We start from the raw sequence: 41,172 nt of genomic DNA on the forward strand, positions 1-41,172 counted from the left end.
GCGTCGATGGCGGCCTCCGCCGGGGCCGGCGCCCCAACGCCGGACCGGGACGGTCGCGCCGCCTCAGCCCTGTCGCCGGTCCTGCCCGGTGCGGCCGCGCCTGCCCCCGCGCCTGCGGTGCGGGATCAGGTCGCCCGCCGCATCGTCGAGCCGGACCAGAGTTCGGTGACCGGGGCGACGGAAGACCGGCCCGGGACGGTGTTCGTGCCGGAGGTCGGCACCGCGCGGATCACCCGCGGCGACAGTCTGTGGCAGATCAGCCGCCGCACCTATGGCAAGGGCAACCGCTACACGGTGATCTACGACGCCAACCAGGAGCAGATCCGCAATCCGGACCTGATCTATCCCGGCCAGATCTTCGTGCTACCCAAGGATTCGCCCGCTGCGAGCGGCGCGCCGCCCAAGAGGTCTTAAGCTCTCCGGCGGCTCCGGCCGCCGCGACACCGGCCCGGGATGCGCCGGACCGGCGGCGGGCCTATATGCGGGCGATCCGCGGCCCCGTCCGCGATCCTGAACCCTCCATCGAATCCGACATGGCCAACACACCCGCGCCGGCAGGGCAGGGGGCGCCCGCGCCGCTCGAACGCCCCGGCCTCCTGACGACCTATCGCCGCCTCTGGCCCTATCTCTGGCCGCACGGACGGGTCGATCTCCAGCGGCGCGTCTTCCTCGCCTTCGGCCTGCTGATGGTAGCCAAGGCCGCCACCATGGTGATGCCCTTCACCTTCAAATGGGCGACCGACGCGCTGGTGGCGGCCACCGCCGCCGGCAAGGGCGCGGCGGAGAGCCTCGCCTCGCCCGCCGGGCTCCTGTCCGCCCCGTTCCTGCTGATCGCCCTCTACGGCCTGTCGCGGATCGCCATGGCCGGGCTGACGCAGGTGCGCGACGGTCTATTCGCCAAGGTGGCGATGCACGCCGTGCGCCGCCTCGCGCTCCAGACCTTCGAGCACATGCATCGCCTCTCGCTGCGCTTCCACCTGGAGCGCAAGACCGGCGGCCTCACCCGCGTGCTGGAGCGGGGACGCGGGGGCATCGAGGAATTGTCGCGCCTGATGGTGCTGACGCTGGTGCCGACGATCGTCGAGCTCGCGCTCGTCATGGGCATCCTCGCCTACGAGTTCGACTGGCTCTACTCGGTCGTCGTCGCCACGATGATCGCGGCCTATCTCGGCTTCACCTGGAAGGCCACCGAGTGGCGCATCGGCATCCGCCGCCGGATGAACAACTCCGACACCGAGGCGAACACCAAGGCGGTCGACTCGCTCTTGAACTACGAGACGGTGAAGTATTTCGGCGCGGAATCCCGCGAGGCCCGTCGCTACGACGGCTCGATGGAGAAATACGAAAAGGCCTCGACGCAGACCTACGTCTCGCTCGCCGTGCTGAATGCCGGCCAGGCGGTGATCTTCACCGTCGGCATGACGGCCGTGATGGCCTTGGCGGCCCGGGATATCCTGTCCGGCCACACCACCATCGGCGGGTTCGTGCTCGTCAACACGATGCTGGTGCAGCTTTCGATCCCGCTCAACTTCATGGGCATGATCTACCGGGAGATCAAACAGGCGCTCATCGACATCGACGACATGTTCCGCATCCTCGATCAGAACCCCGAGATCGCCGATCGTCCGGGCGCGCCGCCGCTGCGGGTCGAGGCCGGCACGGTGCAGTTCGAGGATGTGCGCTTCGCCTACGACCCGGCCCGGCCGATCCTGCGGGGCGTCTCCTTCGAGGTGCAGGCGGGACGGACGGTCGCCATCGTCGGTCCCTCGGGCGCGGGCAAGTCGACCCTGTCGCGGCTGCTGTTCCGCTTCTACGAGCCGCAGGGCGGATCCATCACCATCGACGGGCAGGACATTGCGGGGGTGCGCCAGGAGTCGCTGCGCGCGGCGATCGGCATGGTCCCGCAGGACACGGTGCTGTTCAACGACACGATCGGCTACAACATCCGCTACGGCCGCTGGGACGCGAGCGAGGCCGAATGGCGCGAGGCCGCCCGCCTCGCCCAGATCGACCGCTTCATCGAAAGCCTGCCGGAGGGCTACGACACGCCGGTGGGCGAGCGCGGCCTCAAGCTCTCGGGCGGCGAGAAGCAGCGCGTGGCCATCGCCCGCACGATCCTGAAGGGACCGCCGATCCTCGTGCTCGACGAGGCGACCTCGGCGCTGGACAGTTTCACGGAGCAGGAGATCCAGACGGCCCTCGACCGGGTCAGCCAGGGCCGCACCACCCTGGTCATCGCCCACCGCCTCTCGACCGTGGTGAACGCCGACGAGATCCTCGTGCTCGACCGCGGCATCATCGTCGAGCGGGGCGATCATGCCGGGCTGCTCGCCCGCGGCGGCGTCTACGCGGCGCTCTGGGACCGACAGCGCCAGGCCGACGAGGCGCGGGAGGCCCTGAAGCGCGCCGAGGACGAGCGCGCCCTCTCGGCCCGGCCGGAGCCCGAGCCGGCGATCTGACGCCGCGGGCAGCTTTCACGATCGGGAAAGCTGTCTGCCTCAGAATAGGGCATCGGCCCTTGGGGTGGGCGCTGGGCCCCCGGTGACAAGGTCCGAGATCCGGTCGCCCAGGCGGTGTCCGAGGTGCGAGGCTTGCGCGCAGGAGAAGGACTCGCCCCATGCCGGACCCTTCGCCGAGCCTTGCGGACCGAGGCGCCACCGCGGGCGAAGATCTGCGGATGCAGCTGCGCGTCCAGGCGAAGGTGATCGAGGCCCAGCGAGCGGAACTGACGCGCCGGGCGACCGAGTTCGAGCCCGCGCTCCGTGCGGCCGGAATCGGCCTGTGGGCCTGCACGCTGCCCGACGAGCGGCTCGAATGGAGTGACGGCGTCTACGATCTGTTCGGGCTCGCTCCGGGTTCGCCGACCGATCGGTCGCGCTCGCTCGCCCTCTACACGGCGGATTCGCGGCGGGCCCTCACGACGATGCGGAACCGCGCGCTGGGAGAGGGCAGTGGTTTCAGCCTCGATGCCGAGATCGTTCCGCCTGGTCGTCCGAGCCGCTGGATCCGCATCACCGCCACCGTCGAGCGCCGCGACGGCGTGCCCGTGCGGCTGTTCGGCCTGAAGCAGGACGTAAGCGAGGAACACCACCGGCTGGAGCGGATGCGGCGGCAGTCCGAGACCGACGCCCTGACGGGACTGGCCAACCGCGCCTGCTTCGAGGCCCGGCTCCGGCAGCCTGTGGGCACCCTCTTCCTGATCGACCTCGACGGGTTCAAGGCGATCAACGACACGTTCGGACACCCGGTCGGCGACCTCTGCCTGCGCGAGGCGGCCCGGCGGATCGCGCAGGCCTGCGGTGGGGCCGATCGCAAGGCGGGCCTGGTGGCGCGCATCGGTGGCGACGAGTTCGCCGTGGTCCTGGATTCCGCCCTCGGGACGGGCGCCGCCGCCTCCTGCGCGGCGCGGATCGTCGAGGCAATGAGCCGCCCGTTCGGGCACGGTGGCCGGTGCTATCGCCTCGGCGCCTCGGTCGGGGTGGCCCGGTCGGGAGCGGAGGCGTCGGACCCGTTCACCCGGGCCGACGCGGCCCTCTATGCCGCCAAGGCGGCGGGACGCGGCACCTTCCGCCTGTCCGGAGCGATGGCCCGACGGTTGACGGACGCTTGAGCCCCTGCCATCCGGCACGGGAACGCCCGCGGGCGCCAAGCCTCCAAGAGCCCCATGACCGACCTCATCGAGACGATCCGCCGGACGCTCGTGCCGATCCACAAGGAGGGCTACCCCTTCATCCTGATCGGCATCGTGCTGACGGTCGGCGCCGGATATTTCTCGCAGTTCTTCGGCTGGGTGTTCCTGATCCTGACCCTGTGGGTCTGCTACTTCTTCCGCGATCCCGAGCGGATCGTGCCGGTCGGCGACGGGCTCGTGGTCTCGCCCGCCGATGGACGGGTGAACCTGATCGCCACCGTCCTGCCCCCGCCCGAGCTCGACCTGTCGCACGAGCCGATGCTGCGGGTCTCGGTGTTCATGAACGTGTTCGACTGTCACGTGAACCGCGTGCCGGTGACGGGCAAGATCGGCCAGATCCATTACACGCCGGGTCTGTTCCTCAATGCCGAACTCGACAAGGCGAGCGACGACAACGAGCGCAACGGTCTGGTGATGGAGACGACCCATCGCGGCCAGCCGGTCCGCATCGGTGTCGTCCAGATCGCCGGCCTGGTGGCCCGGCGCATCGTCGGGTTCGTCTCGGCCGGCGAGACCAAGCAGGTCGGCGAGCGGTTCGGGCTGATCCGCTTCGGCTCGCGGGTCGATGTCTATCTGCCGGTCGGCACGCGGCTCCTGGTCGGGCTCGGCCAGAAGGCGGTGGCCGGCGAGACCGTGCTGGCCGATCTCGGCGGGGGCCCGGAGCGCGACTTCCGCCGGATCTGAGCCGAGGGACGCCAAGCCGCGACCGCGACGCGACCGAGACCGGGGCGACACCAGCACGAGGCGACATGGACGATCTCTTCCCCCCCTTCGCGCCCGATCCGAACGACCGGCCCCGTCGTTTCCGGCCGGTGCCGTTCCGGATCATCGCGCCGAACATGATCACCCTGCTGGCCTTGTGCCTCGGGCTGACCGCGATCCGGCTCGCCTTCGAGGACCGCTTCGAGCCCGCCGTGATCTTCGTGGTCGTCGCCGCCGCGCTCGATGGGGTCGACGGGCGGGTGGCGCGCCTTCTCAAGGGCACCTCGCGGTTCGGCGCCGAGCTCGACTCCCTGGCCGATTTCGTGAATTTCGGCTGCGCCCCGGCGCTGATCCTCTACAGCTTCACCCTGCACAACCTGAAGTCCGTCGGCTGGATCGTGGCTCTGGTCTTCGCCATCGCCATGTGCCTGCGGCTCGCCCGCTTCAACGCCATGCTGGACGACCCGAACCGCCCGGAATGGAAGAAGGACTATTTCGTCGGCATGCCGGCCCCGGCCGGCGCCCTGACCGGGATGCTGCCGCTCTACCTGCACTTCCTCGGCCTGCCCTTCGACTCGTGGGGGACGCCGGTCATCCTCGTCTACGTGCTGATGATCGCGCTTCTCGTGATCTCCACGGTGCCGACCTTCTCCGGCAAGACCTGGGGCAAGGGCGTGCCCCGCGACCTCGTGGTCCCGATCTTCCTCGTCGTCGTGGTCGGCTTCGGCCTCGTCATCAGCTTCCCCTTCGAGGCGCTGGCGGCGATCAGCGTCGGCTACCTCGTCGCGATCCCCTTCGGCGCCATGCAATACCGCAAGCGGCTCAAGCGGGAAGACGCACGGTCCGACGAGGCCCCCGCGGCCCTCGATTGAGGCGGGCTGGCCGGTATTCGCGTTCTGCGCCTCGACGTGCTAACCGGCCCGCCCGTCGTCCCGGACGACGTGATGAGAAGAGATCTATGCGTCCGATCCTTCCCTTAGCCGGAGCTCTTGTCCTCGCCATGACCGCAGCCGCTTCTGCCCAGCCCGTTACGCTGCCTTCGGGCCTCAGCTACACCGACGAGGTCGTCGGCACCGGCCCCGAGCCGAAATCCGGCCAGCAGGTCACCGTCCATTACACCGGCTGGCTCGATGCGGGCGGCGGCAAGCAGGGCAAGAAGTTCGATTCCTCCCGCGACCGCGGCCAGCCCTTTACCTTCACCATCGGCGCCGGCCAGGTGATCCGCGGCTGGGACGAGGGTGTCGCCACCATGAAGACCGGCGGCCGCCGCATTCTGACGATCCCGCCGGAACTCGGCTACGGCGCCCGGGGCGCCGGTGGCGTGATTCCGCCGAACGCCACGCTGATCTTCGACGTCGAACTGATCGGCGCCCGCTGAGCGGACCGACGCGGGACGCATCTTCCCGAGGGGCAGAGTCTAGCTCTTCGGCGGTGCGCCCCGGACGCTGAGCGAACCGTCCCGGATCCGAGGTCCGGGACGGTTCTTTTTGGGCTGCCCGGACGTGTGCGCGGGTCTCGAGCGCAGATCGGGCGAGGACGGCGGCGATCCGGAGCGCTTCGCACCGGACCAGCTCCGCGCGAGGGCTGCCGCTCCGCGTCGTCGCGGCACAGATCCGACGATCCGACGAAGTCGCGTTGCTCCGTGAGCGAGATCAGCGCGCCGCGTGATGTCGCGCATCCCGGAGACGAGGAGGCTGGTGATCCGCTCAGCCCCGGCGCGTCCCGCCATCGCCTCCCTTCGCTCCAGGCCGATTCGGCCGCCGCGTCCCGGGCGCGCGAGACCTGAAACTGGCCGATCGCGACGATCAAGGCCGCGCAGGCGAAGTCCATCGTCGTCCCGGGGCCGGGACAGTGCGCGGGCTCATGGGCTCTTCGGCACGGGCGGCCCGCCCGAACCAGTCACGACACGCTGAGGCACGTCTTGGCCGCCCCCATATGCCCGGCGGCCGGCAGCCGATGGTCGACGCCGCGGAAACGTTCGCGGGGGTGCGGCCGGAGATCGTAGGGCGATCGTCACGGCAGCGAGCTCCTGCCCCCAGAGCCCGCCACGCGGTGCCCGGGGCGAAGGGCCCGTCACGCCGGGGTCAAAGCAGCGTGTGCTCGCGGGCCAGCGCGAGCAGATCGCGCTGGGGACGCGCCCCGACATGCTCGATGACCTCCGCGGCGGCGATCGTCCCGAGGCGGGCGCTCGTCGTGTAGTCGAGGCCGCGGGCATAGCCGGCCAGGAAGCCCGCCGCGAACAGGTCACCCGCGCCGGTCGTGTCCACCACCGCGCGCACCGGCGAGGCCGGGACGCTGCGCACCTCGCCGCCGCGCACCACGAGCGCGCCCTCTTCGGAGCGGGTGACGAGGCCGAGCAGGTGTTTGCCGGCCGCGTCGCGCTCGTCCCGCAGCGCCTTGATCGCCGCCTCCGGGTCGTCGGTCCGGTAGAGGCTCTGCAATTCGCCGATATTGGCGAAGAGGATGTCGATGCTGCCCTCGCGGATCAGGCCGAGGAACTCGTCGCGGTAGCGGTCGACGCAGAAGGCGTCCGAGAGGGTCAGCGCGATGGCGTTGCCGGCCGCGTGGGCGATCTTCACGGCCTTGCGGAACGCGTCCTTGGCGGCCGGCGGATCCCACAGATAGCCTTCGAGATAGGTGACGCGGGCGGCCCGCACCGTGGCCTCGTCCACGTCGTCGGGCGAGAGGCCCTGGCAGGCGCCGAGATAGGTGCTCATGGTGCGCTCGCCGTCGGGCGTCACCAGAATGAAGCAGCGGGCCGTGGCCGGCCCTTCCGTCGCCGGGGCCACGTCGAAGCGCACGCCCGTCGCCTTCAGGTCGTAGCTGAACAGGCGGCCGAGCTCGTCGTCGCGCACCTTGCCGACGAAGCCGGTTTTCGCGCCGAGCAGGGCCGCGCCGACGGCGGTGTTGGCACCCGAGCCGCCGGAGACGACCGTGGCCGGCCCCATCACCGCGAACAGGGCCTCGGCCCGCGGCTCGTCGATGAGCTGCATCGCGCCCTTGGCCACGCCCTGCTCGGCGAGGAAGCCGTCCTCGGCGTGGGCGATCAGGTCGACGATGGCGTTGCCGAGGACGAGGAGATCGAGGGGGTCGGGCATCGGGCCGTCCGGGTTCGGGTCAGCGACGGGGGGCTGTCGCACCGGCGTTCCGGAGCGTCAAGCAGCGTCGCGTCTCCGGCTCGTCGCTCGAAGGGGCGAAGCGATCCCCGACCGACAGGCACACGCGCGGCGGATCCAGAGTCACAGCGTCCGCCGCAGCGACCCGGATCTCGATTCGATCCTCGACGCCGCGACCAGGGTGGATGAGGGGCCAGGTCTTCGCCTCGGGGATGCGATGATGGCTCATGCAGGGCCGCGGCCGAACGCGCAGGCCTTCGCGGCACCGGACCCGAGCAAGGGTGAAACCCTACGGCTGCATCGCCTTCACCTCGCATTGCGCGTAGTCGCCGCTCGCCTTCACATAGGCGTTCAGCCGCTGCAGGTAGGCCTCCGCGAGCGGCCGGAAGGCCTGAGCCTGCGCGTTATAGGCCTTGATCGCGTCGTTGTAGCTGTAGGCCTCCCAGCCGGGGCAGCCGCCCTTGGCTTCGAGGCAGGCCGGTTTGTCGGGAAGCGCGGGCTTGACCGGCCGGGCCTCCGCCGGGGGCGGCACGGGCGCCGTGCAGGGGGCCGCCAGGGCCGGTCCGGCGAGGCCGGCCAGCCAGAACGCGGCGCTTGCGGTGCGTGTCATCGTTCCTCCGCCGGATCCGGCCGTCCCGTGTGTTCTGGCCGCCCCGCCATGGCGGGAGTGAGGCGGAAACGGTGGCCCGGGTTATCGCCATGGGCGCGAATCCCGCTAGAACGCGCCCCATGCCGCGTATCGAAGCCTCCGCCGTCGAAACCCTCACCGAGGACGCCGCCCGGGCGCGCCACGCCGCGCTCTCGGACGCGATCGCGGAGGCCGACCGCCTCTATCACGGCGAGGACGCCCCCGAGATCACGGACGCGGAATACGACGCCCTGCGCCGCGAATTGGAGGCGATCGAGGCGCGTTTCCCGGCGCTTGCCGGCACCGGCACGGCCAGCGCCGCGGTCGGCGCGAAACCCTCGAGCCGCTTCGAGAAGGTCCGCCACGCGGTGCCGATGCTCTCCCTCGGCAACGCCTTCGCCGATGAGGAGGTGGAGGAGTTCGTCGCCCGCGTGCGCCGCTTTCTCAACCTCGGCGCCGACGAGGCGCTCGCCTTCACCGCCGAGCCGAAGATCGACGGGCTGTCTCTGTCCCTGCGCTACGAGGCGGGGAGGCTCGTCACCGCCGCGACCCGGGGGGACGGCGAGGTCGGCGAGAAGGTCACCGCCAACGCCCTCACGGTGAAGGACATTCCCGAAACCCTGTCGGGCAGCGGCGGGCCGGCGGTGCTGGAGGTGCGCGGCGAGGTCTACCTGTCGCACGCCGATTTTGCCGCCATCAACGCCCGCCAGGAGGCCGAGGGTCTGCCGACCTTCGCCAATCCCCGCAACGCGGCGGCCGGGTCCCTGCGCCAGAAGGATGCGGCGATCACCGCCGCGCGGCCGCTGCGGTTCTTCGCCTATGCCTGGGGCGAGGTGTCGGAGCCCTTCGCCGACACCCAATCGGCGGTGCTGGAACGCTTTTCGGCCTGGGGCCTGCCGGTCAATCCGCGCACAAAGCGCTGCCGGGACGCGGCGGAGATGATCGCCCATTACCGGTCGATCGAGGCCGAGCGGGCCGATCTCGGCTACGACATCGACGGCGTCGTCTACAAGGTCGACGACCTCGCGCTCCAGCGCCGCCTCGGCTTCGTGAGCCGGGCCCCGCGCTGGGCACTGGCCCACAAATTCGCGGCGCAGGAGGCGATCACTGAGCTCCTCGCCATCGACATCAATGTCGGCCGCACCGGCTCGCTCAACCCGCTGGCCCGCCTCAAGCCCGTGACGGTCGGCGGCGTCGTCGTCTCGAACGCCACGCTCCACAACGAGGGTTACGTGCAGGGCGTCGGCGGCGACGGCGAGCCGATCCGGGACGGCCGCGACATCCGCGTCGGCGACACGGTGATCGTGGTGCGGGCGGGCGACGTGATCCCCAAGGTCTTAGACGTGGTGCTGGAGAAGCGCCCCGCCGACGCCGTCCCGTTCGTCTTTCCCGATACCTGCCCGGCCTGCGGAAGCAAGGCGGTGCGCGAGCTCAACCCGCGTACGAAGAAACTCGACGCGGTGCGGCGCTGCACCGGCGGGCTGATCTGCCCGGCGCAGGGGCTCGAACGGCTGAAGCACTTCGTCTCGCGCAACGGCTTCGACCTCGAAGGGTTCGGCCAGACCTATGTCGAGGTGCTGTTCGAGGCGGGCCTCGTGCGTCAGCCCGCCGACCTGTTCCGGCTAGACTTCGCGCCCCTGAAGGCGGCCATCGTCGCCCGGCGGGAAGCGCTCTCGGCCCAGCGCCGCACGGACGCGGAGGCGACGCCGAAGAAGGCGGCCAAGAAGAAGGGCGAGGACGAGGACAAGGCGATCCACAACCTGCTCGCCTCCCTCGATGCTCGAAGGAAGATCGCCCTCAACCGCTTCCTGTTCGCCCTCGGCATCCCCCATATCGGGGAGACGACCGCCAAGGCGCTGGCCAAGCGCTTTTCCGACATGCAGGCCGTGATCACGGCCCTCGACGCGGCGGCGCAGGCGCAGGCCGGGCGCGATTGGCTGGAGCTCTCCGGCCTGCCGCGCATCGGACCTGGCACCCGCGACAAGCTGTTCGAGACCCTCGACCCCACACCCGGCGAGCAGATCGAGGGGTTGAGCCTCGGCGCCCGGCTGCGGGGGCGCCTCACCCCCTCGCAGCGGGAGGCGGTGCTCGCCCATTACGGCAGCGAGGCGGAGGCGGAGGCCGCGCTCGAGCGGGCGGCGGGCCAGCGGCCCGGCGACGCCTACCGGGTCTTCGCCGATGACGGCGAGATCGGCCCCGTGGCGACGGATTCGCTGATCCAGTTCCTCTCCGAGGCGCATAACCGGGACGCGGTGCTCGCGCTCCTCGACGCGGTCGAGACGACGCCGCTCGAGGCCGCGGCCAATGCGGCGGCCTTTGCGGGCAAGACCGTCGTCTTCACCGGCACCCTCGAGAAGATGACAAGGAGCGAGGCCAAGGCCACCGCCGAGCGCCTCGGCGCCAAGGTCTCGGGCTCGGTCTCGGCCAAGACCGATCTCGTGGTCGCCGGTCCCGGGGCGGGGTCGAAGCTCAAGGATGCCGAGAAGCACGGGGTGACGGTCGTCTCGGAGGACGATTGGCTGGCGATGCTCCGAGACGCTTGACCCCGGCTCGCGCCCGTCGCAATCCGGCGCCGGATCAGTCGGCCGGGCAGCCGCTCCGCGTCAGGCGGGGAGGAAAGTCCGGGCTCCATGGAGAGACGGTGCCGGATAACATCCGGCGGGGGCGACCCCAGGGACAGTGCCACAGAGAGCAGACCGCCCCACAAGGACACCGTCCTTGCCGGGGTCAGGGTGAAAGGGTGCGGTAAGAGCGCACCGCGGACGCGGTAACGCGGACGGCACGGCAAACCCCACCGGGAGCAAAACCGAATAGGGGCGACACGCCTTCCCCGGAAGGGGAGGGCAGGCCCGCTCTCCAGGCTCGTCGCCCGGGTTGGTTGCTCGAGGCGGTCGGCGACGACCGTCCCAGAGGAATGGCTGCCACGTCCGGACGACCCTCACGGGTCGTTCGGGCCCTACAGAACCCGGCTTACAGGCCGGCTGATCCACCCCATTCCGGTTGCGCCCCAACGCGAGCACGCGGGGCTGCCCCGCCTGTCGCGCGCCGCGACGCTCTGCGCCGGTGCGGCGCGAGGCGGTTTTCTCGTCACCATTGACGCTCGATTAACCTTGCTGGGCTCTGATCCGGGTCTGCCTGCATGGTCAAGCTCGTTGACGCGTTTCGAGGGCCCATGTTACCCCGCGCCATCCCGTTGACGCCCGATACCGGATCGGCCGAAGCTCGTTCAGGTTGCCTGACGAGGGTTCGTGCGCGTGTCCCGGGCCGACGGATTGGCGACGCCACCATCGTCCGGGCCGCTTCGGCGTGGTCCGTCCACGCAGCAGGCCATCATGCATCGTTCCGCGCCGGAGATCGTCCGCGCCCGTCCCGGATTCCGGGTCTCCCGCCGTTTTCCGGAGGCGCGTCGATGACCCGCTCGCCGCGCAGGGCCGCCCCTGATCAGGGCCGCCACGTTCCGGTGCTTCTGCCCGAGGTTCTGGCCGCCCTCGGCCTGGACCGCGACGGGCTCGCGGTCGACGGCACCTTCGGCGCCGGTGGCTACACCCGCGGGCTCCTCCAGGCAGGGCCGGGTGTGCAGGTGATCGCGATCGACCGCGATCCGACGGCAATCGCCGCGGGCCAGGATCTCGTGCGGACGGCCGAGGGCCGTCTGCGCCTCGTCCAGGGCTGCTTCGGTGCGCTCGATACCCTCCTGGCGGAGGCGGGCGAGGCCGGCGCCGACTGGATCGTCCTCGATATCGGCGTGTCCTCGATGCAGCTCGACCAAGCGCAGCGCGGCTTCTCGTTCCGCCAGGACGGTCCCCTCGACATGCGCATGGGCGGCGACGGACCCTCGGCCGCCGACCTCGTCAACGGATCCGAGGAGGCGGTGCTCGCCGACATCCTCTACCATTTCGGCGAGGAGCGCCGCTCGCGGGCGGTGGCCCGGGCCATCGTCGAGGCGCGCCGCCGCGCCCCGATCGAGACGACCGCGCAGCTCGCCGAACTCGTGGCCGGCGTGGTGCGGGCCGAGCCCGGCAGCCCGATCCATCCCGCGACCCGCAGCTTCCAGGGTCTGCGCATCGCCGTGAACGACGAACTGGGCGAGCTGGTGCGCGGCCTGCACGCCGCCGAGCGGGCGCTCCGGCCCGGCGGACGGCTCGCTGTGGTGACGTTCCATTCCCTTGAGGACCGTATCGTGAAGCAGTTCTTCGCCGCGCGCAGCGGACGCGCGGCGCAGTCCTCCCGCCATCTTCCGGGGACCGAGGCGCCCCCGCCGCGGAGCTTCCGGCTCGTTACCAAGGGCCCGGTTCTGCCCTCCGAGGGCGAGACCGACATCAATCCCCGCGCGCGTTCGGCCAAGCTGCGCGCCGCCGAGCGGACCGAGGCGCCGCCACCGCCGACGCTCTCGGCCATCGAGGCGCTGGCCAGCCTGCCCGCGGATACCAGGAGGGCACGGCGGTGATCCGGCTGCTCAACGTGCTCGCCATCGCCGGCCTGATCGGCTCGGCGATCTACGCCTACTCGATCAAGTACGACACGCTCTATCAGGCCGGGCAGGTGTCCAAGCTCAAGAGCGGGCTGCACAAGGAGCGCCAGGCCATCGCCGTGTTGCGGGCCGAGTGGCAGCTCCTGACCCGGCCCGATCGCCTGCAGGCAGCGGTGGCGCGCCACCTCGCCCTGGAGGCCGTCGGCGACGAGCACCTCGCCCGGCTCTCCGACCTGCCGGCCCGGCCCGAGCGCGGCGACGAGATCGGCCGCCTGCTCGCCTCGACGGCGACGCCGACCGCCACGCCGAAGGACAAGCCGCTCGCCGCCCGCGACGAGCCGCGCACCACCGGCTCCGTCAGCACCCGCACCGTCTCCACCCGTCCCCCGGCGGCTTCGAGGTAGCGTTCCCGTGTCCCACGATCCGTCACAAGAGCCGTCCACCGCGCAGGAAAGCCCCGACGGGGCGCCCCTGGAAGCGGCCGTGCCGCCGGCAGAGGCCGGGCCGGGCCGCGTGGTCAAGAGCGAGCCACCGCCGACCGCGATCGTCCGTCTCTACCGGACGATGTTCCGCCTCGCCATCGAGCGCTCGCACGCCCGGGTCGCCCTGGTCGGGCTCGCCTTCGCGGCCGTGTTCTCGGCCATCGCCATGCGGCTGATCGTGATGGCGGCCACGCCCGGCACCAACAGCGATGACCATCGCGCGGCGGCCGCCGCCACGACGGCGATCCGCCCCGACATCGTCGACCGCAATGGCGAGATCCTAGCCACCGACATCCGCACCGTCTCGGCTTTCGCCGAGCCGACCCGGATGGCCCGCACCTTCGACCGGGACGAGGCGGTGGAGCTTCTCACCGCCGTCCTGCCCGAGCTGAATGCGGCGGAGCTGCGCGCCAAGCTGGCCTCGAAGAAGGGCTTCGTCTGGATCAAGCGCGAGATCACGCCAAAGCAGCAGCTCGAGATCCACCGCCTGGGTATTCCCGGCGTCGGCTTCCTGCCGGATCACAAGCGCGTCTACCCGAACGGCACGGCCGCCGCCCACATCCTCGGCGTGACCAACCTCGACAATGTCGGCATCGCCGGCATCGAGAAGTACATCGACACGCAGGGCAACCGGGCGCTCAACGAGTTCGGCCTGGTCGCCAAGCAGACCGATCTCAAACCGGTCCAGCTCTCCATCGATCTGAGGGCGCAGTTCGCCGTGCGCGACGAACTCGTCCGGGGCGTGGAACACTTCAAGGCCAAGGCCGGCGCCTCCATGATCATGGATGTGAACACCGGCGAGATCGTCGCGCTCGCCTCCTATCCGGATTTCGACCCGAACGATCCGAAGGACGCGCTCTCGGACGACCGCATCAACCGGATGAATGTCGGCGTCTACGAGATGGGCTCGACCTTCAAGGCGATGACGCTCGCCATGGCGCTCGATTCCGGCAAGTACAACGTCAACTCGACCTTCGACACCCGCGGCGGCGTGCTCCACTGGGGCCGCCAGAAGATCCACGAATATCACGGCACCAACCGGGTCATCACCATGCCGGAGGTGTTCACCCACTCCTCCAATATCGGCTCGGCCAAGATGGCCCTCGGCGTCGGCGTGCCCGGCCACAAGGCCTTCCTGAAGAAGATGGGCCTGACCGACCGCCTGCGCACCGAGCTGCCCGAGAGCGCGAGCCCGATCGTCCCGTCCCGCTGGACCGAGATCAACACGATCACCATCGCCTTCGGCCACGGCCTCGCGGTGGCGCCGCTTCAGGCCGCGGCGGCGGTGGCGGCCATCGTCAACGGCGGCGAGCTGATGACGCCGACCTTCCTCAAGACCACCGAGGAGGAGGCCCACGCCAAGTCGGTCCGGGTCATCAAGCCGGAGACCAGCGAGGCGATGCGCTTCATCATGCGCCTGAACGCCGTCGAAGGCTCGGCCAAGAAGGCGGCGGTCCCCTACTACTATGTCGGCGGCAAGACCGGCACCGCCGAGAAGGTGATCAACGGCCGCTACGTCAAGAACCGTCTCTTCACGACGTTCACGGCCGCCGCGCCGATGGACAAGCCGAAATACCTCTTCGTCACCATCATGGACGAGCCGCAGGGCCTGCCGGAATCCGGCGGCTATGCCACCGCCGCCTGGAATTCCGGCGTGGTGACGGGCCGGATCATCGAGCGCGTCTCCCCGATCGTCGGCCTGCCGCCGAAATTCGAGGCCCCGGCCAAGCCGTTCCCGCTCATGGTCAAGCTCGGCGCCTACCACGCGACCCAGACCGGCGGCCCGTGACGGGACGCCTTGCCTCGGCCCCCCATTTCCGGACACTCGGTTCGGATCCGTCGCCGCATCCAGCGGGCGCGGCCGAGCCGAGACCTGTGGGCGGCGCCTTCTTTCGAGACGCGGCGCCCTTGACGGGCTCTGACCGGGCGGCAAGGCGACGGACCTGAGTCGGAATGCGGGCACGGGTCGGAGCGGCCATGCCGATGCGGAGCCTCTGAGCATGAACGCACCCACCCTCGGCCAGCTCTTCCCCGAAGCCGAAGCCGATGTCGCGGGCCGCCCCGTCGCGGGTCTCACCGCCGACAGCCGGAGGGTCGCGCCGGGCGGCGTCTTCGTCGCCGTCCCCGGCACCAAGGCCGACGGTCGGCTGTTCGCCGCCGCCGCCGCCGCCGCCGGAGCGGTGGCCGTCGTCGGCGAGGGCGGGCGCCCGAACGCGCTTCCCGCGGGCACCGCCTGGATCGCCGTTCCCGACGCGCGCCGGGCGCTGGCCCTCGCCGCCGCCCGCCTGTCGGGCCGCCAGCCCGAAATCGTGCTGGCCGTCACCGGAACCAGCGGCAAGAGCTCGGTCGCCGATTTCGTCCGCCAGATCCTCGCCCGCCTGGGGCGGGATGCGGCCAGCCTCGGCACGGTCGGGATCGTCACCAACCGGGGCGCCGCCTACGGCTCGCTGACCACCCCCGACCCCGTGACCCTGCACGAGACCCTGGCGCGGCTCGCCGCCGACGGCGTCACGGATCTCGCCATGGAGGCCTCGTCCCACGGCATCGAGCAGCGCCGCCTCGACGGCGTGGACCTCACCGCCGCCGCCTTCACCAATCTCGGGCGCGACCATCTCGACTACCATCCGACGGTCGAGGACTATCTCGAGGCGAAGCTGCGCCTGTTCACGACTTTGCTGCCCAAGGGGCGGCCCGCGATCGTCAACGCCGACGGCGCCTATGCCGAGCGCGTGGTCGGCGCCGCCGACGCCGCCGGCCACGCCATCCGCACCACCGGGCAGAACGGCGACTTCATCCGCCTGCTCGAGGCTCGCACCGAGGGGTTCTCCCAGGCCCTGACGCTGGCCCATGGCCGCGACACGCATGAGGTGCGGCTTCCCCTGGTCGGCGGCTTCCAGGTCGAGAACGCTCTGGTCGCCGCCGGCCTCGCCCTCTCGACGCCGACGGGCGAGGCCGACCCGGCCGGCGTCTTCGCCGCCCTCGAACACCTGACCGGCGTCCCCGGCCGGATGGAGCGGATCGGTGAGGCCAACGAAGGGCTCTGCCTCGTCGACTACGCCCACAAGCCGGAGGCCCTGGAACACGTGCTGACCGCGTTGCGTCCCTTCGCGAGCGGCCGGCTCGTCGTCGTGTTCGGATGCGGCGGCGACCGGGACCGGGGCAAGCGCCCGATCATGGGCGCCATCGCGGCTCGTTTGGCCGACCGGGTCGTCGTCACCGACGACAATCCCCGCACGGAAGAAGCCGCGGCCATCCGCGCCGCGATCCGCGCCGCCGCGCCGGGGGCGGAGGAGATCGGCGACCGGGCCGAGGCCATCCACGACGCGGTGCGACATCTGAGGCCCGGCGACGTGCTGGTGGTGGCCGGCAAGGGCCATGAAACCGGCCAGATCGTGGGGACAAACGTGTTCCCGTTCTCGGATCACGAGACCCTGCGCGCCGCGATCGCCGAGGTGAACGGATGACCGACGCCCCTCTCTGGACCCCGTCCGCCCTCGAAGCCGCCACCGGCGGACGCCTGCTCGGCGCGCCGCGCCCGATTGCCGGGGCCTCGATCGACACGCGCACCCTCGCGCCGGGCGACCTGTTCTTCGCGATCCGGGGCGAGGCGCGCGACGGCCACGACTTCGTGCGCACCGCTCTCGACAAGGGCGCGGGCGCCGCCGTGGTCGCGGCCTCCCGGGCGGACGAATTCTCCGATCTCGGCCCCGTCCTGGCGGTGCCGGAGACGACGGACGATCCCGTGCTGGAGGCGATGCGCCGGCTCGGCCTTGCCGCCCGCGCGCGGTCGCAGGCCGGCATCGTCGCGGTGACGGGCTCGGTCGGCAAGACCGGCACCAAGGAGGCCCTGCGTCACGTCCTGTCGGCGCAGGGACCGACCCACGCCTCCGTCGCCTCCTACAACAACCACTGGGGCGTGCCGCTGACACTCGCCCGCATGCCGCAGGGCGCCCGCTACGGCGTGTTCGAGATCGGCATGAACCACGCCGCCGAGATCCTGCCGCTGGCCGCCATGGTCGCGCCCGACGTCGCGCTGATCACCACCGTCGAGCCGGTGCATATCGAGCACTTCCCGTCCCTCTCGGCAATCGCCGACGCCAAGGGCGAGATCTTCTCCGGGCTGAAACCCGCGGGCGTGGCGGTGATCAACCGCGACAACCCGAACTTTTCGCGTCTGCTCGCCCATGCCCACGCCTCGCGGGCGGGCCGGGTCGTCACCTTCGGCGAGCACGCGGAGGCGGATGTCCGCGCCCACCGCATCCTCACCCGCCCCGACGTCTCGGTGGTCGACGCCACCGTGATGGGCGTGCCGGTCGCCTACCAGCTCGGCACCCCGGGTCGGCACGTGGCGATGAACTCGCTCGGCGTGCTGGCCGTGGTCCACGCCCTCGGGGCCGATCTCGCCCGCGCCGCCCTGTCGCTCGCCAGCCTCAAGCCGCCGGTCGGGCGCGGCGAGCGCACCGCCCTGCGGATCGCGGACGGCGAGGCCTTCCTGGTGGACGAGAGCTACAACGCCAATCCCGCCTCGATCCGGGCCGCGCTCGCGACGCTCGCGGGCATCGAGGTCGGGTCGAAGGGGCGCCGCATCGCCGTGCTCGGCGACATGAAGGAGCTCGGCGCGGCGGGCGAGAGCCTGCATCACGGCCTGGCCGAGGCGGTCGAGGCCCACGGCGTCGATCTCGTCTTCGCCGCCGGGCCGCTGATGCGCCACCTGTTCGAGGCGCTGCCGATGGCACGCCGGGGCGGGGCCGCGGCCACCGCCGCCGAGATCACCGATGCGGTCGTCGCCGTCCTGAGGCCGGGCGACGCCGTGATGGTCAAAGGCTCGAACTCCATGCGCATGGCCCGGATTGTCGAAGCGGTCAAAGCCCGCTACGCGCTGCCCCCGGGCCAGCGCGAAGCCTCGCTCGAGGCGGTTCGCTGACGCCTATTGAACACCGGACCGTTCGCGTCCGGCACCCTTGAGCCCGGTCGCGCCCCTCGGCACGGCCGAACTCGAAGACCACTGCCGCGGACGGACCCTCGGATGCTCTATCTGCTGTCGGAACTGAGCGGCACGCTCACGCCCCTCAACGTGTTCCGCTACATCACCTTCCGCACCGGCGGCGCGCTGTTCACGGCGGGCTTCTTCGTGTTCTGGTTCGGACCCTGGATCATCTCGCTCCTTCGCCTGCGCCAGGGCAAGGGCCAGCCGATCCGCGAGGACGGCCCGGCGACGCACCTGACCAAGCGCGGCACACCCACCATGGGCGGCCTGATGATCCTGGCCGGCGCCGTGGTCTCGGTTCTGCTCTGGACCAACCCGCGCAACCACTATGTCTGGGTGACCCTCGCCGTGACCCTCGGCTTCGGCGCGATCGGCTTCTACGACGACTATCTCAAGGTCACGAAGCAGTCCCACAAGGGCTTTTCCGGGCGCTTCCGTCTCCTGCTCGAATTCGCGATCGCGGGCGCGGCCTGCCTGTTGATCTCGGTCTATTCCCCGGCCTCGCTCCAGAATCAGCTCGCCTTCCCGGTCTTCAAGGACGCGCTGCTGAACCTCGGCTGGTTCTGGATTCCGTTCGCGGCCTTCGTGATCGTCGGCGCGGGCAACGCGGTCAACATCACCGACGGGCTCGACGGGCTCGCCATTGTCCCCGTGATGATCGCCTGCGGCACCTTCGGCGTGATCGCCTATCTCGTCGGCAATTCGTTCACCGCGGGCTACCTGCAGGTGAACTACGTGCGCGACACCGGTGAACTCGCCGTCGTCTGCGGCGCGGTGATCGGGGCAGGGCTTGGCTTCCTCTGGTTCAACGCGCCGCCCGCGCAGATCTTCATGGGCGATACCGGCTCCCTGGCACTCGGCGGATTGCTCGGCATCATCGCGGTGGCGGCCAAGCACGAGATCGTGCTCGCCATCGTCGGCGGCCTGTTCGTCCTCGAGATCATGTCGGTGATCATCCAGGTGCTGTCGTTCAAGTTCACCGGCAAGCGCGTCTTCCGCATGGCGCCGATCCACCACCATTTCGAGCAGAAGGGCTGGAAGGAGCCGCAGGTCGTGATCCGCTTCTGGATCATCGCCGTGATCCTGGCGCTCGTCGGGCTCGCCACGCTGAAGCTGCGCTGAGGCGCGATCGAACCCGGTCCGGGGTGCCACTCCGACCCTCGGCGTCCCTCCGCGGCGACGGGCCAAGGCCGCCGACGCGGCCCCCTTAGGCGGAGGGCGGGGACGGGCTATGGGGAGGTGTCCTCCCGCAACGTCGAGAATGCCATGACGCCCGCCACCACCTTCGCCGGCCAGAAGGTCGCCCTGTTCGGCCTGGGCGGCTCGGGGCTCGCCACCGTCCGCGCGCTGCTCGCCGGCGGGGCCGACGTGCTCGCCTGGGACGACAGCACGAGCAGCCGCGACCGGGCCCGGGAGCAGGGCGTCACGGTGTCGGATCTGCGCGACGCCGACTGGTCGGGCTTTTCCGCCCTGATTCTGGCCCCGGGCGTGCCGTTGACGCATCCCGAGCCGCACTGGACCGTCCCGCTCGCCAAAGGGGCCGGCGTCGAGATCATCGGCGATATCGAGATCTTCTGCCGGGAACGCGCGGCGCTGGCTCCCAAAGCGCCGTTCGTCGCGATCACCGGCACCAACGGCAAATCGACCACGACGGCCTTGACCGCCCACGTCCTGCGGGAGGCCGGCCGCGACGTGCAGATGGGCGGCAATATCGGCACCGCGATCCTCTCGCTGGCCCCGCCCTCCGACAGCCGCGTCCACGTCGTCGAGCTCTCGACCTTCCAGATCGATCTGACCCCCTCGCTCAAGCCCGGCATCGGCGTTCTGCTCAACCTGACGCCGGATCATCTCGACCGCCACGGCAGCATGGAGAACTACGCCGCCATCAAGGAGCGCGTGATCCAGGGCGCCGGCCTCGCCGTGGTCGGGGTGGACGATCCCCACTGCGCGGCCATCGCCGGACGGCGCGGGGCCCCGCGGGTGCGGATCCATGTCGAGGGCCACGGCGGGGAGGCCGGCGACCTGATCGTCCGGGACGCCCGGATCCTCGATGAAGAGGGGACCTGCCTCGCCGACCTGTCCGGCATCGGTTCGCTCCGCGGCGCCCATAACGGGCAGAACGCGGCGGTCGCCGTCGCCGTGGCCCGCGCCCTCGGGATCGCGGGCGACACCCTCGCCGCGGCCCTGCGGAGCTTTCCGGGCCTTGCCCATCGCATGGAAGGGCTCGGGCGTCGGGGGCGCGCGCTGTTCGTCAACGATTCCAAGGCGACCAACGCCGATTCGACCGAGAAGGCGCTTCTCGCCTTCCGCGACATCCACTGGATCGTTGGCGGCAAGGCCAAGGAGGGCGGGATCGCGCCGCTGGCGTCGTTGTTCGACCGCGTCGCCCACGCCTACCTGATCGGCGCGTCGAGCGACACCTTCGCCGCGACGCTGGAGGGGAGGGTGCCCTTCACCCGTTGCGGCACCCTGGAGGCCGCGACCGAGGCGGCGGCGACGGCGGCGGCCGCATCCCCGGCCCCAGAGCCGGTCGTCCTGCTGTCGCCGGCTTGCGCCTCCTACGACCAGTTCCCGAACTTCGAGGTGCGGGGCGACCGCTTCCGCGCCCTGGTCAAGGCACTGCCCGAGATCTGACGCGGGCCTCGCGCCGTAGCGCGGACCCGAAACGAAGAAGGGGTCGGCCTGAAGGCCAACCCCTTGCTTCATCGAACGAATATGATGGTACCACCGGCCCGGCTCGAACGGGCGACCCCTAGATCCACAATCTAGTGCTCTAACCAACTGAGCTACGGCGGCACGTGAGGGGGACTTATCCTGTGGCTCGCGCCATTTCAAGCGTCTCGAACGCATCGTTCGTGGATTGCGCCGCCGCCGTCCGGATGGGCTTCGGGCGCCGCCCGCTCCCCCATCCGGGGGCGCTGCCCGGACCGCGGCAGCCTCAGTAAAGGTCGCCGGACCGGCCGGCCGGCGGAGCGTCGTAGAGGTCGCCGAACGGGTCGCCGAACGGGTCGCGGACCCGGCGGCGGGACGTTGCACCGTAGACCTCGTCCGAGGCGTCGCCGCGCGAGCGCACGGCCACGACGGCGTCGCCGCGCCATCCGCCGCTTCGGACGGCTGCGGGCGGCCGGTGGACGTCGGCCACCGCGGGCTCGGCCACGCTACCCTCGATCACCACGCGGGTGTTGGCCATCTTCTGCTGCTTCACGAGGGCGAACAGGGTCGCGGCATGGCGCTGCGAGAGCCGCACGCAGCCATGGGAGGCCGCGCTGCCGAGGCGGCGCGTGTGCGTGGTGCCGTGAATGGCGTGGCCGGTCTGGGTGAAGAAGATCGCGTGGGGCATCGGCGCATTGTCCCATTCCCGCGAGAAATGGGAGGCCTCCATCCGGAAGGGCCGGTAGCCGCCGCTGGGCGTGTCGTAGGACGCGATCCCGGTCGAGACCGGCCAGACGTGACGGGTCTCCCCGTCCACCGCGACGGTCATGCGCTGGGCGTCCTTGTCGACGCTGATGAGCAGCTCCGCACGCGCCGCCGAAGCAGAGAACAGGGCAAGGCCGGCGAGGCACAGGATCACACGCGGACGCATCCGGGACACTCCAACGGGTCGAGACGGAGGATTAGATGCACCGTCAAAGCCGCGCTTCAATGGCGGCAGAACGGAATGGCTCACCACCGGAGCGCGGCGTCGCGCACGTAACCGCGCGAGATCAGCCGGCTGTTCTCCCGAGCCCGGCGTTCCGCCTCCATCAGGTCGGCGAGGGCATCGGTGATGGCGCAGCGCAGGGCGATGCCGGCATCGCCCTCGGTGGCGTTCAGATAGGCCTGGGCGATCTCCTCGACCGGGCAGGAGACGGGCGCATCCGCCGAACGGCGAGGCTCGCGCGGCTGGCGCAGGGGCTCGGGCATGGTCTCTCTCCGACTCGATATGAGAACGAAGATAGAACACTCCAGGACGGTTAACGAGACCTTACCGCGATCCGTCAGGCCTGTGGACGACGCCCGAACAACGCTCGTCAGGGAGCCGACCGACCGTCGAGGGGATCGAAGTACGCGTCGGCCCGACTGGGCGCGCCGGCGATTCCGGGGCCGGCGGGTGCGCCGCCCCCGCCGCTTCCGCCGAGGTCAGCGGGGCCCGGCCGCAGGTCGAGAACGCCGCTTCGGGCCGCGAGCGCGGGGAGCGAACCGCCGACCGCCCCGACGATACCTCCACCGAGACTGAGCCCGCCGGGATTCACGCGGCCGCCGGTGGTGAGGGTCTCATCGGCAAAGCGCGGGCCGGAGGCGGAGGAGCCGCCGCCGAGGCTGAGACCACCCGAGGGGCGAGGCCGAGCGGGGCGGGCGCGACCGGGATGGAGGGGGGAGCGGGCAAGGCCGGAACGGGTGGCGGCGGCGGGGCCTCGGCCGGCTGCGCGAGCGCCGCACCTCCGGCGAGCCCGAGCCAGACCACACCGCCGAAGACGTTCCGGAAGATCGCTCTCATGATCGCTCGGCCCTCTCGACGCCTCTGCCGGAGGGGCCAACGTCGCGGGCGGGCGGTGGTTCAGGGCGGCGAAGTTGGTGCGGCCGTAGCCGCACCGTGCAGAGTCCCGCCTCCGTCCTTCGCGGCCTCACGGGGGGCTGCGAGGGACGGGAGCGGTGCGGTCGAAGCCTCAGGTGTGGATCACGCGGCCATACGCGTCGAGCACGCTCTCGTGCATCATCTCGGACAGGGTCGGGTGCGGGAAGACCGTGTGCATCAGCTCCTCCTCGGTCGTCTCCAGCGTCATCGCCACGACGTAGCCCTGGATCAGCTCGGTCACCTCGGCCCCGACCATGTGGGCGCCGAGGAGCTGGCCGGTCTTGGCGTCGAAGATCGTCTTGATCAAGCCGTCCGGCTCGCCGAGCGCGATCGCCTTGCCGTTGCCGGCGAAGGGGAAGCGGCCGACCTTGACCTGGAAGCCGAGATCCTTGGCCTTCGCCTCGGTGAGGCCGACGCTGGCGATCTGCGGGTGGCAATAGGTGCAGCCCGGGATCTTGCCCTTGTCCATCGGATGGGTGTGCAGCCCCTTGATGGTCTCGATGCAGATGACGCCCTCGTGCTCGGCCTTGTGGGCGAGCATCGGTGGGCCGGCGACGTCACCGATGGCGTAGACGCCGGGCACGTTGGTGCGGCCGAGCCCGTCGGTGACCACGATCCCGCGCTCGATTTTCACCCCGAGCGTCTCGAGGCCGAGATTCTCAATGTTGCCGACGACGCCGACGGCCGAGATCAGCTTGTCGGCGGTCAGCTGCTGCGACTTGCCCTTGTCGTCCTCGACGGTGGCGGTGACGGAGTTGGCGCCCTTCTCGACCTTCGTGACCTTGGCCCCGGTGAGGATCTTGATGCCCTGCTTCTCGAAGCGCTTGCGGGCGAGGCCGGCGATCTCGGCATCTTCCACCGGCAGGATCTGCGGCAGGAGCTCGATCACCGTCACGTCGACGCCCATGGTGCGGTAGAACGAGGCGAACTCGATGCCGATGGCACCCGAGCCCATCACCAGCAGGCTCTTGGGCATCGCCTCCGGCACCATGGCCTCGTAATAGGTCCAGATCAGCTTCTTGTCCGGCTCGATCCCGGGCAGCACCCGCGGGCGGGCGCCGGTCGCGACGATGATGTGCTTGGCCTGGTAGCGGCCCGCGCCCTTGGCGCCCTTCGGGGCTTCCGCGCGCTTGGTCTCCTTCACGGCGACCGTGCCGGGGGTGTTGCCTTTCGGCGCGACCTCGATCGTGCCTTCGCCCCAGATCACGTCGACCTTGTTCTTCTTCAGGAGCATGCCGACGCCGCCATTGAGCCGGCCCGAGACGCCGCGGGAGCGCTTGACGATGGCGGATGCATCGAAGCTGACGTTATCGGCCTTCAGCCCATAATCGGCGGCGTGCTGCATGTAGTGGTAGATCTCGGCCGAGCGCAGCAGGGCCTTGGTCGGGATGCAGCCCCAGTTGAGGCAGATGCCGCCCAGATGCTCGCGGTCGACCACCGCGGTCTTGAAGCCGAGCTGTGCCGCGCGGATCGCGGTGACGTAGCCCCCGGGCCCGGCGCCGATGATGAGAACGTCGTAGGTTTCCGCCATGATCCGCTCCGTCTGACCGGGCGCCACGGCGCCCATTCGTCTCAAATGACGCCGGCCCGTTTGCGCAGGTCGGCCAGGGTGGTGCGCTCCGGCGGCAGCACGAAGGGCACCTCGGTTTTGCGGCTGAGGCCGAACCCGTCGCCGTCAACCCTCTCGAGGCTCAGGGTCGCGAGCGTCGCGCCCGGCCCGCTGGGCATCCCGCCGCGCGGTCCATCGGCGTGCGGCGCGTCGGTTTCCTCGAAGGTCCAAGTCTCGCGCAGCACGACGGGATGGCCCGGAAACCGCAGGGCGACCGACCCGTCGGCCGCCCTGTCGCTGACGGGGAGCGCGATGCGCGCCGCCGTGCCGCGCCGCGTTTTGCCGACGAAAACCGCCTCCGCCTCGTCAACCTTCGCCGCCCGATCCCGCGCCGGACTGCTTACGGACAGACGTCCGTGCGCGGCGCCGGCCAACCCGCGGCGGCGAATGGCCGCCGCGGACGCCTGTGCGGGATCGATCGGCATGGCCGGGTGCTAGACCAGCATCCCCATAGGATTCTCGATCAGTCCCTTGAAGGCCGAGATCAGCTCGGCGCCGAGCGCGCCATCGAGGACGCGGTGGTCGCAGGAGAGGGTGCAGGTCATGGCCTGGACCACCGCCGGAGCGCCGTCCTTGACGACGACGCGCTTCTCGCCGGCGCCGACCGCCAGGATGGTCGATTGCGGCGGGTTGATCACCGCGGTGAAGTGCTTGATGCCGAACATGCCGAGGTTCGACACCGAGGTGACGCCGCCCTGGTACTCCTCGGGCTTCAGCTTCTTGGCGCGGGCGCGCGCCGCGAAGTCCTTCATCTCGCCGGAGATCGCCGAGAGCGTCTTCTGGTCGGCCTTGCGGATGACCGGGGTGAACAGGCCGCCGTCGATGGCCACCGCCACGCCGACCTCGGCATGCTTGAAGCGCAGGATGCGGTCCTCGGCCCACACGGCGTTGGCGGTCGGCACGCGGGTCAGCGCCACGCCCATCGCCTTGATGACGAAGTCGTTGACCGAGAGCTTGAACAGCGGCTTGCCGTCCTTGTCCTTGCCGGACGAGGCGTTCAGCGTCTCGCGCAGCTTCATCAGGGCGTCGAGTTCGCAATCGACCGTCAGGTAAAAGTGCGGGGCGACCTGCATCGCCTCGGTGAGGCGCTTGGCGATGGTCTTGCGCATGCCGTCGAGCGGCACTTCCTCGTAGGCGCCCTTCTCGTAGAAGCCCTTGACCTGCTCCAGGGTGAGCCCGGCCGGTGCGCCGCCCGAAGCCGGCTTCGGGGCGGGTGCCGCCGGCTTGGGCGCCTCGGCGGCCTTCGCGGGCGCGGCCCCGACCTTGGCGGTGCCGCCCTCGATCGCCGACTGCACGTCCTTGGCGACGACGCGGCCGCGCGGTCCGGAGCCCTTCACCGCGGTAATGTCGACGCCGCCCTGCTTGGCGATGCGGCGGGCCAAGGGCGAGGAGAACACGCGGCCGCCGGCCTCGGCCGGATGGGCGACCCCGCCGGGCTTGGCGCCCTCGGGCGCCGTGTCGACGCGGGCGTAGGAGGCGTGGCCGCCACCGGGAGCGGCGTTCTCGTCCGGCGTGCCCTTCGGCTCGACCGGCGCGGTCTTCGCGCTCTCGGCCGCGCCGCCCGCGCGCGCCTGGATGCTGCCCGGATCCTCGCCTTCCCCGGCAATCAGCGCGATCAGCTCGTTGACCGGCACGTCCGCCGTGCCCTCGGCCACGAGGATCTTGGCCAGCACGCCTTCATCGACCGCCTCGACCTCCATGGTGGCCTTGTCGGTCTCGATCTCGGCGATCACGTCGCCGGATTTGATCGCGTCGCCCTCCTTCTTGAGCCACTTGGCGAGGTTGCCCTTCTCCATGGTCGGCGAGAGGGCGGGCATCAGGACGTTGATCGGCATGTCTCAAGCCTCGGGCGCAGGGGCGGGCGGATCGAAGGGGAAGCGGGTATCGCGCCGGACCGGCAGCGCGGGGAAACGGGAAGCGGCGACGGTCCCGCCACGCGCCACGGTGTCGGTCAGACGAAACCGACCGGCCGTGACGGCGACGAGGTCGGGCGCATCGCCGCGGTCGAGCCGGGTGGTTGCCGGGACAAGGCCCTGGCGGATCCGGTCCGGCGGCAACGCCATCCTGTTACCCGGTTCCAAGCGTAGAGCAGCCAGGCCGATCATCACGCCGTCCCTTGGGACGGCGAGGCCGGACGGTGAGGCTGTGCGTCGGGGCCTGTCATGGCGTCGCCGTGCCGTCGCTAGTTGAGGGTGTTGCCGGATTCGAAGCCCTCGGCCTCCCAGCCGGCGCGGATGCGCTCGAAGGCTTCTTTCTCGGACGTGTCGGTTTCCAGCGCGTAGGCGCGGGCGGCCTGCCGCGCGAGGTCGACCAGGAGCCGGCCCCAGGTCGCGGGATCGTCGAAGGCCCGGCGCAGGGCCACGCTCACCGCGCCATCGACGATGGAAGCTCTCACGATCTCGATCCCGCCCTGGTCCAGGGCGTCGGGCGGGATCTCGAGTTCTTCGAACTTTTCCGGCATTTACTTGTAGCAGACGGCCTTGGCGGCCTCGACGACCTCGTTGACGTTCGGCAGCGCCAGCTTCTCGAGATTGGCGGCGTAGGGCATCGGAACGTCCTTGCCGGTCACCCGCAGCACCGGGGCGTCGAGGTAATCGAAGGCGTCGACCATCAGGCGGGCGGCGATCTCGGCGCCGACGCCGGATTGCGGGAACCCTTCCTCGACGGTCACGCAGCGGCCGGTCTTCTTGACCGATTCGACGATCGTTTCGGAATCCATCGGACGGATCGTGCGCAGATCGATGACTTCGGCCTCGATCCCCTGTTCGGCCAGCACCTGGGCGGCCTTGAGGGCGTAGGTCATGCCGATCGCGAAGGAGACGATCGTCACGTCGGTGCCGGGGCGGTGGATGCGCGCCTTGCCGATCGGCAGGACGAAGTCGTCGATCTTCGGGACCGGGAAGGACTGACCGTAGAGGATCTCGTTCTCGAGGAAGATGATCGGGTTCGGATCGCGAATGGCGGCCTTGAGCAGGCCCTTGGCGTCGGAGGCCGTGTAGGGCGCGATCACCTTGAGGCCGGGGACGTTCGAGTACCAGGCGGCGTAATCGTGGCTGTGCTGGGCGCCGACACGGGCCGCCGCGCCGTTGGGACCGCGGAACACGATCGGGCAGCCGAGCTGACCGCCGGACATGTAGAGGGTCTTGGCCGCGGAATTGATGATGTGGTCGATCGCCTGCATGGCGAAGTTGAAAGTCATGAACTCGACGATGGGCTTGAGGCCCATGTAGGCGGCGCCGACGCCGATGCCGGCGAAGCCGTGCTCGGTGATCGGAGTGTCGACCACGCGACGGGCGCCGAATTCCTGCAGCAGGCCCTGGGTGATCTTGTAGGCGCCCTGGTACTCGGCGACTTCCTCGCCCATCACGAGGACCTTGTCGTCCCGGCGCATCTCCTCGGCCATGGCATCGCGCAGGGCCTCGCGGACGGTCTGCGTCTCCATCGGCGAATTGGCCGGGAACTCCTCCATCACCGGAGCGGGGGCCTTGTTGGTGATGACGGCCGGCGCGGCGGGCGCCCGGGCCGCATCGTCGCCGCTTTTCGAGGCGGCGGAGGAGGTCTTCGCCATGCCCTCGGCGTCCATGTCCGGCGTCGGCGCCGGGACGCCGCTGTCCGCGCCGTTGGGCTTGGACTTGCCACCGCCCGCGGCCGCCGCAGCGACATCCTCGCCCTCGGCGGCGATGATGGCGATCGGGGTGTTGACCGCCACGTTCTCGGTGCCGTCCGGCACGAGGATCTTGGCGAGGATGCCCTCGTCGATCGCCTCGACCTCCATGGTCGCCTTATCGGTCTCGATCTCGGCGAGGACGTCGCCGGATTTCACCGCGTCGCCCTCCTTCTTGAGCCACTTGGCGAGCTTTCCTTCCTCCATGGTCGGAGAAAGGGCGGGCATCAGAATGTCGGTCGCCATTGCGCTGCTCTATCGATCCTACGGCCGAAACGGAGAGACGGGGGTCAAGCGCCTCAGGCGCGGGCTTCCAGGAGGATGTCGGTCCAGAGCTCGGACGGATCGGGCTCGGGATCGTGGGTCGCGAAGTCGGCGGCCTCGTTGACGATCTCGCGGACCTTGGCGTCGGTGCCCTTCAGGTCGGCTTCCGGCACGCCATGCGCTTCGATCAGGCGCTTGCGCACCATCTCGATCGGATCGTGCTCGTCGCGCATCTTCGAGACTTCGTCCTTGGTCCGGTACTTGGCCGGATCGGACATCGAGTGGCCACGATAGCGGTAGGTCTGCATCTCTAGGATGTAGGGACCCTCGCCGGAGCGGGCATGCTGGATGGCGCGCGCGGCGGCCTCGCGAACGGTGCGCACATCCATGCCGTCAACTTGCTCGCCGGGAATGCCGAAGGAGAGACCGCGCTTCGAAAAGTCGGTCTGCGCCGAGGCCCGAGCGACCGACGTGCCCATGGCGTAGCGATTGTTCTCGATCACGTAGACGACCGGCAGCTTCCAAAGGGCCGCCATGTTGAAGCTCTCGTAGACCTGGCCCTGATTGGCGGCGCCGTCACCCATATAGGTGAAGCTGACCTTGCCGTTCTGCAGGTAGGCATCGGCGAAAGCGAGGCCGGTACCGAGGGAGACCTGAGCGCCAACGATGCCATGGCCGCCGAAAAACTGCTTCTCGCGGCTGAACATGTGCATCGAGCCGCCCTTGCCGCGGGAGTAGCCTCCGCGGCGCCCGGTCAGCTCGGCCATGACGCCCTTGGCGTCCATGCCACAGGCCAGCATGTGGCCGTGATCGCGGTAGCCGGTGATGTTCTGGTCGCCGTCTTCACCGGCCATCTGCATACCGACGACGACTGCTTCCTGGCCGATGTAAAGATGACAGAAGCCGCCGATAAGGCCCATGCCGTAGAGCTGGCCAGCCTTCTCCTCGAAGCGTCGAATAAGAAGCATCTCCCGATACGCGTGGAGATCTTCTTCCTTCGTGAACTGAGGAATATTGGGAGCGGGCTGATGCTTCGGAGCGTCCTCGCCCAAGGCGGGCTGGCCCGCTTCTTTGTCAGCAACCACCGGCGACCTCCCGAGTTCGATCCGTTGGTCGGGGTTCTAGGCCAGCCCTTTTCGGAAAGCGAGTGCGGAACTGACACCGGGAGAGGGCTGTCACCGCAACGCTTGGTTCCCATCCGACTAACCAAGGACAGGGGCGCAAGCGTTGCCGTTCGACCAGTCGAAGCCGATCGTCAAATCAGGAAACGCCGCGTCGGCCGCTCAGGGATCGATGATGACGAGGTCGTTGGCGTGGACCCGGCCGAGGACGACCCGGGCGCGCTCCTCGAGGAGGTCGCGGTCGATCTGCTCGCTGCGCAGGAGGGACACCCGGTGCTCCCAGACCGCCCGCTCGGCCTTCGCGGCGTTGAGCTCGCGAGTCAGGCCGTGGGCCTCGATCTTGAGGGCCCGCTTGGCCGTCAGGCCGCGGCTCCCGCTCTCGGCTTGATGCACGAAATAGCCCACGACGAGAGCCGACACCGTCCAGAGGACGGCGGGAACGACGATGGCGCGGACGCGGCGGCGGATGACCATGGGGCCGGAGCTTGCCGCGACAGGGTGAAGAAAGGGTTGATTCCGTGGGCCTCGGGACCGGCCGAAACCCACGAGCCCGCCGCGTCGGGCGCGGCGGGCTCGTGGGTCCTGTCGTTTCGGGCCAAAACGCGGAGGCCGGTGCGTCGCGAAAATTGCGCATCGCCTCCTGGATCGGTGATCCGGGAGGCGACGTCCGCGGAGAGCGGTCTCAGCGCCCAGCGAGCTGCCGGATCGCGCTGCGTCCGGCGTAGAGCGCCTGGGCGCCCAGGCCTTCCTCGATGCGGATGAGCTGGTTGTACTTGGCCAGTCTGTCCGAGCGGGCGAGCGAGCCGGTCTTGATCTGCCCGCAATTCGTCGCAACGGCGAGATCGGCGATGGTCGAATCCTCGGTCTCGCCGGAGCGGTGCGACATCACCGCGGTGTAGCCGGCGCGCTGGGCCATATCGACGGCCGCCAGCGTCTCGGTGAGTGAGCCGATCTGATTGACCTTCACCAGAATCGAGTTGGCGGTACCGGATTCGATGCCGCGGGACAGGCGCTCGACATTGGTGACGAACAGGTCGTCGCCGACAAGCTGGACCCGGTGGCCGATCCGCTCGGTCAGGAGCTTCCAGCCCTCCCAGTCATCCTCGGACATGCCGTCCTCGATCGAGAGGATCGGGTAGGCCTCGGTCAGCCGGGCGAGGTAATCGACCTGCGCCTCGATCGAGCGGGTCTGGCCTTCACCCTCGTAATGGTAGGCGCCGTCCTTGAAGAACTCGGTCGCCGCGCAGTCGAGGGCCAGAACCACGTCGCTGCCGGGCTTGAAGCCCGCGGCCTGGATCGATTCCATCACGAAGTCGAGGGCGGCCTCGGCCGAGGGCAGGTTCGGGGCGAAGCCGCCCTCGTCGCCGACATTGGTGTTGTGGCCGGCCTTCTTGAGCGCGCTCTTGAGGGTGTGGAAGATCTCGGCGCCGATCCGGACCGCGTCCGAGAGGGAGGCGGCGCCGACCGGCATCACCATGAATTCCTGGAAGTCGATCGGGTTGTCAGCATGCGCCCCGCCGTTGACGATGTTCATCATCGGCACCGGCAGAACCCGGCCCTGCACGCCACCGACATAGCGGTAGAGCGGCAGGCCGGCGGTCTCGGCCGCGGCCTTTGCGACCGCAAGCGAGACGCCGAGAATCGCGTTGGCGCCCAGCCGCGCCTTGTTCGGGGTGCCGTCGAGGGCGATCATCGCCTCGTCGACCGCGACCTGATCCTCCGCATCCATGCCGCCGATGGCGTCGAGGATCTCGGTCTGGACCGCCTCGACCGCCTTGAGCACGCCCTTGCCGGAATAGCGCCCCTTATCGCCGTCCCGCAGCTCGACGGCCTCGTGCGCGCCGGTCGAGGCGCCCGAGGGGACCGCGGCGCGGCCGAAGGAGCCGTCCTCCAGGAGAACATCGACCTCGACGGTGGGATTGCCCCGGCTGTCGAGGATCTCGCGTGCGGCGATATTGGTGATCGCGGTCATGAGCGCTCCTTGAAAGTGCGCGGCGGGGGACGTCTTCGCGCAGGCCCGACGGCCCTCGCATCCGCCACGCTCTCCGAATCGGGCTTATCCGCCAACGCAACGGCAGGGGCAAGCGTCGAAACCCCGTTTGCCGTGCACCGGCAGGCACGCCTTCGCGAGCCCGTCGGCGAGCCCGTCGGCGATCGGGTCGGGTTCGGATCCGCCATCGCCTCCCGGTCGATCCGCCACGCGGCGGGGAGTAGGCGTGGCGATCGTCGGCATCGTATAGCGCCCTCTATGGACAGCATCGAGACCCACGCCCAGCAACTCGGCCGCCAGACGGCGCTGCCCGCCTCGCCCGAGGCGGCGCAGCTCGATCGGGTGCCGAACCCCCATGCCGACACCGATTATCTCGCGCGCTTCACCGCGCCGGAATTCACCTCGCTCTGCCCGGTGACCGGCCAGCCGGATTTCGCGACCCTGGTGATCGATTACGTGCCGGATCAATGGCTCGTCGAATCGAAGTCGCTCAAGCTTTATCTCGGCTCGTTCCGCAACCACGGCGCTTTCCACGAGGATTGCACCGTCGGCATCGGCCGGCGGCTCCAGGGGCTGCTCGCGCCCCGCTGGCTGCGGATCGGCGGCTATTGGTATCCGCGCGGCGGAATCCCGATCGACGTGTTCTGGCAGACCGGCGCGCCGCCGGCCGGGCTCTGGCTGCCGGATCAGGGCGTGGCGCCCTATCGCGGCCGCGGTTGAGACACGCCGGATCGGCGCACGAAAAAGGGCGCCCGGTTGCCCGGACGCCCTTTCGTTTCACGGTGAGGACCACGCCCCGCCTTCTCGCTTCCTTACGCTGGCCGCGACGGGCCGGCGGAGGTTCGTGACGGGCTTAGTAGCCGCCGTATCCACCATAGCCGTAGGCCGGGCGGCCATAACCGTAGGCGGGACGGCCGTAGCCGTAAGAGCGGTCACGGTAGTAGGCATCGCGCGCCGCGCCCGCGGCGATGGCACCGGCCGCGAGACCCGCGATCCCGAGACCCACGGCCGCGCCCGAGTTGATGCCGCCGCGGCGGCGACCACCGTAATAGGCGCGCTGGCCATACCCGCCGCCATGGTAGTGGCCGTGATGGTGGCCATAGCCGCGGCCATAGGGACGGGCTTCCGCGGAGGTCGTGGCGAGCGTTCCGACCGAGATCAGCGCTGCGGTGAGGAGGGCGAGCTTACGCATGGAATCCTTTCCGATCCGAATCGATACGACGACGGATTAACGGGGGAACGTCCAGCTTGGCCGAAGGTTCCCGCCTGCGTCCGGGGCTCCGAGGATCGTCTTCGAAGCCGTTTCGCGTATCTTTGATCGGAGTGGTACCAAGCCTTCTCTGAACCTGACCTGAAGCGCGCGAATCGGCTCCCGGCTCTCACACGGCCGACATCTTCAGCCCTGCTTGGCCAGCCGATCATAGGCCATCAACTGTTCGATCAGCCGCGGCATGTCGGCGAGGGCGACCATGTTCGGCCCGTCCGAGGGAGCCCGGTCGGGATCCGGATGGGTCTCGATGAACAGCCCGGCCACCCCGACCGCGACCGCGGCGCGGGCGAGTACGGCCACGAATTCCCGCTGCCCGCCGGAGGTCGCGCCCTGGCCGCCGGGCTGCTGCACCGAGTGGGTCGCGTCGAACACCACCGGCGCGCCGCCGGTGACCTGGGCCATGATCGGCAGAGCCCGCATGTCGGAGACGAGAGTGTTGTAGCCGAAGGACGCGCCGCGCTCTGTGACGATGACGTTCGGATTGCCGGCCGCCGTGACCTTGGCGGCGACGTGCTTCATGTCCCAGGGCGCGAGGAACTGCCCCTTCTTGACGTTGACGGCCCGTCCGGTCCGCGCGGCGGCGAGGAGCAGGTCGGTCTGACGGCAGAGAAAGGCCGGGATCTGGAGGATGTCCACCGCCGCCGCGGCGCGGGCGCATTGCTCGGGCTCGTGCACGTCGGTGAGCACGGGCAGGCCGAGGCGGGTGCGGATCTCGTCGAAGACCGGCAGCGCCTCGTCCAAGCCGACGCCGCGGGCGGTGGACCCGGAGGTGCGGTTCGCCTTGTCGAAGGAGGCCTTGAACACGAGGCCGAGGCCGAGGCGTCCAGTCATCTCTTTCAGAGCCGTGGCGACTTCGAGGGCGTGCGCACGACTCTCGAGCTGGCAGGGCCCGGCGATCAGGGTGAAGGGACGGTTGTTGGCGAAGGCGACGTCGCCCACGCGGACGACGATGGAGGGGAGGGTCTCGCTCATGCCCCCGGCTCTAGCCCGGCCCTGCGGCGTGGGAAAGGCCGGCCTGCTTGCGCGGGTGCCGTGCGCGCGGAGCGGTCGGCGGCGACCCGGCACAGGGTGCCGGCGCCGAACCCGTCCGGACGGTCGCCGGGATCGCAGCGCAGGACCGCGCCGCCGACGCGCCCGAGTTGGGGCAAGCCCGTGAGAAGGCTGTCCTGGTGGAGCTGGCGCGCCAGAGCCTCGACCGGATCCTCTGGGGCTCCGGTGAGCACCCGCGCGGTGAGCCCGATCAGCACGAAGTAGCTGCCCTGCGGCTCGCGCACCGGCGCGTGGAACAGCAGCCGGGGAGGGCGGGCGCAGTCGAGACTGAACCGCTCCGCATCGGCGGCCCGGAACACGACGCGCGGGCCGATTCGACCGACCAGGGAGGCGCCGGTCCCGCGGATCAGGCGTATGGTGAGACCGTCGCAGGACTCCGCTCGCGCCGGAGCCGCCAAGGCCAAAGCCAGGGCCAGAGGAAGTGCAACGAGGGAGACGGCGAACGCACGCACGGACATCGCCTGCCTCATTCAAGGGCGTGCCCGACGGGCGACACGTCACCCCCTCGCCGTCGCCCGCGACGGTCGTTACCGCGAGGCGGAAGGCTGGTCGAGGGCCTCGTTGGCGCCGGGATGGCGGCGGGTCGAGTAGTACAGGCCGATCGCGTTCCAGAAGGCGTCCCGCTGCTCGGTGGTGAAGCGCTGGAGGGCGGTTTCGAGGGAGGCCCGGCCGGCCGCGGCCGCCGCCTCGCGCACGCGCTCGTCGAACGCCCCCATCGGTTCCGTGACGGCATCCGACATGGGAAGTCCTCCGCTTTTCCCGCTGCAACCTGTCTCAACGCCCCGGCAGGCATTCCGTTCAGAATGGCCCCGTGTGCGAAAGGACACACCGATCCGGATTCGAAGCCGAGGCTTAACCGTCCCTTTGCACCTTCATGACAAATGGCTCAGCTTGAGTGGCGAAACGTCGTCGTCCCCAGCCGTCAGCCCAGCGCGAGTAGCCTGAATGCGAAACGACCGGAACCGCCGCATCGCCTGCCTGGCCGCGCTCGCCATCGCCGGCTCGGGCCTCGGAGGCTGCAACCTCTTCCGGCCGCAGGGCGAGCTGACCACCGGCTCGATCGCGCCGAACGCTAAGGTCGTGCAGGCGCCGAGCGCCGCCGACAAGGAATGCCTCGCCCGGGCGATGTACTTCGAATCGAACCGCTCCGACGAGGAAGGTCTGCTCGCCGTCGGCACCGTGGTGATGAACCGCCTCGACGCCCCGGCCTATCCGGGCCGCATCTGCGAGGTGGTCGGGCAGAAGCGGCAATTCGCCAATGGCGTGCTGACGAAGCCGGTACGCGATCAGGATCGTCCGCGCCTGGAGAAGGTCGCCGACCTGATCCTCTCGGGCCAGCGCCACGAGGGGGTGGGCCAGGCGCTGCATTTCCACACGGCCGGCTACAGCTTCCCCTACAAGAACATGCATTACGTCGTCGCGGCCGGCGGCAACGTCTTCTACGAGAAGAGCGACCGCGAGGGTTACCTGCCGGCGCACCGTCCCCAGGCCGTGGTGCAGGTCGCCTCCGGTCGCCTGATGCCGCTTCAGGTCGCCGCAGCGCAATCGGGCATGATCGGTCTGCCCCTGACCGGCCGCGTTCAGCCGACGCTGACCGCCGAATACACGGCCCCCACCGCGCCCGAGCTGCGTCTGCCCGGTCCCGCCCGCTACGCCTCGGTTCCCGGCCGAGCGACCTCGGACAAGGTCCGCTGAGCCCGACCGCCCGGCAAGGCGCAGTTACGCATCGGGAGAGTTGTCGCCCAGCCGGTTTGCGGGCGGCGGTGGGAGGGCTTAAGTCGAACCCGGCGCCCGGGCCGTCCGCCGGGTTCACGGACGGTCCCCCGACAACACCATGGCCGTGGTTCTCGACCTCCTGAACAACGATTCCCGGCCCAAGCTGGCTGCGCGTCCGCGCCACCCCGAAAAGGCGCATCGGCCGGACACGGCGATCCAGCGCAAGCCGGACTGGATCCGCGTCAAGGCACCGGGCTCGAAGCTCTGGGCCGAGACCAAGGACATCGTCCGCGCCAACGGCCTCGTCACCGTCTGCGAAGAGGCGGGCTGCCCCAATATCGGTGAGTGCTGGGAAAAGCGGCACGCCACCTTCATGATCATGGGCGACACCTGCACCCGCGCCTGCGCGTTCTGCAACGTGCGCACGGGCCTGCCGGAAGCCCTCGATGCCGCCGAGCCGCAGAAGGTCGCGGACGCCGTGGCCAAGCTCGGCCTGCACCACGTCGTCGTCACCTCCGTCGATCGCGACGACCTGAAGGACGGGGGCGCCGAGCATTTTTCGCGGACGATCGCGGCGATCCGGCAGGCGAGCCCCGGAACCACCATCGAGATCCTGACGCCCGATTTCCTGCGCAAGCCCGGTGCGCTCGAGATCGTCGTCGCGGCCCGGCCCGACGTGTTCAACCACAACCTCGAAACCGTGCCCGGCAAGTACGTCACGGTTCGGCCCGGGGCGCGCTACTACCACTCCGTGCGGCTGCTCCAGCGAGTGAAGGAACTCGACCCGACGATCTTCACCAAGTCCGGGATCATGGTCGGTCTCGGTGAGGAGCGGAACGAGGTCGTGCAGCTCATGGACGATCTCCGCTCGGCCGATGTCGACTTCCTGACCATCGGGCAGTATCTCCAGCCCACCCGCAAGCATCACGAGGTCGTGCGCTTCGTTCCTCCGGACGAATTCAAGGCCTACGAAACCACGGCCTATTCCAAGGGTTTTCTGCTCGTGTCGGCGACGCCGCTGACGCGCTCCTCCCACCACGCGGGCGAGGACTTCGCCCGGTTGAAGGCAGCCCGCCTCGCCAAGCTCGGGCCGGTTCCGCTCGCGGCCAACGCCTGAGCCGCCATGCCCTCCTTCCGCATCACGAGGAACGTGCGCCATACGGCCACGCAGATGTACGACCTCGTGGCCGATATCGAGCGCTACCCCGAATTCCTGCCGCTGTGCGAATCGCTGCGCGTTCTGCGCGACACCGATGGGCCGGACGGCACGTTGGTGCGGGTGGCCGAGATGGGGGTCGGCTACAAGGCGATCCGCGAGCGGTTCACCACACGGGTGAGCCTCGACCCGCCGAACCGCCGAATCACCGCGGAATACATCGACGGCCCGTTTCGCCATCTCGAGAACCGCTGGAATTTCCGGGACGACGGCAAGGGCGGCTGCGAGGTCGACTTCTTCATCACCTACGAGTTCAAGAGCCGGACGCTGGGCCTGCTGATGGGCACGATGTTCGACCGCGCCTTCCGCAAATTCACCGATGCCTTCGAGGGTCGGGCCCGGGCGATCTACGGCGCGCCCGCCTGAGGCGCCACCCCCCTCCCTTGGGGCCGTAGGGGGCATACGAAGCGTGGCACTCGGCCTGCTTCCTGCCTGTGGGCGTCCGATTGCGGCCGGGTGGTCCGGCCGCCGACGAGACGGCTTCACCGATGGAATTTGTGTCGACCCCGCGTTTCCAGGCGGCCTACGCTCCGGATGACGGGGCGCTCGCCGCCGCGCTCCGGCGCGAGGCGGCGTTGCCGATCGAGGCCGAAGCGGCGGTCGACGCGCTGGCGACCGACCTGGTCGCGGCGATCCGCGGGGGCGGGGGCCACGGCGCGGTCGAGACCCTGCTGCGCGAATACGCGCTCACCACCCGCGAGGGGCTGGCGCTCATGAGCCTCGCGGAAGCGCTGCTGCGCGTCCCCGACGCAGCCACCGCCGACCGCCTCATTGCCGACAAGCTGCGGGAGGGCGATTTCGCCCACCATGAGGTCCGCACGGATGCCGGCCTCGCCCATGCCGCCGCCTGGGCCCTCGGCCTCGGCGCGCGTCTCGTCGCCACCGGCGACACGCCGGAGGCGACCCTGACCGGCATGGTCCGTCGACTCGGTCGCCCGGCGGTACGGGTGGCGGCCCACCGGGCCATGCGGATCATGGGCGGGCAATTCGTGCTCGCCGAGGAGATCGGCACGGCCCTGCGCCGGGCGAAGGCGCGACCGGACGAGCGCTACTCCTTCGACATGCTGGGGGAGGGGGCCCGCACCGCGGCGGATGCGGACGGCTACCGCCAGGCCTATGCCGAGGCGATCGCGCGGATCGGCGGTGCGGCGGGCGCGGCGGCGATGCCCGCCCGGCCCGGCATCTCCGTGAAGCTCTCCGCGCTGCATCCCCGCTTCGAGCCCCTCCAGGCCGAACGGGTGATGGCCGAACTGGTACCGGTGGTGATCGAGCTCGCCGGTGCCGCCCGCGCCCACGACCTCGCCTTCACGATCGATGCCGAGGAAGCGGAGCGGCTGGAACTGTCGCTCGCGGTGTTCGGGGCGGTCATGGCCGATCCGTCGCTCGCAGGCTGGGACGGGCTCGGCCTCGCGGTGCAGGCCTATGCCAAGCGCTGCCTGCCCGTCATCGACCACGTCGCGGCCCTCGCGGCGTATCACCGGCGGCGGCTGACGGTTCGCCTCGTGAAGGGCGCCTACTGGGACGGCGAGGTCAAACTCGCCCAGGTCCATGGCCTGCCCGACTACCCGGTCTATACCCGCAAGGCGATGACGGAGCTGAGCTACCTCGCCGCCGTCCGGCGCCTGCTGGCCCATCGGCCGCTGCTCTACCCGCAATTTGCCACCCATAACGCCCTCACCGTGGCGAGCGTGCTGGCGCTGGCCGGCCGCCTCGACGGCAGCAAGGGCGAGGCGGGATTCGAGTTCCAGCGCCTCCACGGCATGGGCGAGGCGCTCTACGCCCGCCTCTCCGAGCGCGCGCCGGGCATCGGCCAACGGGTCTACGCCCCCGTCGGCGGTCACCGCGAACTCCTCGCCTATCTGGTGCGGCGTCTGCTCGAAAACGGTGCGAATGCCTCCTTCGTCGCCCGCGCCGCCGATCCGGCGGTGCCGGTGGCCCGTCTGCTCGCGCGGCCGCCGGCGTTGATCGAGACCTCGGCCCAGGCCCGGCATCCGAAGATTCCGCTGCCACGGGACCTGTTCGGTCCCGAGCGGCGCAACAGCCCCGGCTTCGCCTTCGGTGACGCTTCGACCCTGCGCAGCCTCGTGTCGGGTATCGCCGCCGCGGCGGGCGCGGCCAACGGCGCGCCGATCCTCGACGGGCAGGAGCGTCCGGGGCCTCGGCGCTCGATCCGGAGTCCCATTGATGGCGCGCATCTCGGGGACGTGGCAGAGGCCGACGCTGCGGTCGCCGCCGCAGCGATGGAGGCCGCCGCCCGGGGCTTTCCGGCCTGGACGCAGACGCCCGCGGGAACGCGTGCCGCTGCCCTGGAGCGGGCCGCCGACGCCGTCGAGGCCGACCGCGACCGGTTCCTGCATCTGCTTCAGGTCGAGGCCGGCAAGACCCTCGACGACGCCGTCTCCGAATGGCGCGAGGCCATCGACTTCCTGCGCTACTACGCGGTGGAGGGGCGCCGCCTCTTCTCCGAGGCGGTGGCGTTGCCGGGTCCGGCGGGCGAGGCCAACACCTTGAGCCTCGCCGGGCGGGGCGTGTTCGCGGCAGTCTCGCCCTGGAACTTCCCCCTCGCGATCTTCACCGGACAGATCGCCGCCGCGCTGATGGCGGGCAACACCGTCGTCGCCAAACCCGCTCCGCAGACGCCGCTGGTGGCCGCTCACGCCGTCCGGTTGATGCACAAGGCCGGCATCCCGGGGGGCGCCCTCCACCTCCTTCCGGGCGGCCCCGAGGTCGGGGCGGCGCTCGTCGCGCATCCGGCGCTGGCCGGTGTCGTCTTCACCGGATCGACCGCGACGGCGCGGGCGTTCAACCGGGCGCTCGCCGCGCGCGAGGGCGCGATCCTGCCGCTGATCGCCGAGACCGGCGGCATCAACGCCATGGTCGTCGACGCGACCGCCCTGCCGGAGCAGGTCGCCGACGATGTCGTCGTCTCCGCCTTTCGCTCCACCGGTCAGCGCTGCTCGGCCTTGCGCCTGCTTCTGGTGCAGGAGGACGTGGCGGATCGGATGCTGTCGGTGATCGTCGGAGCCGCCCGCGAGTTGCGGATCGGCGACCCGCGCGACCTCGCCACCGATCTGGGGCCGGTGATCGACGCGCCCGCCAAGGCGCGCCTCGACGCCCATATCGCCCGCATGACGCGCGAGGCCCGCACGCTCTGGGCCGGCGCCGCGCCGGCCGGCCTGTTCGTGGCGCCGCACGTCTTCGAGATCGGCCGGGCGGCCGACCTGACCGAAGAGGTGTTCGGACCGATCCTCCACGTTGTCCGCTTCCCGGCCGACGGACTCGACCGGGCGCTCGCCGAGATCCGGGCCGGGGGCTACGGACTGACGCTGGGCATCCACTCCCGCATCGACAGCATGGCGGCGCGGGTCACCGCCGCCCTGCCGCATGGCAACGTCTACGTGAATCGCACCATGATCGGGGCCGTGGTGGGGAGCCAGCCGTTCGGCGGCACCGGCCTGTCGGGCACCGGCCCGAAGGCCGGCGGCCCGCACTACCTCGCCCGCTTCGCCACCGAACGCACGCTCATCGTCAATACCGCGGCGGCGGGCGGCAGCGTCGGTCTGATCACGCTGGAGGGGTGAGACGGGGTCCCGGCTTCCACTCGAAACGGGGAGGCCGGTTCACGCAAACACCCTGGTGCGAGGGGGGCCTAATCCTCCGCCACCTTCGCCACGGGACGGTCGCTGCCCTGCGCGGTCTCGTCGTGCCACTGGCCGCGCCCGTCCTGGTAGCGGATGCCCTCGGTCGAGCCCGGGACCTGCTGCTCGGCCGCCGCGGCCTGCGCCGCCTCCAGCGCCGCCTGGCGCGACGGGAAAGGCTCGGAGAACACGTCGCCGACCTTGTAGGCGAAGCCGCCGTCGTGCTCGACGATGTGGTAGGTGACCTCGGTCATCGATCGTGTCCCGCTCGCTGTCGGCGACGTCGAAACGGCGCCGATCATGGATGGTCGCCCCGAATCTGCATCGGCGACGGTCTGGGACGCGAACCGATGGACGTGCCCGTGGTTCCGCCGCCGTGACCGGTCAGTGCCGGGTCGGCGCTCGCGCCGGCAGCTGCGCCACCGCGGCCCGGCAGCCGGCGATGAGCGAGCCGCGCACGTCGTCCGGATCGAAGCCCGGGCCGTCGGGGAAGGCGAGCAGGTGGGCGTCCGCCGCGCCTTCCGGGTGGATGCGGGCGAGCCAGCCCTCCGGAGTCCGCTCGAATCGGACCTCGTACTGGATCCCGTCGTGCTCGAAGCTGTGAGGAGCCAAACTCTGGGATGCCATGCGCTCTGCTCGTTCCGTCCCGCGGCGGCGCCGCGGCCTGTCGCCATGTGGGAGGTCGCCCTATGCTCGCGGAAGTGCCCGAGACCGAAAAATCGCGAGACACGATGCCGACCTTCGCTCGTCTCCTCGCCCTGACGGTCGCCCTCGCGGCGTCCCCAGGCTTCGCCCAGGGCGTCCCGCCGAATCCGTTCGCGTCGAACTATCCCTCGGCCCCGCCCTCGGTCGCCGAGCGGGCCGGGCAGGCCCGCGCCACCCAGGCCCGGCGGCGCGCCCCGCCGCGCGGGGCGGGGCAGGGGTTGATCCCGCCCGCGTCGATTCCGGGGCGATAGAACCCGGGCCGATCACCCCTGCGCGACTGGACCGACCAGCTTGTCC

General features: G+C 70.3%; 38 protein-coding genes, 1 tRNA gene and 1 other RNA gene. 20 read left to right on the top strand and 20 right to left on the bottom strand.

The annotated features are described in order from the left end of the window. The 6 genes from LW587_RS16925 to LW587_RS16950 form a co-directional block, all read left to right on the top strand. Positions 1–414 (top strand): LysM peptidoglycan-binding domain-containing protein (locus LW587_RS16925; protein ID WP_232630769.1); only part of this gene is annotated, 414 nt, incomplete at its 5' end. A gap of 119 nt (positions 415–533) precedes the next feature. Next, the gene (locus tag LW587_RS16930; protein ID WP_232630770.1) at positions 534–2,459 is read left to right on the top strand and encodes an ABCB family ABC transporter ATP-binding protein/permease; all 1,926 of its coding nucleotides are present in this window, start codon (positions 534–536) and stop codon (positions 2,457–2,459) included. A gap of 158 nt (positions 2,460–2,617) precedes the next feature. Then, complete coding sequence (locus LW587_RS24060) at positions 2,618–3,610, top strand: sensor domain-containing diguanylate cyclase (protein ID WP_269780341.1); 993 nt, start codon at positions 2,618–2,620, stop codon at positions 3,608–3,610. A gap of 9 nt (positions 3,611–3,619) precedes the next feature. Continuing rightward, the gene (locus LW587_RS16940; protein ID WP_269780342.1) at positions 3,620–4,375 is read left to right on the top strand and encodes a phosphatidylserine decarboxylase; all 756 of its coding nucleotides are present in this window, start codon (positions 3,620–3,622) and stop codon (positions 4,373–4,375) included. Between the two features lie 65 nt (positions 4,376–4,440). Next, positions 4,441–5,265 (top strand): CDP-diacylglycerol--serine O-phosphatidyltransferase, encoded by an 825-nt coding sequence (pssA, locus tag LW587_RS16945; protein ID WP_232630772.1) that lies wholly within the window; start codon positions 4,441–4,443, stop codon positions 5,263–5,265. Between the two features lie 86 nt (positions 5,266–5,351). Further along, positions 5,352–5,771, top strand: coding sequence for an FKBP-type peptidyl-prolyl cis-trans isomerase (locus LW587_RS16950; protein WP_232630773.1), 420 nt, complete (start codon positions 5,352–5,354; stop codon positions 5,769–5,771). 706 nt (positions 5,772–6,477) lie between these two features. Here the strand turns inward: LW587_RS16950 and LW587_RS16955 are convergent. Together LW587_RS16955 and LW587_RS16960 are read right to left on the bottom strand one after the other, a co-directional pair. Next, positions 6,478–7,491: an adenosine kinase gene (locus tag LW587_RS16955; protein WP_232630774.1), complete on the bottom strand. Its 1,014-nt coding sequence runs from the start codon at positions 7,489–7,491 to the stop codon at positions 6,478–6,480. A gap of 307 nt (positions 7,492–7,798) precedes the next feature. Continuing rightward, positions 7,799–8,119: a hypothetical protein gene (locus LW587_RS16960; protein ID WP_232630775.1), complete on the bottom strand. Its 321-nt coding sequence runs from the start codon at positions 8,117–8,119 to the stop codon at positions 7,799–7,801. Positions 8,120–8,238: 119 nt separating this feature from the next. Between LW587_RS16960 and ligA the strand changes: the two genes are divergently transcribed. The 9 genes from ligA to murD all read left to right on the top strand — a co-directional run bounded on the left by ligA (position 8,239) and on the right by murD (position 20,711). Continuing rightward, on the top strand, positions 8,239–10,680 hold the full coding sequence (gene ligA, locus LW587_RS16965; RefSeq protein ID WP_232630776.1) for an NAD-dependent DNA ligase LigA: 2,442 nt from the start codon (positions 8,239–8,241) through the stop codon (positions 10,678–10,680). A 34-nt stretch (positions 10,681–10,714) separates the two neighbouring features. Then, an RNA gene (gene rnpB / locus LW587_RS16970) (RNase P RNA component class A) lies at positions 10,715–11,126 on the top strand. Between the two features lie 420 nt (positions 11,127–11,546). Then, entirely contained in the window at positions 11,547–12,584 is a 1,038-nt protein-coding gene (gene rsmH / locus LW587_RS16975) for a 16S rRNA (cytosine(1402)-N(4))-methyltransferase RsmH (RefSeq protein WP_232630777.1), read from the top strand. Then, on the top strand, positions 12,581–13,012 hold the full coding sequence (gene ftsL / locus LW587_RS16980) for a cell division protein FtsL (RefSeq protein WP_232630778.1): 432 nt from the start codon (positions 12,581–12,583) through the stop codon (positions 13,010–13,012). The genes rsmH and ftsL overlap by 4 nt, the downstream gene beginning before the upstream one ends. A 7-nt stretch (positions 13,013–13,019) precedes the next feature. Beyond that, a complete protein-coding gene (locus LW587_RS16985) occupies positions 13,020–14,879 on the top strand; it encodes a peptidoglycan D,D-transpeptidase FtsI family protein (RefSeq protein WP_442919160.1) in 1,860 nt (619 codons plus the stop codon). A 211-nt stretch (positions 14,880–15,090) separates the two neighbouring features. Continuing rightward, positions 15,091–16,554 carry a UDP-N-acetylmuramoyl-L-alanyl-D-glutamate--2,6-diaminopimelate ligase gene (locus LW587_RS16990; RefSeq protein WP_232630779.1) on the top strand — a complete coding sequence of 488 codons (1,464 nt, stop codon included), beginning with the start codon at positions 15,091–15,093 and terminating at the stop codon, positions 16,552–16,554. Then, positions 16,551–18,014 carry a UDP-N-acetylmuramoylalanyl-D-glutamyl-2,6-diaminopimelate--D-alanyl-D-alanine ligase gene (locus LW587_RS16995; RefSeq protein ID WP_232630780.1) on the top strand — a complete coding sequence of 488 codons (1,464 nt, stop codon included), beginning with the start codon at positions 16,551–16,553 and terminating at the stop codon, positions 18,012–18,014. The genes LW587_RS16990 and LW587_RS16995 overlap by 4 nt, the downstream gene beginning before the upstream one ends. A gap of 102 nt (positions 18,015–18,116) precedes the next feature. Further along, positions 18,117–19,199: a phospho-N-acetylmuramoyl-pentapeptide-transferase gene (gene mraY / locus LW587_RS17000; RefSeq protein WP_232630781.1), complete on the top strand. Its 1,083-nt coding sequence runs from the start codon at positions 18,117–18,119 to the stop codon at positions 19,197–19,199. 144 nt (positions 19,200–19,343) lie between these two features. Beyond that, on the top strand, positions 19,344–20,711 hold the full coding sequence (gene murD, locus LW587_RS17005) for a UDP-N-acetylmuramoyl-L-alanine--D-glutamate ligase (protein WP_232630805.1): 1,368 nt from the start codon (positions 19,344–19,346) through the stop codon (positions 20,709–20,711). An 85-nt stretch (positions 20,712–20,796) separates the two neighbouring features. On the opposite strand, the gene LW587_RS17010 is transcribed toward murD, so the two are convergent. The 12 genes from LW587_RS17010 to eno all read right to left on the bottom strand — a co-directional run bounded on the left by LW587_RS17010 (position 20,797) and on the right by eno (position 31,262). Further along, a tRNA-His gene (locus tag LW587_RS17010) sits at positions 20,797–20,873 on the bottom strand. 142 nt (positions 20,874–21,015) lie between these two features. Continuing rightward, positions 21,016–21,660, bottom strand: coding sequence for a L,D-transpeptidase (locus LW587_RS17015; RefSeq protein WP_232630782.1), 645 nt, complete (start codon positions 21,658–21,660; stop codon positions 21,016–21,018). 80 nt (positions 21,661–21,740) lie between these two features. After that, positions 21,741–21,980 (bottom strand): hypothetical protein, encoded by a 240-nt coding sequence (locus LW587_RS17020; protein WP_232630783.1) that lies wholly within the window; start codon positions 21,978–21,980, stop codon positions 21,741–21,743. 743 nt (positions 21,981–22,723) lie between these two features. Continuing rightward, positions 22,724–24,163 (bottom strand): dihydrolipoyl dehydrogenase, encoded by a 1,440-nt coding sequence (gene lpdA, locus LW587_RS17025; RefSeq protein WP_232630784.1) that lies wholly within the window; start codon positions 24,161–24,163, stop codon positions 22,724–22,726. 41 nt (positions 24,164–24,204) lie between these two features. Then, positions 24,205–24,666, bottom strand: coding sequence for a hypothetical protein (locus tag LW587_RS17030; protein WP_232630785.1), 462 nt, complete (start codon positions 24,664–24,666; stop codon positions 24,205–24,207). A 9-nt stretch (positions 24,667–24,675) separates the two neighbouring features. After that, positions 24,676–26,076, bottom strand: a complete 1,401-nt coding sequence (locus LW587_RS17035; RefSeq protein WP_232630786.1) for a pyruvate dehydrogenase complex dihydrolipoamide acetyltransferase — start codon at positions 26,074–26,076, stop codon at positions 24,676–24,678. A 3-nt stretch (positions 26,077–26,079) separates the two neighbouring features. Further along, positions 26,080–26,346, bottom strand: coding sequence for a hypothetical protein (locus LW587_RS17040; protein WP_232630787.1), 267 nt, complete (start codon positions 26,344–26,346; stop codon positions 26,080–26,082). A gap of 77 nt (positions 26,347–26,423) precedes the next feature. After that, on the bottom strand, positions 26,424–26,702 hold the full coding sequence (locus tag LW587_RS17045) for a DUF5076 domain-containing protein (RefSeq protein WP_232630788.1): 279 nt from the start codon (positions 26,700–26,702) through the stop codon (positions 26,424–26,426). Continuing rightward, positions 26,703–28,151: a pyruvate dehydrogenase complex E1 component subunit beta gene (locus LW587_RS17050; RefSeq protein WP_232630789.1), complete on the bottom strand. Its 1,449-nt coding sequence runs from the start codon at positions 28,149–28,151 to the stop codon at positions 26,703–26,705. A 53-nt stretch (positions 28,152–28,204) separates the two neighbouring features. Beyond that, on the bottom strand, positions 28,205–29,254 hold the full coding sequence (gene pdhA, locus LW587_RS17055; RefSeq protein WP_442919161.1) for a pyruvate dehydrogenase (acetyl-transferring) E1 component subunit alpha: 1,050 nt from the start codon (positions 29,252–29,254) through the stop codon (positions 28,205–28,207). Positions 29,255–29,452: 198 nt separating this feature from the next. Next, positions 29,453–29,764 carry an FtsB family cell division protein gene (locus LW587_RS17060; RefSeq protein ID WP_232630790.1) on the bottom strand — a complete coding sequence of 104 codons (312 nt, stop codon included), beginning with the start codon at positions 29,762–29,764 and terminating at the stop codon, positions 29,453–29,455. A gap of 208 nt (positions 29,765–29,972) precedes the next feature. Beyond that, positions 29,973–31,262, bottom strand: coding sequence for a phosphopyruvate hydratase (eno, locus tag LW587_RS17065; protein ID WP_232630791.1), 1,290 nt, complete (start codon positions 31,260–31,262; stop codon positions 29,973–29,975). A 276-nt stretch (positions 31,263–31,538) separates the two neighbouring features. Here eno and queF point away from each other — a divergent pair, with 276 nt between their 5' ends. Beyond that, positions 31,539–32,000 (top strand): preQ(1) synthase, encoded by a 462-nt coding sequence (gene queF / locus LW587_RS17070; protein ID WP_232630792.1) that lies wholly within the window; start codon positions 31,539–31,541, stop codon positions 31,998–32,000. 133 nt (positions 32,001–32,133) lie between these two features. Here the strand turns inward: queF and LW587_RS17075 are convergent, their stop codons facing one another. The 4 genes from LW587_RS17075 to LW587_RS17090 form a co-directional block, all read right to left on the bottom strand. Next, positions 32,134–32,472, bottom strand: a complete 339-nt coding sequence (locus LW587_RS17075) for a hypothetical protein (protein WP_232630793.1) — start codon at positions 32,470–32,472, stop codon at positions 32,134–32,136. A gap of 204 nt (positions 32,473–32,676) precedes the next feature. Further along, the gene (kdsA, locus tag LW587_RS17080; RefSeq protein ID WP_232630794.1) at positions 32,677–33,522 is read right to left on the bottom strand and encodes a 3-deoxy-8-phosphooctulonate synthase; all 846 of its coding nucleotides are present in this window, start codon (positions 33,520–33,522) and stop codon (positions 32,677–32,679) included. Then, the gene (locus tag LW587_RS17085) at positions 33,519–34,058 is read right to left on the bottom strand and encodes a hypothetical protein (RefSeq protein WP_232630795.1); all 540 of its coding nucleotides are present in this window, start codon (positions 34,056–34,058) and stop codon (positions 33,519–33,521) included. The genes kdsA and LW587_RS17085 overlap by 4 nt, the downstream gene beginning before the upstream one ends. Before the next feature lie 69 nt (positions 34,059–34,127). After that, positions 34,128–34,340 (bottom strand): hypothetical protein, encoded by a 213-nt coding sequence (locus tag LW587_RS17090; protein WP_232630796.1) that lies wholly within the window; start codon positions 34,338–34,340, stop codon positions 34,128–34,130. Between the two features lie 205 nt (positions 34,341–34,545). On the opposite strand from LW587_RS17090, the gene LW587_RS17095 reads away from it, so the two are divergent. The 4 genes from LW587_RS17095 to putA all read left to right on the top strand — a co-directional run bounded on the left by LW587_RS17095 (position 34,546) and on the right by putA (position 40,113). After that, positions 34,546–35,295, top strand: a complete 750-nt coding sequence (locus tag LW587_RS17095) for a cell wall hydrolase (protein WP_232630797.1) — start codon at positions 34,546–34,548, stop codon at positions 35,293–35,295. A gap of 139 nt (positions 35,296–35,434) precedes the next feature. Continuing rightward, a complete protein-coding gene (gene lipA / locus LW587_RS17100; RefSeq protein WP_232630798.1) occupies positions 35,435–36,433 on the top strand; it encodes a lipoyl synthase in 999 nt (332 codons plus the stop codon). A 6-nt stretch (positions 36,434–36,439) separates the two neighbouring features. Beyond that, positions 36,440–36,898: a type II toxin-antitoxin system RatA family toxin gene (locus LW587_RS17105; protein WP_232630799.1), complete on the top strand. Its 459-nt coding sequence runs from the start codon at positions 36,440–36,442 to the stop codon at positions 36,896–36,898. Between the two features lie 122 nt (positions 36,899–37,020). Next, positions 37,021–40,113 (top strand): bifunctional proline dehydrogenase/L-glutamate gamma-semialdehyde dehydrogenase PutA, encoded by a 3,093-nt coding sequence (gene putA, locus LW587_RS17110; protein WP_232630800.1) that lies wholly within the window; start codon positions 37,021–37,023, stop codon positions 40,111–40,113. Positions 40,114–40,181: 68 nt separating this feature from the next. Here the strand turns inward: putA and LW587_RS17115 are convergent, their stop codons facing one another. Further along, the gene (locus LW587_RS17115; RefSeq protein ID WP_232630801.1) at positions 40,182–40,424 is read right to left on the bottom strand and encodes a DUF2188 domain-containing protein; all 243 of its coding nucleotides are present in this window, start codon (positions 40,422–40,424) and stop codon (positions 40,182–40,184) included. 130 nt (positions 40,425–40,554) lie between these two features. After that, a complete protein-coding gene (locus LW587_RS17120) occupies positions 40,555–40,797 on the bottom strand; it encodes a hypothetical protein (protein WP_232630802.1) in 243 nt (80 codons plus the stop codon). Positions 40,798–41,172 lie beyond the last annotated feature (375 nt).

It is taken from the genome of Methylobacterium sp. Leaf118, assembly GCF_920984675.1.
Classification (GTDB): domain Bacteria; phylum Pseudomonadota; class Alphaproteobacteria; order Rhizobiales; family Beijerinckiaceae; genus Methylobacterium.

Bases quoted from the DNA above. Each gene is read 5' to 3' on its own strand.
- LW587_RS17115 (WP_232630801.1), bottom strand. From the start codon at position 40,424: ATGACCGAGGTCACCTACCACATCGTCGAGCACGACGGCGGCTTCGCC.
- mraY (WP_232630781.1), top strand. From the start codon at position 18,117: ATGCTCTATCTGCTGTCGGAACTGAGCGGCACGCTCACGCCCCTCAAC.
- LW587_RS17085 (WP_232630795.1), bottom strand. From the start codon at position 34,058: ATGTCCGTGCGTGCGTTCGCCGTCTCCCTCGTTGCACTTCCTCTGGCC.
- murD (WP_232630805.1), top strand. From the start codon at position 19,344: ATGACGCCCGCCACCACCTTCGCCGGCCAGAAGGTCGCCCTGTTCGGC.
- pssA (WP_232630772.1), top strand. From the start codon at position 4,441: ATGGACGATCTCTTCCCCCCCTTCGCGCCCGATCCGAACGACCGGCCC.
- LW587_RS17050 (WP_232630789.1), bottom strand. From the start codon at position 28,151: ATGGCGACCGACATTCTGATGCCCGCCCTTTCTCCGACCATGGAGGAA.
- rsmH (WP_232630777.1), top strand. From the start codon at position 11,547: ATGACCCGCTCGCCGCGCAGGGCCGCCCCTGATCAGGGCCGCCACGTT.
- LW587_RS16955 (WP_232630774.1), bottom strand. From the start codon at position 7,491: ATGCCCGACCCCCTCGATCTCCTCGTCCTCGGCAACGCCATCGTCGAC.
- LW587_RS16995 (WP_232630780.1), top strand. From the start codon at position 16,551: ATGACCGACGCCCCTCTCTGGACCCCGTCCGCCCTCGAAGCCGCCACC.
- LW587_RS24060 (WP_269780341.1), top strand. From the start codon at position 2,618: ATGCCGGACCCTTCGCCGAGCCTTGCGGACCGAGGCGCCACCGCGGGC.
- lpdA (WP_232630784.1), bottom strand. From the start codon at position 24,163: ATGGCGGAAACCTACGACGTTCTCATCATCGGCGCCGGGCCCGGGGGC.
- LW587_RS16930 (WP_232630770.1), top strand. From the start codon at position 534: ATGGCCAACACACCCGCGCCGGCAGGGCAGGGGGCGCCCGCGCCGCTC.
- LW587_RS17060 (WP_232630790.1), bottom strand. From the start codon at position 29,764: ATGGTCATCCGCCGCCGCGTCCGCGCCATCGTCGTTCCCGCCGTCCTC.
- LW587_RS17095 (WP_232630797.1), top strand. From the start codon at position 34,546: ATGCGAAACGACCGGAACCGCCGCATCGCCTGCCTGGCCGCGCTCGCC.
- LW587_RS17020 (WP_232630783.1), bottom strand. From the start codon at position 21,980: ATGCCCGAGCCCCTGCGCCAGCCGCGCGAGCCTCGCCGTTCGGCGGAT.
- lipA (WP_232630798.1), top strand. From the start codon at position 35,435: ATGGCCGTGGTTCTCGACCTCCTGAACAACGATTCCCGGCCCAAGCTG.
- LW587_RS17015 (WP_232630782.1), bottom strand. From the start codon at position 21,660: ATGCGTCCGCGTGTGATCCTGTGCCTCGCCGGCCTTGCCCTGTTCTCT.
- putA (WP_232630800.1), top strand. From the start codon at position 37,021: ATGGAATTTGTGTCGACCCCGCGTTTCCAGGCGGCCTACGCTCCGGAT.
- LW587_RS17035 (WP_232630786.1), bottom strand. From the start codon at position 26,076: ATGCCGATCAACGTCCTGATGCCCGCCCTCTCGCCGACCATGGAGAAG.
- LW587_RS17105 (WP_232630799.1), top strand. From the start codon at position 36,440: ATGCCCTCCTTCCGCATCACGAGGAACGTGCGCCATACGGCCACGCAG.
- queF (WP_232630792.1), top strand. From the start codon at position 31,539: ATGGACAGCATCGAGACCCACGCCCAGCAACTCGGCCGCCAGACGGCG.
- LW587_RS17045 (WP_232630788.1), bottom strand. From the start codon at position 26,702: ATGCCGGAAAAGTTCGAAGAACTCGAGATCCCGCCCGACGCCCTGGAC.
- kdsA (WP_232630794.1), bottom strand. From the start codon at position 33,522: ATGAGCGAGACCCTCCCCTCCATCGTCGTCCGCGTGGGCGACGTCGCC.
- LW587_RS16950 (WP_232630773.1), top strand. From the start codon at position 5,352: ATGCGTCCGATCCTTCCCTTAGCCGGAGCTCTTGTCCTCGCCATGACC.
- LW587_RS17030 (WP_232630785.1), bottom strand. From the start codon at position 24,666: ATGCCGATCGATCCCGCACAGGCGTCCGCGGCGGCCATTCGCCGCCGC.
- LW587_RS17040 (WP_232630787.1), bottom strand. From the start codon at position 26,346: ATGATCGGCCTGGCTGCTCTACGCTTGGAACCGGGTAACAGGATGGCG.
- LW587_RS17120 (WP_232630802.1), bottom strand. From the start codon at position 40,797: ATGGCATCCCAGAGTTTGGCTCCTCACAGCTTCGAGCACGACGGGATC.
- ligA (WP_232630776.1), top strand. From the start codon at position 8,239: ATGCCGCGTATCGAAGCCTCCGCCGTCGAAACCCTCACCGAGGACGCC.
- LW587_RS16960 (WP_232630775.1), bottom strand. From the start codon at position 8,119: ATGACACGCACCGCAAGCGCCGCGTTCTGGCTGGCCGGCCTCGCCGGA.
- eno (WP_232630791.1), bottom strand. From the start codon at position 31,262: ATGACCGCGATCACCAATATCGCCGCACGCGAGATCCTCGACAGCCGG.
- LW587_RS16990 (WP_232630779.1), top strand. From the start codon at position 15,091: ATGAACGCACCCACCCTCGGCCAGCTCTTCCCCGAAGCCGAAGCCGAT.
- LW587_RS17090 (WP_232630796.1), bottom strand. From the start codon at position 34,340: ATGTCGGATGCCGTCACGGAACCGATGGGGGCGTTCGACGAGCGCGTG.
- LW587_RS17075 (WP_232630793.1), bottom strand. From the start codon at position 32,472: ATGCGTAAGCTCGCCCTCCTCACCGCAGCGCTGATCTCGGTCGGAACG.